Origin of the sequence: Aquabacterium fontiphilum (genome assembly GCF_009909205.1) — a bacterium.
GTDB lineage: Bacteria > Pseudomonadota > Gammaproteobacteria > Burkholderiales > Burkholderiaceae_C > Aquabacterium > Aquabacterium fontiphilum.
Map to the genome: position 1 here is coordinate 1 of NZ_JAAAPN010000014.1, position 53,938 is coordinate 53,938.

Genomic DNA, 53,938 nt, shown 5'->3' on the forward strand with positions numbered 1-53,938 from the left:
TCAAGGACAAGCGCAAAGCGGGCCAGATCAAGGCCAGGAACAACTGATGTGATGAGCGCCCAGGTGGGTCACTTTTACTCCGACGACAACATCGGAAAGTGGGTCAGTTTTAAACCGACGTTGACACTTAATTCAGGCGTTAGGCTCTCTGGAGACAGGCACCATAGCCACACCCCCTCCCTCAACAAACCAAAATCCTCATACTTATGTTCTCCACTGCCAAAAGAAATTCACTGCGCTGGATTTGTACAACTCTTCTAATCATCGCCAGCGCAGCCAATGGACAAACCACGAACACAAGTCGTGCCGAGTCACAGCAACTAATGAACGCAGCCCTTCCATTCGCCGAGCAAATGCTTGAAAAGCACGGGGAGTTCTTTCCTTATGGGCAGGCCCTGAACACAGACGGGAAAATCGTTTCTGTAGCGGGACACTCTGAGCAACAGCAGACACAGTCTTCAGAGATGATGCAAATCATTAAATCAGGATTCATCCAAGGTGCAAAATCAGGTCAATACAAAGCCACCGCCCTGGTGTAGACGTGAGAGTGACGGTACCATCAACCGGCAAAAAATCTGATGCAATCGCGATTTCGCTCAATCACAAAGACGACTACTCAGTAATCGTGTACTTCCCCTACAAAATCGAAGCCGGGAAAGTCACCTTTGGGGAACTTTTCGCAATGCGCGGCGAAAATGATATATTCACGAAATGATGCAAACCCAGATGCTCAACGAACGGGGCAAAATCCCGGTCGCAGTAAAGCAAAGGTAGATCGTCCTCGATACACCGAGTGGCGATCATGACGCCGTGGCTCGCGCGTTTGCGCGCTTGGCACACGGTCATGGAAAGGCGAGTATGTTCAGCCACATCATGGTCGGATCCAACGACCTCGAGCGCTCAAAGCGTTTTTACGACGCCGTGTTGGGCATCCTGGGAGCAGGCGAACCCGTGCGCAACCAGGCACCCAGCGGCCACATGCGGCTCTTCTACCGGCATGATGGCAGCACGTTCTGCGTGGTGGAGCCCATCAATGGAGAGCCCGCCACCTTTGCCAATGGCGGCACCATTGGGTTCAAGTGTCAGTCGCCTGAACAGGTGCAGGCCTTCCATGACGCGGCGGTCGCGAACGGTGGCGAGTCGATCGAGGACCCTCCAGGCTTGCGCCAAGGTGGGCTGGGCGCGATGCATCTTGCCTATGTTCGGGATCCGGACGGCAATAAGCTCTGCGCGCTGTATCGCGTGAAGTAACCCTGATCTGTCGGTATGGCCCGCCTGCGCGTAAGCTGCGCAGATGTCCACCGAGACACTGTCCGATCTCCTCGCCGCAGTGCGGGCATGCACCGCGTGTGAGGCATATCTGCCCGCCGGCCCGCGGCCCGTATTGCAGGTGAACCCGGCCGCGCGCTTGCTGATTGCGGCGCAGGCCCCGGGTCGCAAGGTTCACGCAACGGGGGTGCCGTTCGACGACGCCAGCGGAGAGCGTCTGCGTGAGTGGCTGGGTCTGACGCGCGAAACCTTTTACGATGCGCGTCAGGTCGCCATTCTGCCCATGGCCTTTTGCTATCCCGGGCGGGGCCGTTCTGGAGACCTGCCGCCTCGACCGGAGTGTGCGGTGCGCTGGCGCGCGCCCCTGCTGGCGCAGCTCGTGCAAGTGCGTCTCACGCTCGTGATCGGCCGGTATGCGCTGCGCTACCACCTGCCTGAGTTGGCGCAGCGGTCCTTGACTGACGTCGTCGAACAGGGCCTCGGCGCGTCATGGCCCGACGTGGTGCCGTTGCCTCACCCGAGCCCAAGAAACAACATCTGGCTCAAGCGCCACCCTTGGTTCGAATCGCAGCTTCTGCCCGCCTTGAGGCCGCTCGTCCAACAAGCGCTGAACGGGCGGCCGCCAAGCACGCACGCTTGCCCCCGTCAACGTACCTGAACGCGCTCGCGTTCTCCCATGTCTTTCGGCGGCTCTCCTGTGACGACCGCCTTCGCCATTTCATACAAGCGAACCAGCTTGCTGTTGGGCGCGTCCCAGTAATCGGCATGGGTGATGCGCACGCGAACCAGCGCCACATCGGGATCGTCTGGTCCGTCCGGGAACCAGGCCTCATTGGCTTTGTTCCACAGCAGCCGCTTGCGGGAAGGGTCGTCCACCAGGCTGGCCACACCGGACACCGATACGTACGACTGGTCTTGCGGTTCGGCAAATGACACATTGACCTGCGCTTCACGCTGCAGATCGGCCACCGGCTCCTTGCTGTGCGACATGAAGTACCACAAGGACTCGTCTGCGTCGATCTCGCGGTTCTGCAAGGTCATGGGGCGCGCATGCAGGTGGCCGTTGGGGTGACGGGTGGTGAACATGCCAAAGCGGATGTCACGGATCAGTTCCCAGAGCTTGGCGCGCGGCGATTCGGTCGATTCGGTCATGTTGATCCTCTCAGGTCAGGGTGGCCTGGAGAGCGGCAAGCCGCGTTCCTGCGTGAGGCTGCAGTCCTTGATCTTCCTCAATCGCTGAAACGGAATAATTACCGACACTGCCGTCAGGAGGACACCGATGACAGACCACACAAACGCCCACCTCTGGATCGCGGGCGGCGGCATCGCGGGCATGGCGGCGGCCGCCTTTGCCATTCGGGACGCGGGATTCCCCCCCGCGCACATCCACATCCTGGAGCAGCTCGACATACAGGGGGGATCGATGGACGGCGCGCCGTCGCCAGCCCAGCGGGACGGTTGGGTCACGCGAGGTGGTCGCATGCTGGAAGAAGAGGCTTACCAGTGCACCTGGGATCTCTTCTCGGGCATTCCTTCGTTGGACAGTCCGGGTCTGTCGGTACGAGAGGAGATCCTTGCCTTCAACGAGCGCGTTCGCACAGAAGCCAAAGCCCGCTTGATCGATGCAGACCACCGCATCCTCGACGCCGCCCACTATGGCTTCAACTCGCAGGACCGGCTCGAAATGACGCGCCTTCTGGCGCTGCCGGAGTCCGCGCTGGGGGCCCGGCGCATCCAGGATCTTTTTGGTGACCACTTCTTCAGCACCCACTTCTGGCAGATGTGGCGCACCACCTTCGCGTTTCAGAAGTGGCACTCCGCTGTGGAACTGCGGCGCTACTTCATCCGCTTCATTCAGGAGTTCAGCCGCATCCACACGCTCTCCGGGGTCCGGCGGACGGTGTACAACCAGTACGATTCGATGATCGTGCCACTGCAACAATGGCTGCTGGCTCAAGGCGTGGATGTGCGCTTTGGCGTGAAGGTGGTCGATGCGGATTTCGCCACGGCCAGCGACACGCAAGCGCGCCGTGTCACTACCCTGCACATGCAGTCGGCGCGCACACGGGATCAGATCCAGCTGGCTGAGGGCGACTTGGCCTTGTTCACTCTGGGCTCGATCACGGCAGACACATGCTACGGCGGCAACGATGATGTACCGCCTCTGATACGCGACCGGCGCGACGGTAGCTGGGCACTGTGGGAGGCCTTGTCGCGCAAGGCGCCGGACTTTGGCAATCCGATCGCTTTCTGCGGCAATGTGGACGAGCACAAGTGGGAGTCGTTCACCCTCACGATGCACAGCGACACGCTGCTCAAGCGGATCGAGGCCTACACCGGAAACGCGCCGGGAACCGGCGCGCTCATGACCTGGATCGACTCGGGCTGGCACTTGTCCATCGTGGTGCCACATCAGCCCCACTTTCGCGACCTGCCGCAGGGCACCTACACGCTATGGGGTTATGGTTTCGAGATCGATCAACACGGTGACTACATTCGCAAGAAGATGTGCGAGGCCACCGGTCAGGAGATCCTGGAAGAGTTGGTCAGGCAGCTGGGCTTCGATGACATCCTTGACGAGGTGCGCGCCAACACGGATGTGACGACGGTGATGATGCCCTATGCATCGGCCTTGTTTGCTTGCCGGAGCACAGGCGACCGGCCCAAGGTGGTGCCTGATCGCGCCGAGAACTTTGGTTTCCTGGGCCAGTTCACCGAATTGCCTGAGGACGTGGTGTTCACGGTGGAGTACTCGATCAGAGGGGCGATGCACGCCATCTACACGCTGCTGAACGTTGATCGGCCCCTGCCGGCGATATACCATGGCCTGCTTGACCCGAAGGTCGGCATGCAGGCCCTGCGTGCCGCCTTCCAATGACATCATTTGACACGACCGCATGACCGGCCCCACCCCCGCCTTCTGGCAAGAACGATTCGAGACCGCCCAGACCGGCTGGGATCGTGGCGCCGCCAGCCCGCAGCTCGTGGCCTGGCTGGACGACGGCACGCTGGCCCCTTGCCGCATTGCCGTACCGGGCTGCGGGGCAGGCTGGGAGGTGGCGGAGCTGGCTGCGCGCGGCTTTGACGTCACGGGGCTGGATTACACGCCCGCCGCTGTCGCACGCGCGCGCGAGCGTTTGGCCAACGGCGGGTTGAGCGCCCGGGTCGAGCAGGCCGATGTGCTGGTGTACCAACCATCTGCCCCGTTCGATGCCATCTATGAGCAGACCTGCCTGTGTGCCATCCACCCCGACCACTGGGTACAGTACGCTGCCCAACTGCATGCCTGGCTGCGCCCCGGCGGCAAGCTGCTGGCCCTGCTGATGCAACGGCTGCGACCTGGCGCGAGCGAGCAGGGGCTCATTGAAGGCCCGCCCTATCACTGCGACATCAACGCCGTGCGAGCACTGTTTCCCCAGTCGCACTGGGTGTGGCCCAAGCCGCCCTACCCCCAGGTCAAGCATCCGTCTCTCTCGCACGAGCTGGCCGTGGTGCTCACCCGGCGGTGAGCGGCGGTCACGTGCAATGCGATGCCGTTGCATTGCACATCATGAGCGATCGCTTCAGTTAGGCACCTTCAGGGCAGCGATTTCCGCCCTCAGTGCGGGCGCCGCCGCACTATCGTGATGGCATCGTGATTTTCTGCCGCGCGGCCCGCCCCCGCGGCCTTGTTGCCATGTCACGCCTGATCCGCCCCTTGCTGCTAGGCCTCTTGTGCACAGCCAACCACTCCGGCTTTGCTCAAGAGCCGCTGACCACCTCACATCCAGAGCGCCTGGCCGTGGTCAGCGCCGCGCGACAAGCCATGACCGCCGATCTGCCGCCCGCGGAAAGGGTCAGCCTCCGCAAGGTGTGGACCAGCGGTCAGGCGGCTTATGTCTGCGCGGTTCGCACGGACGCGCAGGGGCAACCACTGATGAAGCAGGGTGACCAGTTGCTGGAGCGGGTCGTGTTGCGGCGCGCAGGCCAGAGCTGGCAGGTGCAACGCACTGAACGGCTTGCCGCACCGCCCACCGTTCCGATGGATGCGGCGTGCGGGCAACGGGCCACGGCCGATGTGGTGGTGGCTGCGGCCATCCAGGCCATGGAAGCCAATCCGCCCGGCGCCGGCCGACCCTCTGCGGCGCCCTCCGAGGCGAGCGGCGGGCTGGCAGGCGTGGTGTCGGCCGCCGGCCGCACGCTGCTGCACGATGCGCCTGACCTGGGCGCCCGCATGGGCAAGCATCTGGTTGGCGGCGACAAGGTGCGCATCGAGGCGCAGCGCCCGGGATGGACCCGCGTGCGCTACACCCACCCGATCACCGGAGTGGTGACCGTCGGCTGGGTGGTCAGCCACCGCGTCAAGTCGACCGAGGTCAAGGCAGCGGACAGCTGAGCCCGCAGCAAGCCCTTACACGTCGACTTCGACCGCGTCGCCGTACAGCTCCATGAGCTCACGGCGCGAAGCAGCCTCGCCCTTGCCCATCAGCTTGGTGAAGGTGGTCTGGGTGGACTCGAAGCCCGGCTCACCATAGGCTACCGGCAAGAGGCGACGCGTCTCGGGATTCAGCGTGGTCTCCCACAACTGCTCGGCGCTCATCTCGCCCAGGCCCTTGAATCGGCTGATCGTCCACGCGCCTTCGCGGCACCCCTCCTTGCGAAGCTTGTCCAGAATGGCGGTCAGCTCGGCCTCGTCCAGCGCATAGAGCTTGGCAGCCGGTTTCTTGCCGCGCGCGGGCGCGTCAACCCGGAACAGCGGCGGGCGGGCAATGCACACGTGACCGGCTTCGACCAGCTTGGGAAAGTGGCGGAAGAACAGCGTCAGCAGCAGCACCTGGATGTGCGAGCCGTCCACATCGGCGTCCGACAGGATGCAGATCTTGCCGTAGCGCAGGCCGGACAGATCGGGCGTGTCGTCGATGCCATGCGGATCGACGCCGATGGCCACCGAGATGTCGTGGATCTCATTGTTCTTGAACAGCAGGTCACGCTCGACCTCCCAAGCGTTGAGCACCTTGCCGCGCAGGGGCAGGATGGCCTGGGTTTCCTTGTCTCGGCCCATCTTGGCGCTGCCGCCGGCCGAGTCGCCCTCGACAAGGAACACCTCGTTGAAGGCCAGGTCGCGGCTTTCGCAATCGGTGAGCTTGCCCGGCAGCACGGCCACGCCCGAGCTCTTCTTTTTCTCAATCTTCTGGCCGGCGCGCTGGCGAGCCTGCGCCTGCTTGATGACCAGCTCGGCCAGCTTCTTGCCGTAATCAACGTGCTGGCTCAGCCACAGTTCCATGGCAGGCTTCACATAGGTGCTGACCAGGCGCAGCGCGTCGCGGCTGTTGAGTCGCTCTTTGGTCTGGCCCTGGAACTGCGGATCGAGCACCTTGGCGCTCAGCACAAAGCTGGCGCGGCTGAACACGTCATCCGGCATGAGCTTGACGCCCTTGGGCAGCAGCGCATGCATTTCGATGAAGCCCTTGACGGCGTTGAACAGGCCATCCTTGAGACCGGACTCGTGGGTGCCGCCGGCCACGGTGGGGATGAGGTTGACGTAGCTTTCGCGAACGGGGCTGCCGTCTTCGGTAAAGGCCACGCACCAGGCCGCGCCCTCGCCCTCGGCAAAGTTTTCGGTCTCGCCCTCTTCGGCGTAATGCTCGCCCTCGAACAGCGGAATGATCGGGTCGACCGGCAGCGTCTGGGTCAGGTAATCACGCAGACCGCCCTTGTACAGCCAGGTTTGAACCTCTGCGTCCTTGCCCTGCTTCTCGATGGTCAGGGTGATGGTCACGCCTGGCATCAACACGGCCTTGCTGCGCAACATGTGCACCAGCTCGGCCCGAGGCAGCTCGGCACTCTCGAAGTACTTGGCATCGGGCCAGACGCGCACGGTGGTGCCCTGCTTGCGATCGCCGCTGGACGCGGGGCGCACGCTCACCGGCTCGATCACATCCCCGCCGCCGAAGGCGAGCGTGGCGACCTGCTTGTCGCGGCACACCATGACCTGCAGCCGCGTGGACAGCGCATTGGTCACGCTGACGCCCACGCCATGCAGGCCGCCCGAGAAGCTGTAGGCGCCACCCGAGCCTTTGTCGAACTTGCCGCCCGCGTGCAGGCGGGTGAACACAATCTCGACCACGGGCACGCCCTCTTCCGGGTGCAGACCGAAGGGAATGCCGCGGCCGTCGTCTTCGACGCTGATGGAGCCGTCTCGGTGGAGCGTGACGCCAATGCGCTTGCCATGGCCGGCCAGGGCCTCATCGGCCGCGTTGTCGATGACCTCCTGGATGATGTGCAGCGGGTTGTCCGTGCGTGTGTACATCCCGGGGCGTTGCTTGACGGGCTCCAGGCCCTTGAGCACGCGGATGGAGGCCTCGCCGTAACCGGCGGGCTGGGTGGATTTGGAGGCGGGCTTGGCAGACATGGCGCCGATTCTAAGGAATCGGCGCGGCACCACGCGGAATCACTGGAACTGCGCCAGCATGCGCTCGATGGCCATGGTCAGCGGCGCCTGCATCAGCGGCAAGGTCAGCCACAGGCCGGTCAGACCCGCCGCCAGGGTCAGCGGAAAGCCGACCGAGAACACGTTCATCTGGGGCGAGACCCGCGAGATCAGGCCCATCACCATGTTCACGAGGATCAGCATGGAAACCACTGGCAGCGACACCCACACGCCCAGCTTGAACAGCTCAGCCCCCCAGACATGAGGCTGCACGCTGCTGAGGAAGGCCAGCGGCTCGGGAGAGACCGGGAACACGGTGAAGCTGTGCAGCACCACACCGGTGAGCATCAGATGGCCGTTCATGACCACGAACAGCCAGGAGGCCGTGGTGCCGTAGAAGCGGCTGACCGAAGTGATCTGGCCACCGGCGATCGGGTCGAAGAACATCGCGAAGTTCAAACCCATCTGCAGGCCCACGATTTCGCCGGCGTACTCGATGGCGGCAAACACCACGCGCGCGGCGAAGCCAATGGTCAGGCCAATGAGCACCTGCTGGAGGATGACCATCACCGCCTCGGGCGAGTTCAAGGCAATGGGCGGAGGCTCGGGCAGGCCGGGTTGGGCCGCCATCACGATGAGCAGGGCCAAGCCGATGCGCACGCGCCGCGGCACCACTCGCATCGAGATCACCGGGGCCGTCGTGAACAGGCCCAGCACCCGGAAGAAAGTCCAGAACCATGGCGTGAGCCACGCCATGACCTGGGCTTCGGTGAAGGTCACCATGGGCCAGCCGCCGGTTTCAGGTCACGACCTGGGGGATCGACTGCAAGACCTTCTGGATGTAATCCACCAGGGTCGACAGCATCCAGGGGCCGGCGATGCCCAGCGTGGCGAAGGCGGCCAGCAGCTTGGGTACGAACGACAGCGTCTGCTCGTGGATCTGCGTGGCCGCCTGGAACACGCTGACGATGAGGCCGACCGCCAGGACCACCAGCAGGATGGGCAGACAGATGCTCAGCAGCGTGAGCAACCCATCGCGGGTGATGGTGAGAACCTGTTGGGGATCCATGGGCGTACCTACTGAACAAAGCTGGCGGCCAGCGAGCCCAGCAGCAGGTTCCAGCCATCGGCCAGCACGAACAGCATGAGCTTGAAGGGCAAGGCGACCATGACCGGCGACAGCATCATCATCCCCAGGCTCATGAGCACACTGGCCACAATCATGTCGATGACCAGGAAGGGGATAAAGATGAGAAAGCCGATCTGGAAGGCCGATTTCAGCTCACTGGTCACAAACGCCGGTACCAGCACGCGGAAAGGCACGGTTTCGGGCCGCACCTCGCCTTCGACCTTCGCCAACTGGGCGAACAGTTGCAGATCGGATTGGCGGGTCTGGCGCAGCATGAACTCACGCATGGGCACCTGTCCGCGCTCCAGTGCAGTGGTGAAATCGATCTCGTTGGCCGAGAAGGGCTGGTAGGCCTCTTTGTAGACGCGGTCGAGCGTGGGGCCCATGACGAACAGCGTCAGGAACAGCGACAGCCCGACAATGACCTGGTTGGGCGGCGCGGTGGGCGTGCCCAGGGCCTGCCGCATCAGGCTGAGCACGATGACGATGCGGGTGAAGCCCGTCATCATCAGCAGCACAGCCGGCAAAAAGCTCAGCGCGGTGAAGAACAGCAGGGTCTGGATGGGGACCGAGTAGCTCGTGCCACCGGCGCCCTGCCCCACCAGCAAGGGCAAGGTGGGTGATGGGGCCACTGGCGTCTGGGCCACCGCAGCGGTGGCGGCCAGACCGAGCGTCAACAGCAAGGCAAGCGAGCGAGGCATCATGAGCGCCCCTTGTCGCCACCTTGGCGCATGTGCTGGAGCAGCGCGGCAAAACCCGGCTGTGGCGCCGCTGCAGGCGCCTCGGCCTGGGGCGGCAGGGTGTGCAGCGTCTGGATGCTGTGCGCGGTGACGCCCAGCACGAGCCACGTGCGGTGTTCGCCTTCGCCCACCTCGACGGTGACGATGCGCTGGCCCGGCCCGATGGCGTGCTGCGCAATGGTGCGCATGCCACCAGCCTGGCCCATGCGCCCTTGCGCCATGCCCGAGCGCTTGAGCACCCACAGGCTGACGGGAATCAGCGCCAGCACCACGAGAAACCACATGACCATCAGGCCAAGGGACGGAGACTGGCTCATTCAACCACCCTTGCTCAGGCGACGCATGCGCTCGGACGGCGTGACGATGTCGGTCAGGCGGATGCCGAACTTGTCATTGACCACCACCACCTCGCCCTGCGCGATCAGAAAACCATTGACCAGCACGTCCATGGGCTCACCGGCAAGGGCATCCAGTTCCACCACCGAACCCTGGGCCAGTTGCAGGATGTTCTTGATCGGGATGCGCGTGCGGCCCAGCTCCACCGTGAGCTGCACGGGGATGTCCAGGATCATGCTGATGTCGTTGCCCGCCGTCGGCGCGGTGGCAGGGCCGAAATTGGCAAAGGCCGCCGGCGTCATCTGGGGCGCGGCGTCGGTGACCTCCTGCGCGGCCTGGGCAAAGGGGTCGGCCCCGCCCGCGCTCGGGGAGGAGGCCTGCTGAGCCAGCGCCGCTTCCCACTCGGCGGCCATGGCGTCCTGCTCGGAGGCGCCACCTTCAGGGGGAAACTCGGCTGCGGTATCAGACATTGTGTTCTCCAAGCCAGCTGGTGTTGCCGGTCGTCAGCAGTTTCTCGACGCGCAAGGCGTATTTGTTGTTGGTGGTGCCGTAGTAGCACTCGAACACCGGCACCCCGTCGACCTTGGCCTGGATGATCTTGTCCAGATCCAGCTCGATGAAATCACCTGGCTTGAGCGCCAGCAGCTGCTCGACGGTGGCCGGGGCATGGGCCAGCTCGGCCACCAGCTCGACCTCGGCAGACTGGATCTGCTGCGTCAACAACTTGACCCAGCGGCGATCGGGTTCGGCCGAGTCGCCCTGGATGGACGAAAACAGGATGTCCCGAATAGGCTCGAGCGTCGCATACGGAATGCAGATGTGGATGGTGCCGCTGGTGTCGCCAATCTCCAGCGTGAACGAGCAGCACACGACGATCTCACTGGGCGTGGCCACTGTGGCGAACTGGGGCTGCATCTCCGAACGCTGGTAGTCCAGCTCGACAGGGTAGATGCCGTGCCAGGACTTCTTGTACTCCTCGGTGATCACGTCAACGAGGCGGCGGATGATGCGCTGCTCGGTGGCGGAGAAGTCGCGGCCCTCGATGCGGGTGTGAAACTTGCCAGCGCCACCGAACAAGGCGTCGATCACCGCAAACACCAGCGTGGGCTCGCACACCACCAGCCCCGAGCCGCGCAGCGGACGGATGGCCATGATGTTGAAGTTGGTGGGCACGACGATCTCGCGCAGGAAGGCGCTGTACTTCTGCACCTTGATGCCGCCCACCGATACCTCGGGCGACTTGCGGATCAGGTTGAACAGGCCGATGCGGATGTTGCGGGCGAAACGCTCGTTGATGATCTCCATCGTGGGCATGCGCCCACGCACGATGCGTTCCTGCTGTGCCAGGTTGTAGTCGCGGATGCCCTCTTTGGGCACATCCTCTTGCTCCAGCTTCTGGCTTTCGCCCGTGATGCCTTGCAAGAGCGCATCGACTTCGTCTTGGGAAAGGATCTGCTGGTTCATCGACGGACCGTTCTCGCGCCCTGCGGCGCATCAACGAGGCTCACTGGATGATGAAGTTGGCGTAATGGACGTGGGTGATGGGGTTGTACGACTCGACCTTCTTGCGCTTGCGCTTCTTCTTTGGCGCATCTTCAGGCTCTTCTTCCTCGGGATCCTCGATCTCGTAGCCCATGGCCCGCGCGGCTTCGCGCGAGATCTCGTCGGCCAGCTTTGTCTTGCCTTCGGGCGTGAGCAATTCGGGTGCCGTCTTGTGCGACAGGATCAACAGCACGGCATTGCGGATGGCCGGCATGTATGCCTTGATCTCTTCTGCGGTCTTGGGGTTGTCGATCTGCAGCGTGATGCCCACCTGAGCAAAGCGCTCGACGTCGCGGTCAGCCAGATTGACGATGAACGGATCGAGGGGGACAAAGGTAGGGGGAGCGCCCTTGTCCTTGGGGGCAGGCGGCGCGGCCTTCTTGCGCGCAGGGGCTTCGTCGGCCAGTTCCGCGTCATCGCCTTCGGCGGCCTCGTCGTGCCCCCCCTTCATCAACATGAAGGCTCCGACGCCACCACCAATGAGCAGGACGCTGAGCACGGCAGCGATGATGATGATCAGTTTCTTCGAGCCCTTCTTGGGGGCTTCGCCTTGGGCCGCAGCGGGGGCAGCTGACATGGTCACTCTCCAGGTATTCGGCGAAACGGCAAGGCTTCCCTGCCGTGTTCATGTGGCCATTATTGAAAGTCAGCAGTTGGCGCAATGAAGCGATAAACGACGCGAAAGCCTTGTGATTTCGCGCCGCTGTGACTTTTTGCTCAGGCGTACAGATCCAGGCCATTCAGACCAGCCCGCACCGGACGGATGTCCGATGACTCGGCGGGCTGCTCGCCCGCAGCGGATTCAGCCGAGGCGGCGTCGGCACGGGAGGCGTCCGACTGCGCCGCAGCCTGACCACCCTGCTGACCGCCGTTGGCGAACTGCGACATCACCTGCCCGCCAGCCAGACTCAAGCCGACATCGTCCAGTGCCCGAGACAGCTGTTGGAGGCTGGCCTCAATGGCCTGCCGGGTTTCGAGCGTGGTGGCGGCAAAATCGACGCGGGCCAGTTGCCCATCCACGGCGATCTTGACGTTGATGGGGCCCATGTCAGCCGGATTGAGATGCAGTTCTGCCGTCATGGGACCGTCGGCGCGCGCACTGCCCACCCAGACAGTGACCTGATCGGTCAGCGCCTGACTGAACTGTGGGCTGCCAGGAGCCGGACTCAAGGATGCGCTCGAATGCCGTGCACCCACGGCTTCACCCAGCACGCCGGCAAAGGCACCGGGACGCGCTGATGCCAGCGAGGCCTCCGAGGTGCGGGACTCGGTGAGTTGCACGCCGGCTTGCTCGTCGACCGCCTCCATCGCCAGCTCCAGGGTGTCGTCAGCGGCTGCGGCCTGAAGGGCCTCGGCACCCGAAGGCGCTCGCGCGGCGGCGCCGCCGAACCACCCAGCCAGGCCACCGGCATCCTGACCGGTACCGGTTCCCGTGCCGCTGAGATCCACTGCGGCGCCTGCGCCGGCCCCCTCGCTCCCAGCGAGCGACGCGGCCGCATCGGCGGGCAGATCGCCCTGGGTGAGTTGCGCCAGCCAGTTCATCATGCCCACGGCGTCACCGGGCTCGATGCTGGCCGGCGGTGTCAGTTCACGAACCCACGCCACCCCCTCACCCTGCCCTGTGGCGAAGGCTGCGCGGCGCACAGCGGCATCGCTGCCCTCCTGACTCGATGTCTCGTCAGATGCGTCCGCCGTCGATTTGTCCGCCTGCTCGGCCTTGCGCGACTCATCGCCTCGCGACGCCGGACGCTCAGGCCCTTGTGACCGGGCCTGCGCCTCGGTCGGCTTGGGCGGGGCGGCCGGCTTGACCTGATTGGCCATTCGGGCCTTGGCCAGTGCCTGCTCAGTCAGCCGCTGGGTCAGTGCACGGCTGGCCGGATCGGCCGCTTGGGCGGCCGCCTTGGCCACTGGCCGACTCGGCTGAGGTGCGGCTTGAGATGGCCCCTGCCGGTACTGGGCCACCATGCTGGAGAAGTCCATCGAGCCACCGCCGCCCGACGACGTGCTGCCGTTGCCCATGCGCGACAACACATCCTGAAGCGCGCTGACAGCACTGACGGCATTGGTGCCGCCTTTTCCGGCGGAAGCAGACTGGAATGGCGTGGTCATGACGACGTCCCCTTTCGAGGCCCACGGGGCCCATCAGAACGAAGCCAGTTTCTCGCTTTCCCCGGAGCCGAATCCCGCAGATAAACGGGGGGTTCTGGCCGCGATTTCATCGGTCGCCTTCTGCTCTTGTCGGCGCTCGCGGCCCTTGATCTCCTCGTGGCGACGATCGATCAGCTGTGACACCGCTGCCACCCGACGCTCGCGTTCAACCAGTTCGCGGCGGCACCGCTCCGCGTGCACGCGAGCCATCTCGACACGACGCTCCTGTTCGGCCTGCGCCTCGGAGAGCCGCGACATGAAATCCTGATAGCAGCGCACGATCTCTACACCGCCGGACTGCTGAAACTGCCGCTGCCAGCGTTGCTGGTATTCCCTGCGCCAGTCAGCCAGCGACTGTAGCTGCTGCCGCGCGGCCTCCAGTTGGCGCTGCCCCCCTTCCATCACGGCCAGGGCCTCGTCGCGCGCCTTCTCGGCGGCCTCCAGGACCAGAAACAGGGGTTGCAGGGCACTCATGAAACTTCAACTCCGTGACGCAGCGTCACATTCAGACACATCATGAACCGACCACGCGGTGAAGGGCATCGGTGCTTTCGATGAGCATGGCCGGCTCGTGCATGCCCTGCTGCAGCAGGCGAACCATTTCGGGATAAACGCGCACGGCCTGATCCAGCTCATGGTCCTGCCCAGGCACATAGGCGCCCAGCTGGATCAGATCTTTGGCCTTGCTGTAGCGTGACCAGAGCTGGCGGAACCGGCGGGCATCGTCGGTATGAATGGCATCGACCACGTTGTGCATCACGCGGGAAGCTGACCGTTCGATGTCGATTGCGGGGAAGTGTCCAGACTCTGCCAGATCGCGTGACAGCACGATGTGGCCATCCAGGATGGCGCGCGCGGCGTCGGCAATCGGATCCTGCTGGTCGTCACCCTCGGACAACACGGTGTAGAACGCGGTGATCGAGCCCCGGCCATTGAGGCCATTGCCGCTGCGCTCCACCAATTGAGGCAGCTTGGCAAAACACGAGGGCGGGTAGCCCTTGGTCGCGGGCGGCTCACCAATGGCGAGCGCGATCTCCCGTTGCGCCATCGCATAGCGCGTGAGCGAGTCCATGAGCAACAGCACATGCAGGCCCTGATCACGGAAGTGCTCGGCGACGGCCGTCGCGTAACTCGCGCCCTGCATGCGGGTCAGCGGGGGCGCGTCCGCAGGGGCGGCCACCACGACCGAACGCGCCAGGCCGTCCTCGCCGAGGATGTCTTCGATGAATTCCTTGACCTCGCGGCCGCGTTCGCCGATCAGACCCACGACGATCACGTCGGCCTGGGTGTAGCGCGCCATCATGCCCAGCAGCACGGATTTGCCGACGCCAGAGCCCGCGAACAGACCGATGCGCTGGCCGCGGCCCACGGTGAGCATGGCATTGATGGCGCGCACACCGGTGTCCAGCGGCTGACGCACCGGGTCGCGCTCCATCGCGTTGATCGGACGCCGCGCCAGGGGCTCGCTGCGCACGTGGTGCAAGGGGCCCTTACGGTCCAGGGGTTCACCTTGGGCATTGACGACCCGCCCCAGCAAGCCGCTGCCAATCGGCAGGTGGCGTGTGCGGTCTTCGCTGCGGCGCCAGGGGTGGTTCGGGCGCCCCAGCACCGGCGCATTGACCGGCAGCGTACGCGGCACCACACGGGCACCGCTTGACAAGCCATGCACCTCGGCTGTCGGCATGAGGAAGGCGCGGTCGCCGGTGAAACCCACGACTTCGGCCAGCACCGGCGTGGATTCCAGCCGGGTTTCCGAGTGAATCTCGCAGACGGCACCCACGGGCAACCTGAGGCCCGTGGCCTCCAGCACCAACCCAGCCACGCGCACCAGCTTGCCCTGGTTCTCGAGCTGGATGGGCGTGCTGGCGCAGGCATCCAGGTCGTCCAGAAAGCGCATCCATTGGTCCATCGCCACGTCGTGACGGGCGCGAATCGGCATGTTCATGCGTTGTCTCCGGCGGATGCACGGCTCGCGTCATCGTCCATCCATTCCTCGCCCTCGACCAAGTCTTCCGGCAGGGGCACGTCCGGCCCATCCAGCGACTCACGCCCGGCCTGCCAGCTCGAACGCTGGCCAAGTGACGCTGCGGCACGCTCCCATCGCGCCTCGACGGTGGCATCCACCGTGGCGATGTCCGACTCGACCACACATCCACCGCGGGTCAGGCCAGCATCGGGCAAGAGGCGCACACCGCGGGCACCCAACGATTCCGACAACTGCGCCTGCACGAGGGCGTGATCTTCAGGGTGCAGGCGCAACACGATCTGGCGGGCCGAAGACAGCAGCGCGCCCAGCGCCTGCTCGGCTACCTCCACCACGTGCTCGGGATGCTGCTGCACCTCGGCTCGCACCACCTGGCGCGCCAGCTCCAGCGCCACGCGCGCCACGCGGCCCGCCAGCTGCTGCTCCAGCGCCTCCAGCCGGTGGTGCAGGTCCGCCACGAGGCCGCCCACCTGGTCGCTCATGAAGGCGGCCATCTGCGCGGCCTGCGTTTGCTTGTAGCTTTCCAGCGCGGCCAGGCCGTTGCGGTAACCGTCCTGATAGCCGCTTTGCCGGGCCTCCTGCACCATGGCGGCCATCTCGGCCTCAGTCGGGCCCGCGGGCTGGGCGGCCTGTTGAGAGGGCGGCGGCGGGGTCTGACCGGGTACGCCGCCTACGACCGGACGAGCTGCCTTGGCAGCGGCCTTCGGCGCCGCGGCGGCACCTGGCGCAGGCTGAGCGCCCATGGCCTGCTGTGCATGCTTGGCACCAGCACTGCCCTTGGGCACCGGCCGGATCTCGGCCGCTGCGCGCTCGGCCAGCGTCGGCTTGCGCACTCCTCCGACCTCCGGCGTCTTGGCGGCCGGCTCGAAGGTCTCGAGGTTCCAGGCTGACACGGTGCCCAGTTCCTCGCGCGGGATGAAGCGGGTGTACGGGTTGTTGCCGCCCGGCGGATTCGACTTGTTAGACGTAGTCATCGTCGCCTCCGCTGCTCAGCACGATCTGGCCTTCGTCCGCCAGTCGGCGCACGATCTTGAGCATCTCCTTCTGCTCGGCCTCCACCTCGGACAACTTGACAGGCCCGCGGCTTTCCAGGTCTTCGCGCAGCGTTTCGGCGGCGCGCGAGGACATGTTCTTGAACACCTTCTCGCGGATCTCGGGCGAGGCGCCCTTGAGGGCGATGATGAGCGACTCGGTCTGGACTTCCTTGAGCATGGTCTGGAAGCCCTTGTCGTCGAGCTTGATCAGGTCGTCGAAGGTGAACATGTTGTCCATGATCTTCTGCGCCAGATCGCCATCGGCCTCGCGGATGTAGTCGAGGATAGAGGTCTCCACGCTCGAGCCCATGAGGTTGATGATCTCGGCTGCCGGCTTGACGCCACCCAGCGACGACTTGCGGATCTGCGAACCGCCTGCCAGCACGCGCGACAGCACCTCGTTGAGGTCCTTGAGCGCGCTGGGCTGGATGCCGTCCAGCGTGGCAATGCGGATCATCACCTCGTTGCGGTGTCGATCGGAAAACGCCTTGAGCACGCCGGAAGCCTGGTCCGGATCAAGATGGACGAGGATGGCGGCCACGATCTGCGGGTGCTCATTGCGCAGGAGCTCCGCCACAGAGACCGGATCCATCCACTTCAGGCTCTCGATGCCGGTGATGTCGCTGCCCTGGATGATGCGGTCGATCAGCAGGTTGGCCTTGTCTTCGCCCAGCGCCTTGCGCAGCACGGCTTTGACGTACTCGTCCGTGTCGGCCACCAGTACACCCAGCTCCGAAGACTCTTTCGAGAAACGCTCGAGCACGCTCTCGATGCGCTCTTGCTTGACGGTCTTGAGCTTGGCCATGGTCTCGCCCAGCAACTGGACCTCCTTGGGCTCCAGGTGGCGGAACACTTCGGCTGCCTCTTCCTCGCCCATCGACATCAGCAGGATGGCGGCGTCTTCCAGACCTTTCTCGTCCATGTCGACTTACCTTGCTCAGTTGTTCATCCAGCCGCGCACCACGTTGGCCATGGCCACCGGGTTCTCTTTGGCCAGGCGCCGGGCCAGCTCGAGGCGACCGTCCGCCCCGGGGGCCTCCAGCGCCTGCAGCGGCTGACCGTCCGGCCCCACGACCTCGCTGGCGGTGCCTGACAGTGCCGGCAACTCCTGGGGATCGTCCACCACGGCGCGCAGCTTGTTGGCTTCCTCTGGCGACGGCTGTGGCCGCGCAGCCTGGATGGCCGGGCGAATCGCGCCGAACACCACGATCAACGCAGCCAGCGTCAGCGCAGCCGGCACGGCGATCGTGCGGATCAGATCCATCGTCTCGGGTTGCTGCCACAGAGGCACCGTCACGGGCTCTTCCTTGACCACCTGGAACGGCGCGGTCACCAGCTTGATCGAGTCGCCACGCTTGTCATCGGCGCCGATGGTCTCGCGCACCAGCGAGGTCAGCTTCTCGATTTCTTCATCCGACAGCGGCTCGGTGGTGGTCTTGCCCTTGGCATCGGTCTTCGTACGGTGATTCAGCACCACGGCAGCCGTCAGGCGCTTGATGTTGCCGCTGGCGTTGCGCGTGACGCGCACGGTGCGGTCGACTTCAAAGTTGGTGACCGACTCCCGGCGCGACGTGCCGCCCGCGCCCGCTGCGCCCTGCCCGGCAGCCTGCATTTGCTGGGCCTGGCCGTTGACCGGCGCCTGGGCCGGAACGGGCGGCTGATTGGTGGCCGCGCCCGGCACGCCGGTGGCCGCGGCCGCACCCTGACCAACCTGCTCGCTGGTCTGCTGGCTGCGCACCGTGGCAGGCGCATCGCCCTGGTTCGGGCGGAATTCCTCGGCCGTGGATTCGATCTGCGAGAAGTCGACCTCGGCCGTGACCTGGGCACGCAGGTTGTCGGCCCCGACGACCGGCTCCAGGATGTCTCGGATGCGCTGCGTGTAGGCGCTTTCGATCTGGCGCACGTACTGCAGTTGCTTGGCGTCCAGTGCCCCCTGATCGGCGGCATCCTGCGGGCCGGACAGCAGGCTGCCGCTCTGGTCCACCACACTGACCGCCTTGGTAGACATCTCCGGCACGCTCGACGATACCAGATGCACGATGCCGGCCACCTGGCTGCGGTCCAGGCTTCGGCCGGGGAACAAGGTCAACACCACCGATGCCGAAGGCTTTTGCTGCTCGCGGAAAAAGCCGTTCTGGTTGGGCAAGGCCAGATGCACGCGGGCCGACTGAACGCCGGCCAACGCCTGAATCGAGCGCGTGAGCTCGCCTTCCAGACCACGCTGGAAGTTCAGCCGCTCCTGGAACTGGGTGACGCCGAACTTCTGGGTCTCCATCAGTTCGTAACCCACCACCGAGCCCTTGGGCAGGCCCTGTGAGGCCAGGCGCAGGCGCACGTCATGCACCCGGTCAGCCGGCACCAGGATGGCGCCGCCGCCCTCGGCGTGCTTGTAGGGCACCTGCATCTGCTGCAGCTGCGCCAGGATGGCCCCGCCATCCTTGTCAGACAGGTTGGAGTACAGCACACGGTAGTCGCCCTGGCGCGACCACATCATCATCGTCACAAAGATGGCCAACAAGGCCAGCACCCCACCGGCCAGCAGCATCTTGCGCTGCATCGGCAGGGCCATCACACGCTGCGCGAAACCGGCAGGCGCCTCCGTCACCACCGCGGAGGGAGTGGCCGGCACAACGACAGATTGAGGGGAAGCGACAGTGACATCCATGGGCGGTCTGGCTGGAGGGCCGCGCATCGTGACACCACGATGCCGCAAACCCGCTGCAACGAGCCCATTATTCGGAGTCTGGCCGGGCAAAAGTGCCGGAAACAGCCCGAGAAATGCCGAGTTCTTTCCGGCATCGGGGGTCCAGCGTTTGCATACAGTGCGGCTCATGGGGAGAAGGCTCCCCGCCCTTCGAGCTTATCGGCCCATGGACGTCAAACTAAAGCCCTTCAACTTCGCCGAAGCCGCCGCACGCGCCGGCATGGCGGATGTGGCCCGACGTGTCGAGGCCCAGACGCGCGTGGCACCCGGTCAGGCAGGCCAGGCCGTTGAAAAAGGCTCGTTCCAGACCAGCTTCTCCAAAGCGCTGGGAGACATCAGCAAGGCGCAAGGCGCCGCGCAGGCCATGCAACGCGAGGTGCAGTTCGGCAACCCCACCGTCAGCCTCGAAGAGACGATGATCGCCATGCAGAAGGCATCGCTCGGCTTCCAGTCTGCCCTGCAGGTGCGCAACAAGCTGGTTCAGGCCTACACGGATATCATGAACATGCAGGTGTGAGCGGCACGGCAGGTCGCGGCGTTCAGCCTGGTGCGAACGCTTGCCTGAAAGTTGCTGCATGACACCCACATCGTCCCACCTGCCCACGCGGCAGATGCTGCTGTGTTGCGCCCTGGTGGTCACCCTGTCCATGGGCATCCGGCACGCGTTCGGCCTGTGGCTGACACCCATCACCATGGCCCATGGCTGGAGCCGGGAAGACTTCTCGCTGGCCATGGCGATTCAAAACCTGGTCTGGGGCGCAGCTGGCCCGATCGTCGGCTGGTGGGCAGACAAACGGGGCGCCTACCGCGTGCTCTGGCTGGGCGGCGCCCTCTACGGTCTCGGGCTGGCCGGGATGGCGCTGGCCCAGCACACCCTGCCCTTCCTGCTCAGCACGGGGGTGGTCATTGGCCTGGCCCAGGCCTGCACCACCTACGCAGTGCTCTACGGCATCATCGGGCGCAACATTGACCCGGGGCAGCGCGCCTGGGCCATGGGGATCACCGCCGCGGCCGGCTCTTTTGGCCAGTTCCTGATGGTGCCTCTGGCCAGCGGCCTGATCCAGACCGTGGACTGGTCGAATGCGCTGCTGATGCTGGGCGCGCTGGCGCTGTTGATCGGCCCGCTGGCGCTCGGTCTGCGTGAGCAGAGCCCGGCCAGCCGCACCGCCGGGGCGGCCCAGGGCAGCCACAACGAACCCCTGGCCGCCGGTGCGGCGTTGCGCGAAGCCTTCGGTCACCGCGACTTCATGCTGCTGACGGCCGGCTACTTCGTGTGCGGGTTCCAGCTGGCCTTCATCGGCGTACACCTGCCCAGCTACCTCAAGGACCATCAGCTCTCGCCCCAGGTGGCCACCACGGCCCTGGCGCTCATCGGCCTGTTCAATGTGCTGGGCACGTACGCCTCGGGCGTGCTCGGTCAGCGGCTGCGCAAGACCTGGATGCTGTCGGGCATCTACTTCGGCCGCGCCGTGGCCATGCTGGCCTTCATCGCCGCCCCGCCCACAGCGTGGAGCGTGGCCATCTTTGCCTCGGTGATGGGGGCCTTGTGGCTGTCAACCGTGCCGCCCACCAACGCTGTCGTCGCACAGATGCTGGGCGTGCGCCACCTGTCGATGCTGGGCGCCACCGTCTTCTTTTCGCATCAGATCGGCTCATTCACCGGCGTGTGGCTGGCAGGCCACCTGTATGACGCCACGGGCAGCTACCAGTGGGTGTGGTGGCTGGCGGTGGCGCTTGGCCTGCTGGCTGCCGCGCTGAACCTGCCCATCCAGGAGAACCGCCCGCCTGCACGGCGGGTGGTCACGGCATGAGCCCCCGACGTCGCACCGTCTGGCTGTGGCGCCTCATAGCGGCCATCGCGCTGGCCTTGGTCGGGACGCTGTATCTGCAGCCGCAGTTCATCATGGACGTGGGCCTGCAGCTGTGGCGTTGTCTGTGAGCGTCAACCGCCATGACGGCCACCCGCCCCCTGTTCGCGCTGCCCCTGAGGCAGAGGCCCCGCCGAAGAAACTAGAATGGCCGGATCGAAGGAAGCACCATGACAAGCATTTTCGGCAGCATCGTCGCATTGGTCACCCCCATGCACGAAGACGGCAGCGTCAACTACGACCAGCTGCGTCAACTGATTGACTGGCACATCGCAGAAGGCACCAACTGCATCGGCGTGGTCGGCACCACGGGCGAGTCGCCAACCGTGTCGGTCGAAGAACACTGCGAAATCATCCGCGTGGCCGTGCAGCAGGCTGCTGGGCGCGTGCCGGTGATGGCCGGGGCTGGCGCCAACTCCACCCGCGAGGCCATCGAACTCACCGAGTACGCCAAGAAGGTGGGCGCTGACTGCACGCTGCAGGTGGTGCCCTACTACAACAAGCCCACGCAAGAAGGCATCTACCAGCACTTCAAGGCGATTGCCGAAGCCGTCGACCTGCCCGTGGTGCTGTACAACGTGCCTGGCCGCACCGTGGCTGACATGAGCGTCGAGACCACGCTGCGCCTGGCCCAGGTGCCTGGCGTGATCGGCGTCAAGGAAGCCACCGGCAACCTCGAACGCGCGGCGTGGCTCATCAAACAGGCGCCGCAGGGATTCGGCATCTACTCAGGTGACGACCCCACCGCAGTGGCCCTGATGCTGCTGGGCGGCCACGGCAACGTCAGCGTGACGGCCAACGTGGCGCCGCGCGGCATGGCCGATCTGTGCAAGGCCGCCATGGCCAAGGATGCGGCGCGCGCGGTCGAGCTGCACATGCAGCTGCTGCCGCTGCACAAGCACCTCTTCTGTGAACCCAACCCGATTCCGGTCAAGTGGGCCCTGGCTCGCATGGGCCGGATCGGTGGTACGCTGCGCCTGCCCCTGACGCCGCTGTCGCCTGCGGCCCAGCCCGTCGTCGAGGGCGCGCTCAAGGACGCTGGCGTCCTCTGAGCCTTCTGCCACCCGCTTTCCCTGCTGTCTCAGGCCTGTACGGAAGACCCATGTCGAAAACCCCTCGTTCCCAGTCCCTCATTGCGCTGGGTACCGCTGCTTCGCTGGCCGTGCTGAGCGCCGGCTGCGCCTCCATCAACGAGAGCCTGTCCGGCGGCAAGATCGATTACCGCACCAGCGGCGCCCAGACCGTCAAGCTCGACGTGCCGCCGGATCTCAGCCAGCTGCCGGGCCAGACCCGCTTCGGGCAGGTGTCCACCGGCAGCGTGAGCGCCAACAGCCTCATGCAGGAGTCGGCACGCCGCAACCCGGCCACACAGGTCAGCACCATCGCGCCCAGTGAATCTGGCGAGGTCAAGCTCGTGCGGGAGGGGCAGCAACGCTGGCTGCAGGTTGCCCTGCCGCCCGAGCAAGTCTGGCCCAAGGTGCGCGATTTCTGGCTCGAAACCGGTTTTGAGCTGGTGCGCGAGCAGGCCGACGCCGGGGTGATGGAAACCAACTTCTCCGAGAACCGCGCCAAGGTGCCGCAGGACGGCGTGCGCAAGTACTTGGGTCGGGTGTTCGAGATGCTGTATGACACGGGCGAGCGCGACCAGTACCGCACCCGCATCGAGCGCACCGCCAACGGCACCGAGATCTACATTGCGCACCGCGGCCTGATCGAAGAGTACGAAGACCCGCAGCGCAAGGAGCGCACCACCTGGCGCCCCCGGCCCAGCGATCCACAGCTGGAAGCAGAGATGCTGTCGCGCCTGATGGTCAAGCTCGGCGCCAGTCAGCAGGCCGCTGATGCCGCTCGTAGCCAGGCAGCCACGGCCCCTGCGACCGCTGTCGCGGGCACGGGTGGCGACAACATCGCCACGATGTTGTCTGATGGTACGAGCCTGCGTCTGGCTGCAGACTTCGACACCGCATGGCGTCGCGTCGGCCTGGCGCTGGATCGCGGTGGTTTCACGGTCGAGACGCGCGACCGCAGCCGAGGCGTGTACGAGGTGCGTTTGGCTCGGCAGCAAGACGGCAAGGAGCCCGGCTTCTTCGCCCGACTCTTCGGGCGCGACCAACCTGCCGCCGATGCGCTCGCTCGCTATCAAGTCAAGGTGGAAGGCCAGGGCGGCCGCCAGAGCCAGGTCAGCGTGCTCTCGGAGTCCGGCGGCGCGACCACCACGCCCACGGCGCGCAAGGTGGCCCAGTTGCTCCTCGATGAACTCAACTGAGCGACGACCCCGGTCGTACCCCTGTCAGTGGAAAGCGCGCTCACGGAGCGCGCTTTTTTCTTTCCGGCTCGACGCTCTTGTGAATTGAAGCGGGCCAGCCAGATTCACCCGCCCATGAAAAAAGCCGCTCTGTCGAGCGGCTTTTTCAATGGAACTGACGCGTATCAGTTCGAAGCAGCGGGAGCGACTTCGGAAGCGGCTTCCACAGCGGGAGCGGCTTCAGAGGCAGCTTCGGAAGCCACGGGAGCGACTTCGGAAGCGACTTCAGCGGGAGCCGAAGCAGCTTCGGAGGGAGCTTCAGCAACGGGCTCTTCCTTCTTGCCGCAGGCGGCCAGGGCGATGGAAGCGATCAGCGAAGCCAGCAGGAGCGACTTTTTCATGCTTGTATCCTCGAAAAGGAGTGTCAAAAATACGTTTTGGATCGCGTCAAGCCGCGACCAGATGAGTGGACCAGCAAAGACGGTCATGCTGCACGGTTTCAGTGCACCATGTACAGCCGTAAATTATACGTGGACTCGGGCTAGTCCCTATAGGCCCAGGGTCGTAACCGGGAGTGCGGGATGCGATCGTTGCAAAATTACGTCAATCTCGTCGCGCCATCGCTGCAGCATCACCGGATCCCGACTCCAGACCCCCCGTCCTCGCAAGGGCTCAAGCATGCGTAGCCCCAGGTTCTGGCCAAGCAGCAGCACGGTCGGGACATCCGCCCTGTGGGCTTCATCTGCCTGGAAAACGGCCACACGGTGCCCCCAGTCCCGGCGCCACAGCATCCAGCGCGGGTGCTGACGTGGCATGGCGTCAGGATCGGACACCAGCACGGTCACCCGCCGGCCGCTGTGCGTCAGCGCCCAGTGCTGCAACGCAGACACCACGGCACGGTCGCCCAGTGGCCAATGACGGAAATCGGCGTCACTCCAGCACATGTCGACGGCCTGTGCAGCGCCCCATGCCATGGCTGCACAAACGCGGTCAGCAAAATCGCGCCAACCGTCGATGACACCTTCAGCGGCCCAGGTGGCGGGCGTGTCGCCGGACACCGGCTCTTTTTCGTCCATGACGTGCCCCTCTACTCTGCGTCCAGCGGGTGCAGCCAGCCGTCTTCTGCCCATTGGCCTAACAGCGCCTGCAACGCGGCACTGGCCTGCCCCACCACGCGGGCCGACAGCACGCGCCGGTCGGCCAACTCCCGCAACATGCGCGCATCCCGGCCCGCTGCCCGCCAGGACTCGCCGTTCGCAAACACGCGCTGATCGTCGTACATCATCCTGGTGCGCGCATCCAGCCGCACCCCGCAGCCCTGCGGCAAGGGCGAACCAGGCTGGAACCAGACGTGGGGCTTGGGCTCGGTGAGCACCTCGCCCAACGCAGACAGCAGACCGCCGGGGTCACGAAGCAGGCGTTCGATCGCCTGGCGCGCGAAGTCCTGCAGCGCCTCCGGCACCCGCGCTGGCTCGGCGGTAGCAGGCTGGCGAGGATCCTTGTACAGGCGTGGCGCATCCGGCACGGAAAGCTCATCGGCCCATCGCAGCAACAGTTCGCGCGACAGCGCGGTGGACTCCGGCACGCGGAAGCCCACCGAACAGGTCATGCAGTCATCGCCCTCAGCCACGCCATCGTGACCCCACATGGGAGGCAGATACAGCATGTCACCCGGCTCCAGAACCCACTCTTGCTCTGGCTCGAAGCGGCTGAGGATCTTCAGTGGCAAGTCCGGCTCCAGCGATGCGTCGCGCAGCGGGCCGACGCGCCAGCGCCGACGACCGGATACCTGGAGCAGAAAGACATCGTAGGCGTCGTAGTGGGGGCCTACGCCGCCGGTATCGGTCGCATAGGACACCATCACATCGTCGAGGCGCGCATCGGGCACGAAACGGAAGCGTTGCAGCAGATCGTGCGCCGCCGGCACATGCAGGTCGAGCCCCTGCACCAACAGGGTCCAGCCCGGCTGGCCCAGCGGCGGCAGGCTGCGTCGCGCCATGGGGCCGCGCTTGAGCTGCCACTCGGCCCGCGCGCGCTGGCTCCTGCCCGCCGCTGACCTCGTCGGGCCGGGCGCGCCTCTGCGGACAATCAGGCGCGATTCGACGTCGTCCTGCTCGGCCAGCGCGAACAGCTCGGCTCGCGTGACAGGAGGCTGGACGTCGGGCACGGCCTGGCGGATCAGCAGCGGCTTCTTCTGCCAGTACTGACGCATGAAGGCTTGAGGCGATAGCCCTCCCAGCAGGACTTGAGGCTGGCGCAAGGTGTCCGCTGACGATGATGGGCGGGGCGATGAACGGGACTGGCGTGGTCGGGAGGAAGTGCTCATGCCGCCATTGTGCGACGGCCGGCGCATGGGGCGTGAGATGATTGCGGCATGATCATTTCCTCTCCCTGCGTGGTGAGCCTGACCTGGCGCCTGGAAGACGCCCAGGGGCAGCTCATCGATGAACTGTCCGACCCGATGGAGTTCCTGGTCGGAGGCGAAGACCTTCTGCCCAAAGTCGAGGCGGCGCTGATCGGCCAGACAACGGGTTTCGAGACCCACCTGCATCTCGAGCCAGAACACGCGTTTGGCGATTACGACGCGGGGTTGGTGTTTTTTGAGGCGCGCGAGCTGTTTCCTGAAGGCGTGAGCCCGGGCATGCAGTTCGAAGGCCCACCGGAAGGCGCCACCACGCCCGATCTGCCCGCCGACGCCATCTACACGGTCACCGAGGTGTATGACCAGCACGTGGTGCTGGACGGCAATCATCCGCTGGCTGGCATCGCGCTGCGCCTGTCACTGAAGGTCTGCGACGTGCGTCAGGCGCTGGAGGAAGAGGTACAGCAGGGATCAGTGGCGGCCATGCCTTTCAGCCTGGCCTCTACCCCTGGCCCCGACGACACACTGCACTGAGCCGGTCAGCCCCGCCCGGTGGAGCCGAAGCCGCCTTCGCCGCGCGCCGTGGCGTCGAAGCGGTCGACCTGCCGGAAGGCAACCTGGACGACCGGCACCACAACCATCTGCGCGATGCGGTCCATGGGCTGGATGGTGACCGCGGCGCTGCCACGGTTCCACAGGCTGACCATCAGCGGTCCCTGGTAGTCCGAATCAATCAGCCCGACCAGGTTGCCCAGCACGATGCCCTGCTTGTGACCCAGACCAGATCGGGGCAACAGCATGGCGGCCAGCCCCGGGTCGCCCAGATGCACGGCCAAGCCGGTTGGCACCAGCTCGGCTTGCCCGGGTTGCAAGACGACAGGCGCGTCGACACAGGCGCGCAGGTCCAGTCCGGCGCTGCCCGGCGTGGCATAGGCCGGCAAGGCATCAGCCATGCGGGGGTCGAGAATGCGGATGTCGACAGAGGACGTCATGCCTTGGGTTCCTGATTCAGCCGGCGCGCCAGTTCCTGCATCAGTTCGCGCGCCAGCGAGAGTTTGTCTGCATGGCGGCCATCGGCAGGCAAGGCGCGATGCGTGTGGGCGTCCACCAGCAGCAGCGCGTTGTCGTCCTTGCCGAATGTGGCCGGACCGAGGTTGCCCACGATAAGGGGCACGCGCTTGCGGGTCAGCTTGGCGCGGGCATGTTCGAGCAGCGATTCGCTCTCGGCGGCGAAGCCCACGCAATATGGTGGCGAGCGCAGCGCCGCCACGGTCGCCAGAATGTCGGGATTCTCCGTGAGCTCGAAAGTCGGCGCCACCTTCTTGCCCTCTTTCTTGATTTTGTGCTCACTGAGGCTGGCCGGACGCCAGTCCGCCACGGCGGCGGTGGCGATGAACACGTCATGCTCCCCTGCCAGCGGCACGACGGTATCGCACATCTGGCGTGCCGTCTGCACATCCAGCCGACGAACGCCTTGAGGGGTCGGCAGGTGCACCGGGCCGGCCACGAGCGTGACCTGCGCGCCAGCCTCGCGTGCTGCGCGTGCGATGGCAAAACCCATCTTGCCGCTTGACAGGTTGGTGATGCCGCGCACCGGATCAATGGGTTCGAAGGTCGGCCCTGCTGTGACCAGCACACGGCGCCCCGACAAGCATTTCGGCTGGAAGTGCGCGATGAGCGCTTCGAGCAGCTCGGCGGGCTCCAGCATGCGGCCATCGCCCACCTCGCCGCAGGCCTGGTCACCCGCTGCGGGGCCGAGCACCGCCGTGCCATCCTCACAGAGCTGGCGCACATTGCGCTGGGTGGCCGGATGAGACCACATCTCCCGGTTCATGGCCGGCGCAACGAGAAGCGCGCACTGCCCGCGCGGCCGCGCCAGACAGGTCAGGCTGAGCAGATCATCGGCCCGCCCTTGCACGAGCCGAGCCAGAAAATCGGCCGTCGCAGGGGCCACCAAAATGGCGTCGGCCTCCCGGCTCAACTGGATGTGCGCCATGTTGTTGTCGGGTCGGTTGTCCCACTGGCTCGTGTAGACCGGGCGGCCCGACAACGCCTGGAAGGTCAAGGGGGTGACGAAGGCCTGCGCGCCCTCGGTCATCACGACCTGGACCGTCGCGCCGGCCTGGGTGAGCAGCCGGACGAGTTCTGCCGACTTGTAGCAGGCGATGCCGCCGGTCAGGCCCAGAACGATGTGCCGGCCTTGTAGATCTGCGCGTACTGACATGGCCTGCACTCTAGCAGGCTTGGAGCTCAACGCGAGACGACGCCAAGCTGGTTGCGGTAGGCGCTGGGTGACATGCCCGTCCAGCGCTTGAAAGCGAAGGTGAAGGCACGGCGATCGGAGAAGCCGAGCTCGATGCTGATCGACTCCATGGAGATCGCTCGCCGGCGCAGCATGATCTGCGCGCGGTGCTTCTTGGCCTCAGACTGGATGTCCACGTACTTGAAACCTTCGGCCTGCAACCGCCGCTGCAGCGTGCGTGGATGCAACCCGAGCGCAGCAGCTGTCGACTCAAGGCCCTCACGCAGCAGTTCAGGTCGACGCTCCAGAGCCCAGCGAACCTCGTCGACCAGCCGGCGGCGCTCGCCCAGCTCCTGGTTCAGGCGGCGCTCGATGCGCTGACGAGCCTCGCCTCGCGCTTGCGGATACGAGGGGTTGAGCGGCAGATCCAGCCAGCGGCGGTCCATCACCAGCGCGTCGATCTCTTCGTTGAACAACACCGGCACGCCGAAGTGTGCGGCATATCGCTCATGACCGGCCGGCGCCACCCCAGCCAGCCGTACCGACAGCAGCCAATGAGGCTCACGCGTCGCTCGGCGGATCACCTGATTGACCACCGACAACGCGACTTCACGAACCGGACGCAGCTCTTCCGTGCTCATGCCCGGGGCGTCGATCACGATGCGCAGGTGGGCTTCCGATCCGAACTCGTCGAGACGCACCGTGAGCCAGGGTGCCAGCAGCTCGCGAGCCCAGCCGGCCAGCTCCAACCCATCGCGGATGGTCGCACATGAGCCCATGAAGGCATCGAACTCGGCGAAATGCTCGAAGACGAACCGCTCGCCCAGGGCGAACGGGAAATGATGACCCCGCGCACGCTCCACGCAAAGGGAGAACGCCTTGAACAGGTTGACCGGTGACACACGCAGCGGCGAGGCCGCATCGGGCTGGTTGATGCCCGCCTCACGCAGCACGGGTTCCAGCGAGAAGCCGCAGGTGTTGGCAGCCTCTCGCCAACTGCCGATGGAGGGCATGGGGACGGAGACAGGGGAAGACATCGGATGCATAGGAACCACGACCGCTCGAATTGAACAACGCTCGGTTCTAAATCTATGTGGGCGCGTGCGGCGCGACAAGGAACCTTCGGGGTCACCAAGGAACATTTGACGCCATCCCCGTGAGCGCCGCCACGTCCACTCCCTCAACTGAGGACAGCAATTACCCGAGGTTGTCGTGGTCTGCCAATTTGGCCAATCGTGACGACGTGATGTCCTTTGTAAGTAAGTGGTTTATTTCGAACTTTCAGTATTTTCTGAAAGATCAGGATTTAATGCCGATCAACTTCAGCTGTCCCCGGAGTTGTGATGAGCGCCCTTACCCCCTTGGTCCAGAGCTTCGTGTCCCACTTTGGCGAGATGGGGAGCCGCTGGGGCATCAACCGCACGGTCGGGCAGATCTATGCCCTGATCTTTGTCTCGCCCGAGCCGCTGCACGCGGATGCGATCGCTGAGGCGCTGGGCTTCAGCCGGTCCAACGTCAGCATGGGACTAAAAGAGCTTCAGGCGTGGCGGCTGGTCAAGATGCGCCACCTGCCTGGCGACCGGCGCGAGTACTTCGACGCCCCGCAGGACGCATGGGAGGTGTTTCGCACGCTGGCCGAAGAGCGTCGCCGACGCGAGGTGGAGCCCACCCTGTCGATGCTGCGCAATGCGCTGCTGGAGACGCCGAGCAGCGAGGCCGACGCCATTGCGCAGGCGCGCATGAAGGGCATGCACGACCTCATCGAACTGCTGACCCGATGGTTCGACGATGTGCAGCGGCTCGACCCGCGCACCCTGTCTCAGTTGATGACACTGGGGTCGAAGGTCGGCCGTTTGCTGGAGTTTGCCTCGCCACGGCGGGAGAGCCCCGCCCAACCGGAGTGAGATGACCATGGACGCGCTGGACACCCTGCTGCTGTCGCGGATGCAGTTCGCAGCAAACATCACCTTTCACATCCTCTTTCCCACCATCACGATTGCGCTCGGCTGGGTGCTGCTGTTCATGCGCTGGCGCTGGCTGCGCACGCAGGACCACGCCTGGCTGGCTGCCTACCGGCTGTGGACCAAGGTGTTCGCATTGAGCTTTGCGCTGGGCGTGGTCAGCGGCGTGACGATGAGCTTCCAGTTCGGCACCAACTGGCCTGGCTTCATGGAACAGGTCGGCAACATCGCCGGGCCGCTGCTGGCCTACGAGGTGCTCACCGCCTTCTTTCTGGAGGCATCGTTCCTGGGCATCATGCTCTTCGGTCACGGCCGGGTGAGCGAGCGGGTCCACATGCTCGCCACCTTCCTGGTGGCCTTTGGCACGACGATGAGCGCCTTCTGGATCCTGAGCCTGAACTCCTGGATGCAGACGCCCATCGGCCACGAGATCGTCAACGGTGAGTTCTTCGCGGCGGACTGGTGGCAGATCGTCTTCAACCCCAGCTTTCCTTATCGGCTGACCCACATGCTGCTGGCCTCGGGCCTGACGGTCGCCTTTCTGATCGCAGGCACAGCGGCCTGGCAGGTGCTGCGCGGCCGAGACGGCCCGGCCACGGCCAAGATGCTGCGCCTGGGTGCCACGCTGGGCGCGGTGCTGATCCCGGCCCAGATCGTCATGGGCGACCTGCATGGGCTCAACACGCTGGAGCACCAGCCACAGAAAGTGGCGGCCATGGAGGGCCTGTGGGAAACCACACGTGGCGCCCCGCTGCTGCTGTTTGCCGTGCCCGATGAAGCCACCCGCAGCAATCACTTCGAGGTGGGCATCCCCAAGCTGGCCAGCCTGATCCTGACGCATGAACTCGACGGCGAGCTGCAGGGGCTGAATGCGTTTGAAGGCAGTCACCCCCCCGTGGCACCGGTGTTCTACGCCTTCCGGATCATGGTGGGCACCGGCATGCTGATGCTGGTGGTGAGCTGGCTTGCGCTGTGGCAACTGCGCAAGCATGGCTGGCAGGCCCAGGCCTTGCCGCGGTGGTCGCTGCAGAGCCTGCGCTGGATGACGTTCTCTGGCTGGCTGGCCACTGTGGCAGGCTGGTATGTGACCGAGATCGGGCGCCAACCCTACATCGTGCAGGGCCTGCTGAAGGTGGAAGCCGTGGCCACGCAAACGCCTGCGCCCATGGTGGGCGCCACGCTGGCCGCCTATGTGACCCTGTACCTGGCGCTGCTGGTGGCGTATGTGGGTGTGCTGCGCTATCTGGCCAGCAAGCCGATGGACGCCTGGCCCGAAGCAGACGGCGCCCCGCCGGCCTCGGCCATGATTCAAGGCGGCGCTGCGCCGCAAGGAGCACCGCGATGATCACCGAGCAAGAGTGGATGCCAGTCGTTTTCTGGCTGCTGATGGGTGTGGCCATGCTGGCCTACGTGGTGCTGGACGGCTATGACCTGGGCGTGGGCATGCTCATGCCCTGGGCGCGCGAAGATGCCGACAAGGACATGATGGTCGCGTCGATCGGGCCGTTCTGGGATGCCAACGAAACGTGGCTGGTCCTGGGGGTGGGCCTGTTGCTGGTGGCCTTTCCAAAAGGCCAGGGCGTGGTGCTCGGTGCGCTGTACCTGCCCGTGGCCGTCATGCTGGTCGGCCTGATCCTGCGCGGGGTGGCGTTCGACTTTCGCGTGAAGGCGCGCGCGCACCACAAGCCGCTGTGGAACCGTCTGTTCAGCATCGGCTCGCTGTTGGCCGCCACGGCGCAGGGCTGGATGCTGGGCCGCTTCGTGATGGGCCTCGAAAGCAGCCCGCAGTCGCTGGCCTTCGCCGCGCTGATCGCGGTGGCCCTGCCGATCACCTACGCGCTGCTGGGTGCGTGCTGGCTGATTCTGAAGACCGAAGGCGACTTGCAGCGCCGCGCGGTGAGCTGGGCGAAGGTGAGCTGGCCGGCGATGGTGATCGCGCTGCTGGCCATCTCGGTGGCCACGCCCTGGTTCAGCGAGACGGTGCGCGCGCGCTGGTTCAGCTTCCCGAACATCCTGGCGTTGCTGCCCATCCCCTTGATGTCAGGCCTCGCGCTGGTCGCCTTGCGCGGCCTGCTGAACTCGCATCGGATCGTGGGCCCGACGGCCCGTCTGGCCTGGCTCCCGCTGGTGCTGGCCATCAGCGTGATGCTGGTCGGCGGCATGGGCCTGGCCTACAGCCTTTACCCCTACATCGTGCTGGATCAGATCACGGTGTGGGATGCCGCCGCCGCACCCAGCTCGCTGTGGCTCATCCTGATCGGCACGTCGATCAGCCTGCCGGCCATCGCGGCCTACACCTTCTTCGTCTACCGGGTGTTTGGCGGCAAGGCCACGGCGCTCAGTTACGGCTGACACGCCACAGGCGAAGCGCGTACGGCTTGAATGGCTTGATCAGCCGCCTTCGCGCTCGCGCCAGGCCGAGGGCGTCGTACCTTCCCAGCGCTTGAAGGCAGCGGTGAAGGCGCGACGGTCGGAAAAGCCCAGCCGGGCGCTGATGTCGTCGATGGTGACATCGCCATCGCGCAACCACTGACATGCGAGCCGGTGCCGCATGCGCGCCTGGACGTGGAGGTAGCTGTCGCCTTCTTCCTTCAGCCGGCGCTGGAGCGTGCGCGGGTGCAGACCCAGGCGATCGGCCATGTCTTCCACACCCAAGGCCAGCAGGGCGGGATCGCGGCTGATGAGCGACTCGACTTCGGCCGCCACGCCCTGACGCTTGACCTCTTTGCCCAGACGCTGTTCAGCGAGGAACTGGGCCTGCTCATGGAGCGCGGGGAACGCGCCTTCCAACGGGAGATCCAGAATGCGGCGCTCGAAGATCAGTGCATCGGACGGCGCATTGAAGCGCGCCGGCACGCCGAAAAAGCTTTCGAACTGCGCGGCGTTGGGCGGCGGATCACGCTTGACCCAGACACCCACAAAGCCTTCGTCCGAGCCCTGCAGCGAGCGACCGAACTTGCGAATGCACGCCAGGATGGCGTCGGTCACCAGGTGCAGCGGCAGCCCGTAGCGCTCGAAGTTCGGCAGCGGCACATCGAGCCCGACGATCACCCGCGCCAGATCACCCTCTTCCTTGACCTCGAGCTTGAGCCAGGGCAGCACCACCTGACGGGCCAGATCGGCCACGCGCAAGGCCTCGCGCAGGGTGGGACTGGTGGTCAGCAGGGTTTCGAACTCTGGCAGCGATTCGAAGGCGAAGGTGTCGCCCAGCACGAAGGGGAAGTGCTTGTCCGGGGGGGTCAGCGCCACGCACTGCTCGAGCAGCGAGATGAGCTGCAGCGGCGAGACGCGTGCGTCTTCCAGCCGGATGAGGTCGATCTTGACCCCAGCCTCCTTGAACAGCGTCTGGACGTTGAAGCCGCACTTGGCGGACGCCTTGATCCAGCTCGAAAGCATGAACAGCGGAATGGGCTTGATGCCCACCGCCTCCAGCACGGCCGCAGAGGGAAGTGGAATGCGCATAAAGAGTTTCGGCACACCCGAAGCAGGTGTGCCGAAGTCTAACCAACTACGGGGCGGTCAAGCAGGAAAAAACCGGGCAACCTTCACCGTGCCCCGGCCATCTCGGCGCGCATGAGCTCGCTGGCCTCGACCGGATCCTGGTGTTTGGCGAAGCCGCGCAGCCATTCCTCGTAGCCCGGCTGCTCGGTTTCCTGCCAGGGGTGGTAGCCGGGCTTGTAGTACTGCACGTAGTGCTTGTGCAGCGGCGCCACGAAACCACCTGGCTTGAGCAGCCACCAGATTCCCTTGGTGAACAGCTTGAGGCGCTGCCACGCGCTGAAGCCGTCTGCCTTGAGCATCGCGTTGGTGAACGACAGGATCACGTAGGGGAACATGAAGGTGGCGTGCACCAACGCGCCGCAGCGCTTGAAGTAGCCAACCTTGGCGTAGTCGATCATCACGTCGTAGGCCACGCCTTTGTGCTCGACCTCTTCGATCGCGTGCCAGGCGTACATGGCGCGCACTTTGGGGTGCGCATCGCCCATGATGTCGCGCTCGTCGAACATCGCGTGGGCGCCCAGGGCGGTGAAGTGCTCCAGCGCACCCGTGATGGCCAGCGTGTACTCGCGGCTGTAGCGGTTGCGGTAGGTGTCGAACAGCAGCTTGTCGAGCCAGGCGATCAGCTTGTCGACCGGCATGCCCTGCTTGCGCAGCACATCGTTGTACTGGTTGTGCACCAGGCTGTGCTGGGCTTCCTGGCGGTTGAAATCCTTGATGTCCTGCAGCAGCTTGGCGTCCTTGACGCGGTCGCGGAAGTCACGCACCGTGACCATGAAGAACTTCTCGCCCGGCGGGAAGATCAGCGACATGGCGTCGAAGAAGCGGGTCTTGAACGCATCGCCACCGAACCAGTACTTCGGGATGCTCGGGTCGTCCAGACCGAAGTCCAGCTTCTCGCGCGGCACGATGGGGTGCTGTTTGTCCGATTGGTATGCCATGTCGTGATCCTTATCGGTATGTCTCCACAATGGTTCCCATCGTAGGCAGACGTGACAGAACGCGACAGGATGAGCGGTGACACGAGGGCATCCGGCACGACAAGCACCCCCTGGGGTTTACACCAGTCTGCGGCAACCGGGGCGTTCGCCCCAAAAGCAAACAGGCTCCCCGAAGGGAGCCTGTTTCTTGGCGAGACGGGCTGATCAGGCCAGCGCCAGGGCACGGCGCATGTCTTCGCTCGCCTTGACCGGATCGCGCTGGTGCTTGTCGAACGCGGCCAGCCACTCTTCGTAGCCGGGCTGCTCGGCCTCTTGCCAGGGATGGTAGCCAGGCTTGTAGTACGTCCAGTAGTGCTTGTGCATGGGGGCCAGCAGACCGCCCGGCTTGAACAGCCACCACAGCCCCCCGGCCATCATCTTCAGGCGCTCGCCGCGCGTAAAGCCGTCGTGAATCATCAACTGACGCTGCACGGCAAAGATCACGTAAGGGAACATCAGCGATGCGTGCACCAGGCCCAACACCCGCTTGAAATAGCCCACCTTGGCGTAATCGATCATCACGTCGTAGGCGACACCCTTGTGCTCGACCTCTTCAATGGCGTGCCAGGCGTACATGGCGCGCACACGGTGGTCGGCCTCTTTCATGACGTCACGCTTGTCGAACAGGCTGTGCGCGATGATGGAGGTGAAGTGCTCCAGCGCCGAGGTCAGCGACAAGGTGTGCTGCTTGCTGTATTTGCTGCGGTACTGCTTGTTGAGCAGGGTGTCGATGAAATCGGTGAGCTTGTCGACATCCACGCCCTGGCGACGCAGGCGGTCATTGTCCTGGCGGTGGACCATGCTGTGCTGCGCTTCCTGGATGTTGAAATCCTTGATCTCTTGCAGCATTTTCGGATCGGAGATCTGGTCGCGGTAGTCGCGCACGCAGTTCATGAAAAACTTCTCGCCGGGCGGGAAGATGATGGACAGCGCGTCCCAGAAACGCGATTTGAACGGGTCGCCGCCGTACCAGTACTTCGGAATATCCTGATCCAGACCGAACTGGAGGCGCTCACGGGGCACGATCGGGTGCTTCGCGGTGTGTGTCGTCATGGCTGCTCCTGTCAGGGAAGGGTCTTTCAACCGATAAAGACCAGTCTGAGGCCTTGAGCCGGCTCTAAACAGGATACTGCATGACACAAAGGGTTCCCTGCCGACACACGCACGTCACATACGTGACCAATGCCCGTCAAAACGGCAGGAAACCCGTCAGAAAGGGTGGCATCGAGGGGGTGCCGCTCCTCAGACCCGCTCAGCCACCCAGGCCTGGACGCCCGCCAGCGCCTGTGGCAGCGCGGTGGCGTCGGTGCCACCGGCCATGGCCATGTCGGGCTTGCCGCCCCCCTTGCCGCCCACTTGCTGGGCGACGAAGTTGACCAACTCGCCGGCCTTGACCTTGGCAGTGGTGTCGGCCGTCACGCCAGCGGCCAGTTGCACCTTGCCACCGTCCACCGCGGCCAACACGATGGCCGCCGTCTTGAGCTTGTTCTTGAGCTGGTCCATGGTGTTGCGCAGCGTGGCGGCATCGGCGCCGTCGAGCTTGGCGGCCAGCACCTTCACACCCTTGACGTCGACAGCCTGGGCCACCAGTTCGTCACCCTGGGCGGACGCCAGCTTGCCCTTGAGTGCGGCGATTTCCTTTTCCAGCGCGCGGATCTGGTCCTGTGCGGCAGCCACGCGGGCCGGCACGTCGTGCGGCGTCGCTTTCAGCATGGCCGCCAGCCCATTGACGGTGCGTTCCAGGTTCTGGGTGTAGGCCAGCGCGTTGTCGCCCGTGATGGCCTCGACGCGACGCACCCCTGCGGCCACACCGCCTTCGGCAACGATCTTGAACAGACCGATGTCACCCGTGCGCTTGACGTGGGTGCCACCGCACAGCTCTTTGGAAGACCCGATGCTCAGCACGCGCACGGTTTCGCCATACTTCTCGCCGAACAGCATCATCGCGCCGCTCTTCTGGGCGTCTTCCAGCGCCATGACCTGGGCCTGCGCATCGGCGTTGGCCAGGATCTCGGCGTTGACCAGGGCTTCGATCTCGCGGATTTCTTCGTCGGTCAACGGCTGGCCGTGCGAGAAGTCGAAGCGGGTGCGGTCCGGGGTGACCTGCGAGCCCTTTTGCTGCACATGCTCGCCCAGCACCTCGCGCAGGGCCTTGTGCATCAGGTGGGTGGCGCTGTGGTTGCGGACCGTCTTGGCGCGCAGTTCGGCGTCGACCTTGGCGTTGACGGTGTCACCCACCTTGATGACGCCCTCGACCACGCGGCCGTGGTGGCCAAACACATCGGCCTGGATCTTGAGCGTGTCCTCCACCACGAAGCGGCTGGTGGCATTGCGCAGGTCACCGCTGTCGCCACACTGGCCGCCAGACTCGGCGTAGAACGGGGTGTGGTCCAGCACGATCACGGCGTCATCGCCAGCATTCGCCTGCTGCACCGACGCACCGTCGACGTAGATGGCGGTGACGGTGGTGGCCTCGCGGGCCAGGTGGTCGTAGCCGTGGAAGGTGGTGGCGGCGCCGCTGTACTCCAGCCCGGCGGCCATCTTGAACTTGCCGGCCGCACGGGCCTGCTCGCGCTGGCGGGCCATGGCGGCATCGAAGCCGGCCTGGTCGACGGTGACGTCGCGCTCGCGGCAGACGTCGGCGGTCAGGTCGACCGGGAAGCCGTAGGTGTCGTGCAGCTTGAAGGCGGTTTCGCCGTCGATGACCTTGGCACCCGTGGCCAGGGCGCCTTCCAGGATTTCCATGCCATTGGCAATGGTCTGGAAGAAGCGCTCTTCTTCGGTCTTGAGCACCTCGGTGATGCGCTTTTCGTTCTGGCGAAGCTCGGGATAGGCCTCACCCATCTCGGCGACCAGCGCCGCCACGAGCTTGTGGAAGAAGGGGGTGCGAGCGCCCAGCTTGTAGCCGTGGCGGATGGCGCGGCGGGTGATGCGGCGCAGCACGTAGCCACGGCCCTCGTTGCTGGGGATGACGCCGTCGGCGACGGTGAACGAGCAGGCGCGGATGTGGTCGGCAATCACCTTAAGGCTTGGGCTGTTGGCGTCGAAACCTTCGCCACCGGAAGCCGTGACAGCAGAACGCGCAGCAGCCAGCAGGTTCTGGAACAGGTCGATATCGTAGTTGCTGTGCTTGCCCTGAAGCACGGTGGCGATGCGCTCCAGGCCCATGCCCGTGTCCACCGAGGGCTTGGGCAGCGGGTGCATCACGCCGTCTTCGGTGCGGTTGAACTGCATGAAGACGTTGTTCCAGATCTCGATGTAGCGGTCGCCGTCTTCGTCGGGGCTGCCTGGGGGGCCGCCGGCCACGTCGGGGCCGTGGTCGTAGAAGATCTCGGTGCAGGGTCCGCAAGGGCCGGTGTCGCCCATCATCCAGAAGTTGTCGGACATGTAGCGGCCGCCCTTGTTGTCGCCGATGCGCACGATGCGCTCGGCGGGCACGCCCACCTGCTTGTTCCAGATCTCGTAGGCCTCGTCGTCTTCCTGGTAGACGGTGACCCAGAGCTTGTCCTTCGGGAGCTTGAAGTGCTCGGTCAACAGCTCCCAGGCGTAGGTGATCGCATCCTTCTTGAAGTAATCGCCAAAGCTGAAGTTGCCCAGCATCTCAAAGAAGGTATGGTGGCGCGCGGTGTAGCCCACGTTGTCCAGGTCATTGTGCTTGCCGCCCGCGCGGATGCACTTCTGCGAGGTGGTGGCCCGGGTGTAGGGGCGCTTGTCGAAGCCCAGGAACACGTCCTTGAACTGGTTCATGCCCGCATTGGTGAACAGCAGCGTGGGGTCGTCACCCGGGACCACAGGGCTGGACGCCACGATGGTGTGGCCCTTGGACTGGAAGTACTCCAGGAAGGTCTTGCGGATGTCGGCTGCTTTCATGCGGCGGCTTTCAGGGTTCGACGGTGAGGTGACGTTGGGTGCCCGCGACGACGCCCGCGCGAGAGGCGCGGCTTGGGCGAAGCCCTCAATTATAGGTTTCGGGGGTGACCTATGATGGTGCGCGAATCGGTACACGGAAGCCATGCCATGACGAACCAGCCCTTTGCCCTGCCCGCCCCGCTCGCCAGCCTGCAGGATGCGGCCCTGCTGCGCACACAGGCGTTCGTTAACGGCCAGTGGCTGGAGACCGCCGCGCGCTTTGCCGTGATCGACCCGGCCACCGGGACGGAGCTGGCGCGCGTGTCCAATCTGGGCGCGGCCGAGGCGCAGGAGGCCATCGCCGCAGCCAACCGGGCCTGGCCCGCCTGGCGTGCGCTGACAGCCAAGGCGCGTGGCGCCATCATGATGAAGTGGTTTCACCTCATCCACCAGCACGCCGACGACTTGGCCCGCATCCTGACGGCCGAGCAAGGCAAACCGCTGGCCGAAGCCAAGGGCGAGGTGGCCTACGGCGCCAGCTTCATCGAATGGTTTGCCGAAGAAGCGCGCCGGGTGTATGGCGAGACGATTCCCACCACCGACCCCAGCAAGCGTTACCTGGTGATGCGCCAGCCCATCGGCGTGTGCGCGGCGATCACGCCCTGGAACTTCCCGATCGCGATGATCACGCGCAAGGTGGCGCCGGCCCTGGCGGCGGGCTGCCCGGTGGTGATCAAGCCGGCGGAGGCCACCCCGCTGTCGGCGCTGGCCTTGGCCGAGTTGGCCCAGCGCGCAGGCATGCCGGCTGGCGTGCTCAACGTGCTGACGGCCGACGGGCGCCAGTCGATCGATGTCGGCCAGGCGCTGTGCAGCAGCGACGTGGTGCGCCACCTGTCGTTCACCGGCTCGACTGAAGTCGGCCGCATCCTGATGGCGCAATGCGCGCCCACCATCAAGAAGCTGGCACTCGAGTTGGGCGGGAACGCGCCCTTCATCGTCTTCGATGACGCCGATCTGGATGCCGCCGTCGAAGGCGCGCTGATCAGCAAGTACCGCAATGCGGGGCAGACCTGCGTCTGCGCCAACCGCCTGTATGCGCAGGCCGGCATTTACGATGACTTCGTGACCCGGCTGGCCCAGAAAGTGGGCGAAATGCGTGTGGGCAACGGCTTTGAGCCAGGCGTGACGCAGGGCCCGCTGATCGATGGCGAAGCGCTCGGCAAAGTCGAGGCCATGGTGGGCGATGCGCTCGTCAAGGGCGCACGCGTGGTGGTGGGTGGGCAGCGGGCCGATGTGGCCGGCGGCCACTTTTATCAACCGACCGTGCTGGCCGACGTCAACGCCAGCATGCGCATGGCGCGCGAAGAAATCTTTGGCCCGGTGGCGCCGGTGTTCAAGTTCGACACCGAGGCCGATGCGATTGCGCTGGCCAATGACACCGAGTTCGGGCTGGCCAGCTACTTCTACAGCCGCGACGTGGGCCGCATCTTCCGCGTGGGCGAGGCGCTGGAGTACGGCATGGTGGGCATCAACACCGGGCTGATCTCGACCTGCGAAGTGCCGTTTGGCGGCGTCAAGCAATCGGGCCTGGGCCGCGAGGGTGCGCGTCAGGGCATCGACGATTACCTGGAAACCAAATACCTCGCGCTGGGCGGGCTGGACCGCTGACAGCACCACACAAATGACAAAGCAGGCGCGAGGCCTGCTTTGTGACATGTGGAGCGGGCGATGGGAATCGAACCCACGTCTTGAGCTTGGGAAGCTCAGGTCCTACCATTGAACGACGCCCGCGATGCGCTGCATTGTAGCGCGGGCGAGCGCCGATCCATCAGGCTGACAGCTTGCGACGCGACACCAGCGCGATGCCGATCAGGCCCAGCCCGAGCATGGCCGCTGGCGACGCCTCGGGAATGGCCGCGGCCACATAGGGCGCGCTGCTGATGGGCGTGCGCAAAGCGCCATTGATGTCGATCGTGATGGTGCCGAAGTCCAGGCCCACAAGGGGCGCCTGCAAAACCCTGCTCAGGTTCAGGCCCGACGCAAACGTGGCCAACGCCGAATCCGTGAACGTCAGATTCGTCAGCTTCTGGTGCATGTTGAGCGTAAGGCCGTTGAGGCCGATCTTCAGATCGGTCGCGTCGAATGAGTACAGCGACGCACGCTTCTGGGTGACTCCGTTGGCGGTGATGTCGGCCATGACGAGCGAGGTGTCATAGTCGATGAAGAAATTGGCCAGCGTGACGTTGCGTGTGCCACGAGAGATCAGCAGCGCCGAGCCGGACGCCTCGCCCCACTCGGGTGTCACCAGATTGGCAAACGGCCAGAACCCGACCGAGACATCCACCTTGGTCACAGGCAGATTGAACGCGGACAGCACGCTCCCGTCAGCCAACACGGTGCCTTTGGCGTTCGTCGCATTGCCCAGCGCACTCATGGTCACGCCGGCCGCGGCCATGGCGTCATAAGCCTCCATCGAGAGCGCGAACACCGAGTTGGCCTGCACCCAGGTCGTGTCCAGGGTCAGCGCCTGGGCCGAGGGGGCAGACAGAGAAGCCGCCAGCGCCACGGCGCCGGTCAACGATTGGGTCCAGGTGGTGGCTTTCACGGTACTGCTCCTTGCAAAACACGGCTGTGTTGACCAGATGATGCGCTGTTCTCGGCCAAAAACAGATGGTTTTTCACCCTCTTCTCTGACGTTTCTGTCAATCCCCGATGAATATGCACACCCCCTGAATAAGGGGTGGGGCGAACGTGCGCCAAACCCGCAAAACCGCGCCGTGCAGACTGCACATTGCAGGCATGGCCGCCCCAGCTCCAAGGGGCGCGCAGGGTTCTGTTGCACACTCACGCCTTCGCGTACATGCGCGCCATACGCCCGCCGCCCACCTGCCATGCAGACTGATCCCCACGCTCCTCAAGACCCATCTGATTCGCCGACCGACACGCCGGCTTGCAGCGCGGATGGCGAGCCCCTTCACCGCCGCAGCATCCGCAGCTTCGTGATGCGCGCCGGCCGCACCACGGAAGGACAGGCGCGTGCCCTGGCCGAACTGGGGCCCCGCTTCGTACTGCCTTTCGCGCCCGCCCCACTGGACGCTGCGCAGGCGTTTGGCCGACAGGCACCCGTGGTGCTGGAGATCGGCTTTGGCATGGGCGACGCCACCGCCAAGATCGCCCAGGCGCTGCCCGACACCGACTTCATCGGCTGCGAGGTGCACGAGCCGGGTGTCGGCGCGCTGCTCAAGCAGATCGGCGAGCGCGGCCTGGACAACCTGCGCCTGATCCGCCACGATGCCGTCGAGGTGCTGGAGCACATGATTCCGCCGGCCTCGCTGGCCGGCGTACACATTTTCTTTCCCGACCCCTGGCACAAGAAGCGTCATCACAAGCGCAGGCTCATCCAGCCGTCTTTCGTGTCGCTGGTCGCCTCGCGGCTCGCCCCAGGGGGCTATTTGCATTGCGCCACCGACTGGCAGCCCTATGCCGAACAGATGCTGGCCGTGCTCGGCGAGGACACGAGCCTGGAGAACACCGCCGACGGCTATGCCGAGCGCCCGGCCTACCGGCCGCTGACCAAGTTCGAGAACCGCGGTCTGAAACTGGGTCATGGCGTCTGGGACCTGGTGTTTCGCAAACGCGGCTGATCCTGCGGCGCGAGTCACACGCGGCCCTTCCCCTCCCCGTGGACGCCCGGCGCAGATGGCGCTAGGCTGATGGCACGGGCCATGCCCGGGTAACTGGACAGGAGTGCGTAATGGCCTTGCCCCCACTGCCCGACCCGTGGGACGACGAAGCGGCTGCGGTGGCCAGACACCTGACCGCGTTGCAGGCCTCGGGCCTGAGTTGGCCTGCGGTGGCGGACACGGCACGGCCGTGGCTGCAAACACTGCGTGACCACCCGGCGCCGTTTTGGGCCATGGAGGGCTTGCTGCAGGCCTACCCGCTGTCGTCGGCCCAGGGCCTGGCGCTGATGCGTTTGGCCGAAGCCTTGCTGCGCATCCCTGATCCTCAGACGGCGCAGTGCCTGCTGGACGACCAGCTCACACGCGGTGGCTTCGCCCACACCGCGCTGCCGCCCGACAGCCCACACCCCTGGTGGGAATCGCTTTCGCGCCGCGTGCTGAGCGTGGTGGCGCAGATGGCGCACGCCGGCAGCGCCGGTCACGACACCGGCTCGACGCTGACGGCTTTGCTGCGCGATCTGGGACAAAGCGTCACCGTGCGTGCGACCGCGCACGCGGTACAGCTGCTGGGCGAGCAGTTCGTGCTGGCACCACAAATCGAGGATGCCTGGCGCCGCGCGCGGCTGGACAGCGAAGCCGCCCGACAACACGGCTGGCAGACCTGCTGGAGTTTTGACATGTTGGGCGAAGGCGCGCGCACCTGGGCCGACGCCGATCGCCATTTCGCCAGCTATGAACACGCGCTGAACCACCTGATCGATGCACCCGCGGTGGATGGGGACGGCGCGCGGGCGGCAAGCGGGCTGTCGATCAAGCTGTCTGCCCTGCATCCGCGCTTCGAAGCGGTGCGCGCCGAAGAGGTTGTGAGCCAGCTGACCCCGCGCCTGCGCAGCCTGGCCGTCTTGGCGGCCCACCACCGCCTGCTGCTGACCATCGATGCCGAAGAAAGTGACCGACTTGAGCTGCAGTTGGCCGTGTTGCAGTCACTGCTGGCCGGGCTGGCCCAGGATACGCACGAAGCGGTGCGCAGCTGGGCGGGCCTCGGTGTGGCGGTCCAGGCCTATCAACTGCGCGCACCTGCAGTGATCGCGCGACTGGCCGAACTGGCACGCACCCACGACCGCTTGCTCACCGTGCGGCTGGTCAAGGGCGCCTACTGGGACGGTGAGATCAAGCGCGCGCAGGAACTCGGCCTGCCCGGCTACCCCGTCTACACCTCGAAGGCACACACGGACCTGTCGTATCTCGCGTGCGCGCAGCAGTTGCTTTCCGAGGTCGAGGTGCTGCGCCCCCAGTTTGCCACCCACAACGCGGTCACCATTGCTGCCGTCATGCACCTGGCCACGGCTGCCGGGGTCGGCCCGACCCAGTACGAGTGGCAGCGCCTGCATGGGATGGGCGACGCCACGTACGCCGCCATTCGGGCCGCACTGCCGCACGAAGCCATGGCGCCGGTGCGAGTTTACGCGCCGGTAGGCCCGCACCGCGACCTGCTGGCCTATTTGGTTCGACGGCTGCTGGAAAACGGCGCCAACAGCTCCTTCGTGCACCAGATGGCCGACGCCCACACCGATGTGGACGCCATGCTGGCGCCGCCATGGCGTGACGTACCGTTGCCCAGCATGCCGTCGCCGTGCGACGCCTGGGGCGATGACCATATGGTGGCCCCCGGTCGCGACCTCGCCCACGGCCCCCATCGCACCGCACTGCGCGATGCGGTGGCAGCCCGCGTGGCGCGCAGTGGCCCCGCCAACCCGCTCGCGCGTCTCGCTCTGACAGCCGACCAGATCCCCGCGATCATGATCAGCTTGCAGGCCGCCTGGCCAGACTGGGAGTCACGTGGCTGGGCCGCCCGCGCCGACGTGCTGATACAGGCCGCCAACCGCATGACTGCCGAACTGGACAGCTGGGCGGCCGAACTGGTGGCAGAGGCCCACAAAACGTTGCCCGACGCAGTGGCCGAGGTACGCGAAACCATCGACTTTGCACATTACTACGCACGCATGGCGCAGGCGTACGCCGTGCCGCGCGGCCTTCCCGGCCCAGAAGGTGAACACAACAGCTGGCAGCTGCGCGGACGGGGCGTGTTCGTCTGCATTGCGCCATGGAACTTCCCTCTGGCCATCTTTGGCGGCCAGGTCATGGCCGCGCTGTTGGCAGGCAACGCGGTGGCGGCCAAATCCGCGCCGCAGACACCGGGCGTGGCAGAGCGATTCGTGCGCCTGCTACATGCATGCGGTGTACCGACCGGGGCACTGGTTCACGCACCTGGAGACGCCAGCGTGGGCGCGGCACTGGTCGCCCACCCGACGTGTGCCGGCGTGGCCTTCACAGGGTCCACCACCGCGGCCAAGCGGATCCAGCTCGCGCTCGCCGCACCAGATCGGCCCATCGTGCCCCTGATTGCCGAAACCGGCGGGCTCAACGCCATGATCGTCGACAGCAGCGCCCTGCCTGAGCAGGTGGTCGACGCGGTGATGCACAGTGCCTTTGGCAGCGCCGGCCAGCGCTGCTCTGCCCTGCGCCTGCTGTGCTTGCATGAGGCCGTGGCCACACCACTGGAGGCCATGCTGGCGGGTGCCTTGCAATGCCTGCGGGTGGGCGCGCCGGAGCACCCTGCCACCGACGTGGGCCCGGTCATCGACGAGGTGGCCGCGGGGCGGCTCCGTGCGTGGGAGCACACCCTGGACACCTGGGCGCGCGAACGACGCCGGGAGGTGATCTGCCTGGCACGGGCGACGCTGCACCCCGGCTGTCATGTGCGGCTGTTGCCAGACGGCCCGCCACGTCAGTGGATCGTGCCGTCGATCTGGCGCTTGCCCACGGTGGCCGACCTGGATGCGGAACACTTCGGGCCCATCCTGCACGTGGTGCACTGGGGCCCAGGCACTTCGGCGCCCACGCTGTCAGCGCTGATCGACCAGATCAACGCCCGCGGCTTCGGACTCACAATGGGGCTGCACACACGCGTAGATGGCCGCATCGACGCGGTGGCCCGGGCCGCCCGCGTGGGCAACTTGTATGTGAACCGCGGCATGACCGGCGCGGTGGTGGGTGCGCAACCCTTTGGTGGCCAGGGCTGGAGCGGCACAGGCCCCAAGGCGGGCGGGCCCCTCTACCTCAGTCGCTTTGCGACCGAGCAGGTGATCAGCCACAATACCGCCGCAGCGGGCGGCAACGCCGCCCTGCTGGCTCAGCTTACTCGCTGAACTTGTAGTCGGTCTTGGCGCTCTTGCGCAGCTCTTCCTGGAAGCGGGCCAGCTTGGCCTGCTTCTGGCGCTGCATCAGCTGGTCCTTCACCTCTTCGAAAGCCGGGAAGGCCGTCTGGCGCGTGTCTTCCAGCTTGATGATGTGCCAGCCGAACTGGGACTGAACCGGCGCAGGACTGACCTCGCCCTTCTTCAGCTTGACCATGGCTTCTGAAAACTCCGGCACATAGTTGCCCGGATTGGCCCAGTCGAGGTCGCCACCGTTGGGGCCCGACCCGGGGTCCTTGGAGTGCTTCTTGGCCAACTCTTCAAACTTGGCACCCGCCTTGATCTGGCCCAGCAGCGACTTGGCTTCGGCTTCAGAGTCGACCAGGATGTGACGCGCACGGTACTCCTTGTCGCCGTTGGCCGCCTTGATCTGGTCGTACTCGGCGCGGGCCTCGGCCTCACTGGCGGGGTTCTTTTTCTCGAAGTCCTTGAACAGCGTCTGGATCAGGATGGCCTGACGGGCGAGCTCCATCTGGGCGCGGTAGTCGGGCGAGGCCTGCAGGCCGCGGCGCTGGGCTTCCTGCATGTAAATTTCGCGGATGACCACTTCGTCGCGGAGCTTCTGCTCCAGGTCAGGCGTGCGCTCGATGGCGCCACCAGGTTGCGAGCGCGCGATCTGGTCGACCAGCGCGTCCACACGCGACTTGGGCACGCCCTTGCCGTTGACGACGGCAATGTTCTGCGCCATCGCGAGCGGCGCAGCCACGGACAGCGTGGCCGCCACGATGGCAGCCTTGGCAAAGCGGGTGGAAATCATGGTCAACAGATCTGGTGAGTCGTGAATGGACGATCAGGCCGGCTCGGCCTGGATGGCCAGCGCGTGAATACCGCGCGGCATCAAATTGCGCAGGGCATCATACACAAGCCGGTGGCGTTGAACGGGGGGCAGCCCGCGAAAGCACGCCGCTCGCACGCGCACCTCGAAGTGGGTGCCGAAAGCCTGGCCGTTGTGCCCCGCGTGTCCGATGTGCGCAGCCGTATCGTCGCGCACCAAGAGCAGCTCCGGTTGCAGCGCTGCCCGCAACGCCGTTTCGATTTCGCTGGCGTGAACGGGCCCTTGTCCGCTCACCGTGCTCGTGGCGCTCATTGGCCGCCTCCCGGAGCGGCCTCGGCCGCCGGCTCCAACGCGTGGCGAGACAGATAAACACCCTGAGCCACGATGAACAACAGCGTCAGCACCAGCGTGCCCCACGTCTTGAAGTTCACCCACGCATCGGTGTTCCCGGCATACAGCACGAAGGCGACATACAGGTTGAGAAAGCCCATGCCGACGAAGAACAGCGCCCAGGCCCAGCCCACGCGCGTCCAGATCGCTTCCGGCACATCCAGCTGCCCCCCCATCATCTGCTTGAGCATGCGCTTCTTGAAGACCACCTCGGTCAGCAGAAAGCCCAGGCCCATGATCCAGTACACCACGGTGGGCTTCCACATGATGAAGGCTTCGTTGTTGAACCACAGTGTCAACGCGCCCAGCACGATCACGACGCCCAGACTGGCCCACAGGATGCGGTCGACCGGCTTGCGTGCGGCCTTGAGGATCACCACTTGCAGCAAGGTGGCCACCACCACGACCACCGTGGCCAGCAGCACCGGCGCCTGCTTGGCCACCACCGTGCCGCTGGCCACGGCAAAGCCCACGTAGTGCGTGAGCCATTCGGCGGTGACCTCCTTGTTTCCGTCAGCCCACTTGTAGCTCACGAAAAAGAGGATCACCGGCAACAGATCGAACAGGAATTTCATGTCAGGGTGCGTCAGAGTGCGGGCTGAAGTCTATCGCGGCTGAGTTGATGCAGTAGCGTTCACCGGTGGGCTCGGGACCATCATCAAACACGTGGCCCAGATGGGCTCCGCACTGACGACAACGCACCTCCACGCGGATCATGCCGTGGCTGGTGTCCAGCACGCGCTCGATGGCCTCGTCGGCTGCGGCCGCCCAATAGCTCGGCCAGCCGCACCCGGCATCGAACTTGGTGTGCGATTCGAACAACCGGGTTCCGCAACAGATGCAACGGTAGGTACCGTCTTCGAAGTGATCCCAGTATCGCCCCGTGAACGGCCGTTCGGTTGCCGCCCGGCGCGTGACCTGGAAAGCCAGCGGATCGAGCTGGTCTCGCCAGGCCTCGTCGCTCTTCTTGACGGGGTAGTCGTTGGTAGGGTCGCTCATGGTGGTCGGGTCCATCAAATACGTCCTGCCAGTGTAGACACGCCCCCCTGTCCCTGGGGGCCGGCGGGCCAAGGTCGCAGCGCGGTCACGGGCTTCCCCTAAGATGCCCACTCCGCAACCGTTGATTCATGACAGGACAAAAGCCGTGGACCTGGTGGTGTTTGTGAAAGCCGCCCTGATGGGCATCGTCGAGGGGTTGACCGAGTTCCTCCCCATTTCCAGCACCGGACACCTGATCCTGGCTGACACCCTGATCGGATTTGCCGAATCGGTCGGGAGCGAAAAGGCCAAGGTGTTCGAGATCGCCATCCAGACGGGCGCCATCTTTGCGGTGATCTTGGTCTACCTGCAGAAGATCGTCGCCACCATCAAGGGCATTGGCTCGCAGCCGGAAGCGCAGCGCTTTGCTGTGAACGTGGCGGTCGGCTTCGTCCCGGCTGCGGCCATGGGCCTGTTGATCGGTAAGGCGATCAAGGCGCACCTGTTCACCCCCACTGTCGTGGCGGTGGCCTTCATCGTCGGCGGCCTGATCATCATGTGGGCGGAGCGCATGGCCGCACGCCGATCCCACGCTCGGGTCGAAACGGTGGACGACATGCGGTTTGCCGATGCGGTGAAGGTGGGCCTGATCCAGTGCCTGTCCATGGTGCCGGGCACCAGCCGCTCGGGTGCCACCATCATTGGCGGGATGATGATCGGCATGTCGCGCAAGGCCGCCACCGATTTCAGCTTCTTTCTGGGCATTCCCACGCTGGTGGGTGCCGGCGTCTACAGCCTCTACAAGGAGTGGGGGTTGCTGAGCATGGCCGACTTGCCCCTGTTCCTGGTCGGGCTGGTCTTCGCCTTTCTCTCGGCGTGGGTTTGCGTGCGCTGGCTGATCCGCTATGTGTCCAGCCATACCTTCATCCCCTTCGCGTGGTACCGGATCGCCTTCGGCATCCTCATTCTGGCCACCGCCCAACTGGGCTGGGTGAACTGGGAGGCCTGAGCCCGTGTCGCTGCGCCATGACGCCCTGGCGGTGCTGACCTGCCCTGACCCGGTGCAGAAAGCCGCTTTGGCGCAGGCCCTCGCCGAAGCGCGACTGGCACTGCCCGATGCAGGTCTGTCTGCAGCCGAATGCCAAGAGGCGATCTCGCTCTCGCCTGCTCAGGAAGCCGCGCTACCGGGGCGACCCGCACGCCCTGCCCTGGTGAGCGCCAAGGACGTGCCCTCACGCAGCCCGTTCACCCATGAAGGCCGCGCGGCGCTGCTCCACGCCATCTGCCACATCGAGTTCAACGCCATCAATCTGGCCATGGACGCGGTGTGGCGCTTCGAGGGCATGCCTGCCACCTTCTACCGCGACTGGCTGCAGGTGGCCGGCGAAGAGGCCCTGCACTTCACGCTGCTGCGGGAGCACCTGCGCGGCATGGGCCACGACTACGGCGACTTCGACGCCCACGACGGCCTGTGGCGCATGTGCCACCAGACCCGTCACGACCTGCTGGCGCGCATGGCGCTGGTACCGCGCACGCTGGAAGCGCGCGGCCTCGACGCCACACCACTCATCCAGGACAAGCTGCGCCGCACGGGCGACCTGGCCGCCGTGGCCATCCTCGACATCATCCTGCGCGACGAGGTCGGCCACGTGGCCATCGGCAACCGGTGGTTTCACCACCTGTGCGCGCAGCGCGGGCTGGATCCCACCGTGGTCTACCCCGAGCTGGTCGTTCAATACGAAGCCCCACGGCTGCGGCCGCCCTTCAACGAAGCCGCCCGCCGTGCAGCGGGCTTCACCGAAGCGGAAATGGCCTTTCTGCTGGGTGAAGACTGAGGCGCCTGCGCGGCCGCCGTCTCAGCCCCGTGGGTGGTGGCGCGCATGCAGCTGCCGCAAGCGCTCGCGCGCCACATGGGTGTAGACCTGCGTCGTCGAGATGTCGGCGTGCCCCAGCAGCAACTGCACCACGCGCAGGTCGGCTCCGTGATTGAGCAAGTGGGTGGCAAAGGCATGGCGCAGGGTGTGCGGCGAGATACTCTGGCGAATACCGGCCTGCACAGCCAGCGCCTTGATGCGCTTCCAGAACATCTGCCGCGTCATGGCCTCGCCGCGCACTGTGACGAACAGATCGTCGCTCGTGCGGCCTGCCAGGATCTCGGGCCGCCCCGTTGCCAGATAACGCCCCAGCCAAACCGCCGCCTCTTCCCCGAAAGGCACAAGACGCTCCTTGCTGCCCTTGCCCGTCACACGCACCACGCCTTCGGCCATCAGGACCTGCCAATGCTGCAAGGTCACCAGTTCGCTCACACGCAGGCCGCTGGCATACAGCAGCTCCAGCATGGCCCGGTCGCGCAGGCCGAGGGCCTCATGCGTGTCGGGCGCGGCCAGCAGCGCCTCCACCTGGGCCTCGGTCAAGGTGCCCGGCATGCGCGCGGGCTGACGCGGCGCGTCCAGGCGCACCGAGGGATCGTCGGCCATCAGGTGTTCACGCACAGCCCACCTGAAGAACCGACGGTACGTGCTGAGTCTGCGGCTGGCCGTGCTGGGCCGCGTGGTGGCATGGACGGCGACGGCATGGCCGCGCAGGTCCAGCTCGGTCAGATCCGTCAAGCGCAGCGATCCGCCCCGCTGCGCCTGAGCCCATTGCAAGAGCCCCTGTAGATCGCGACGGTAAGCCGCCAGGGTGTTGTCGCTCAGACCATCCTCCAGCCAGACGGCATCGATGAACTGGTCAAGCGTTGGGTCACGCAGATCAACCATGCAATGCTCACACTCCACCGCGCATCAGGCCATCTTTCATGCGTTGATCAATGGGATGCTCGCCAATGAAGACCTTCAGCACGGCGCGGTACAGGTCCTCGCCCGGCTGCGGCGTCCCCACCGCCTTGCCGTTGTGCCGCAGCCCGACGCCCTGGTCCGGCACGTAGTCGAGTTCGATGACGTCGCCCGGCTTGAGGGTGCCCATGCCGTTGATGTCGGCCGTCAAACGGCTCAGACGCGCCGACAGCCGCTGCTGCACCGCCGCAGGCTCATGGCGCTTGACCCGCCGGTTCAACGACTTGCTCAACTCCGCAGCGGGGGCCTCCAGCAACACCTTGATCTGCAGGCGCTTGGGCCCGGGCATGGCCAGCGCCGCAGCCGGATCACGCGTGGTGGCAGGCAGGTACAGCCCTGTCACGAACGCCTTGACCCAGGCGACCCCGCGCAGCCCCAGCCCGTTGAGGCGCAAGGTCCGGTCGCCCAGTTGCACGGTGGGATCGAAGCGTTGCCCCTCCAGCACGGCGGCGTGGGCCGCCACGGGTGTCAGCATGAGGCTGGCCGGTGCCATCACACCCGCCAGGGCGCCGCAACACGCCAGCAACCAGCGCATGGCTCGCTGTCTGCACCACTGCATGGGATTGATCCTTTCTGCCGGAAGCCGGCCTGCCTGTCTGCTCATCCAACGCAGACCAGATGGTGGCTGACGACAACATTTACAAGCACTTTACCGTGCAGGATGGAGATGCAGCTGAACCCAAGACCGGCTAGCATCATGCGGTTCGGTTCGCAACAAGAGGTAGACCATGAGACTCGCGACGGCCATGCTGGCCCTGATGACCTTGCTGAGCGGCTGCGCCGTGTACACCCCGAAAGGCGCCGTGGTGGTCGACCCTGCCCCGCGCCCCGCAGGCTCCGGCGACTTCTGCCCGCCGGGCCAGGCAAAAAAGGGCAATTGCTGAACCGTCGCCGGTAGCGTCCCATGATCACGCTGTTTGACCACGCCATGGCCCCGAGCCCCCGCCGGGCGCGCATCCTGCTCGCAGAAAAGGGCATCCCGTTCGAGCGCGTCCAGATCGATCTCGTGGCTGGCGAGCATCTGGGCGACGCCTTTCGTACCATCAACCCGCAGTGCACCGTCCCGGCGCTACGGCTGGAGGACGGCACGGTGTTGCAAGACAATGCCGCCATCACGGCCTGGGCTGAAGCTGTCCAGCCCGAGCCACCGCTGCTGGGTCGCTCACCGCTTGAGAAAGCCGCTGTCGCCAGCTGGAACGCTCGCCTCGAGTTCGAGGGCCTGCTTGCCGTGGCCGAAGCGTTTCGCAATGCCAGCCCGGCCATGAAGGACCGAGCCCTCACGGGCCAGGCGAATGTCGCGCAGATCCCGGAGCTGGCCGCGCGCGGACTTGAGCGCGCGCACCGGTTCTTCCGGGAACTGGACAGCCACCTGGCCGGTCGGGCGTTCGTGGCGACCGATCACTTCTCGTTGGCCGACATCACAGCCATCGTCGTGGTGGACTTTGCCCGCGTCATCCGCTTCAAGCCAGGCGACGAGCATCCGCATCTGCGCGACTGGCGCGCCGCGCAGGCTGCGCGCCCCAGCGTGAATGCCTGACGCCAGCTGTGCCCCGCCTCTCAAAGTCAGCGGGCACCGCTGTTGAACTGTCGCCGCGCTTCTTCCATCGCCTGCTCCAGGCGCGCGGGGGTGCGCTGGCTCGGGTCGGTCTGCGCCTGCCATTCCGCGTAAGCCGATGCCTGCAGCCGCTTCCATTCGGTTTCGCGCGATAGCTTGGCAATTGCCACATCATTTTCGAAATCCGGCACCAGCGTGGCCATCTTCATCTGCCATTGAACCAGCGCCTGATTGCGACGCGATTCATCGGTTTCCAGATCCGCAATCAACGCGGCCCCCATGAACGCGGCCTCCATCAGTGTGAACTCGCCCTGCTTGAGCCGGTCGGGCAACTGGTTCATCAGGTTCTCGGCCATCCGGCGACGCAATCGCGCGTCCTTCTCTGCGTCGATCGTCTGCCACTTCTCGAATCCCTGGTGATAGCGAACGAAGCTGACCAGACGCAAGGCGTCCTCCTTTGTCTGCCCCTGCTTGGTCATGGCAGCCAACAAGGCCGCCCAGTCTTCCTCAGACACATCAGACGGTCGGCCGTCGCCCAGTGAGGGCGCGGACGCGACGGCCATGGCGCTGTCTTCGCCCACGCCCGCCTGAGGCCAAAGACTCGACGAGGCTTGCGGCGGTGCGACATCACCGGACGCGTCGTCATCGCGCGAAGTGGACACCCACCATGCAGCTGCAGCCAAGGCAACGACCGCGGCACCCGCGACCGCGATGACAGGAAAACGACTGTTGGAGCGCTCGTACTTGATCATGTCTGAACAAAAGAAAAGCGGCGCCCTCCGAGGAGGGGCGCCGCCATCTGAAAGGCCGCGTGCTGCCGTGCAGCGCGCGTGATCAGTTCGGAGCCGGCGTGTACAAGGTCGAAGACACCGGACGGCTGCGGAACTGGGCGGCAATGTGCTGTGTCAGCGAGCCAAAGCTGACTCCCGTGATAGCGCCGGTCTCGAAGCGACGCAGTTGCAGCGCGCTCGTGAATGCATCCAGCGCCTCGGGCGTCAGAATCAGCTCGTCGAGCGTCTCGTTCAACGTGATGCTCAGAGGGAAACGATACTTGAACGTCAACGGCTTGGCGACGTTGTACGTGTAAATGTTCATCTGGCGGATGGTCGCGCCGCCGAAGGGTGTCGTGTCCGCTTGAACACGCTTGGCTGCGTAGTTGATCGTGAAATTCGCCAGCGTAAAGCCCAGACGCTGCCCATTGCGCACACGCGAGAACTCCAGGGCGGAGCCGCGGGCGTCGCCCTTCTCGATGCTCAGGCCCGAGCCAATGGTGATGGTGGTGATGGGGAAGCTGAACGCGTAAGTCGTGCCGGCTGGCTGGGTGGTGTTGCCGAGGCCGACGACGGTGATGCCTTGCAAGGTAAAGGCATCTTGCGCTTCGATCGAGAACTGCTGAGTGGAAGACGCCACCAGCGCATTGGTGGGCAGGGTCAGCGCCGAAGCGGCCTGAACCATGGCCAGGCCAGCGGTGGCAAAGAATGCGGCGCGAACGTGGGAGAACTGCATGATGGCTCCTGGAAAGCAGATGCGAACAACAAGTGATGACGCATGTTGCCAAAGAGCGCGAACGCGCCGCCCCCGCAGATCGGGGAGCGACGCGCATGCTGTACCGGAAAAAATTAACAAACCCAGGGAAAACCAGCAAACCCACCACCATCGGGTTACGAGGGTAAACCCTTGATTTGCGTTTTCAAGGGCAATCTACGGCCTACAGCCACCTGTTGGTGTAGATTGCCCGACGCCCAACTCAGGGGGCCGGCGTGTAAGGCGTGGTCGACACCGGGCGGGCACGGAACTGCAAGAAGATCTCCTGAGTCAGGGTGCCAAAGGTGTCGACCGTATCCAGCGCGCCGATCTCGAACGCCTTAAGCTCCAGGCGCGAGATAAAGGCCTCGCGGGTCTGTTGCGTCAGAGTCAGCCTATCAAGCACTTCACGCCCGGTCACCGTCAGCGGAAATTTGTACTTCAGACCCAGAGGCGTAGCCACGTTGAAGTTGTACAACGGCGCTTGGCGCACGGTGGTACCGCCCAGCGGTGTGATGTCGGCCAGCACCTGCTTGGTGTTGTAGTTGATCGTGAAGTTGGCCAGCGTGATGCCCACTTTCTTACCGACGCTCGGCGTACCGCGCGGCGCGATGCGGGAGATCTCGAGTGCGGAGCCCTTGG

Annotated in this window: 57 protein-coding genes and 1 tRNA gene (1 of these 58 cut by a window edge); 22 read left to right on the forward strand and 36 right to left on the reverse strand. The window is 65.3% G+C overall.

What is annotated here, in order from left to right:
* Positions 1–206: 206 nt before the first annotated feature.
* The 3 genes from GTZ97_RS14970 to GTZ97_RS14985 all read left to right on the forward strand — a co-directional run bounded on the left by GTZ97_RS14970 (position 207) and on the right by GTZ97_RS14985 (position 1,927).
* Complete coding sequence (locus GTZ97_RS14970) at positions 207–539, forward strand: hypothetical protein (protein WP_161651505.1); 333 nt, start codon at positions 207–209, stop codon at positions 537–539.
* 319 nt (positions 540–858) lie between these two features.
* The gene (locus GTZ97_RS14980; RefSeq protein ID WP_161651507.1) at positions 859–1,251 is read left to right on the forward strand and encodes a VOC family protein; all 393 of its coding nucleotides are present in this window, start codon (positions 859–861) and stop codon (positions 1,249–1,251) included.
* A 43-nt stretch (positions 1,252–1,294) separates the two neighbouring features.
* On the forward strand, positions 1,295–1,927 hold the full coding sequence (locus GTZ97_RS14985) for a uracil-DNA glycosylase family protein (RefSeq protein WP_161651508.1): 633 nt from the start codon (positions 1,295–1,297) through the stop codon (positions 1,925–1,927).
* Here GTZ97_RS14985 and GTZ97_RS14990 read toward each other — a convergent pair.
* The gene (locus tag GTZ97_RS14990; RefSeq protein ID WP_161651509.1) at positions 1,915–2,421 is read right to left on the reverse strand and encodes a pyridoxamine 5'-phosphate oxidase family protein; all 507 of its coding nucleotides are present in this window, start codon (positions 2,419–2,421) and stop codon (positions 1,915–1,917) included. The genes GTZ97_RS14985 and GTZ97_RS14990 overlap by 13 nt on opposite strands.
* A 97-nt stretch (positions 2,422–2,518) precedes the next feature.
* Here GTZ97_RS14990 and GTZ97_RS14995 point away from each other — a divergent pair, with 97 nt between their 5' ends.
* The 3 genes from GTZ97_RS14995 to GTZ97_RS15005 all read left to right on the forward strand — a co-directional run bounded on the left by GTZ97_RS14995 (position 2,519) and on the right by GTZ97_RS15005 (position 5,644).
* Positions 2,519–4,147, forward strand: a complete 1,629-nt coding sequence (locus tag GTZ97_RS14995) for an oleate hydratase (protein ID WP_330863626.1) — start codon at positions 2,519–2,521, stop codon at positions 4,145–4,147.
* A 19-nt stretch (positions 4,148–4,166) separates the two neighbouring features.
* Complete coding sequence (locus GTZ97_RS15000; protein ID WP_161651511.1) at positions 4,167–4,778, forward strand: methyltransferase domain-containing protein; 612 nt, start codon at positions 4,167–4,169, stop codon at positions 4,776–4,778.
* A gap of 167 nt (positions 4,779–4,945) precedes the next feature.
* Complete coding sequence (locus tag GTZ97_RS15005; RefSeq protein WP_161651512.1) at positions 4,946–5,644, forward strand: hypothetical protein; 699 nt, start codon at positions 4,946–4,948, stop codon at positions 5,642–5,644.
* A 15-nt stretch (positions 5,645–5,659) separates the two neighbouring features.
* On the opposite strand, the gene GTZ97_RS15010 is transcribed toward GTZ97_RS15005, so the two are convergent.
* The 14 genes from GTZ97_RS15010 to fliF form a co-directional block, all read right to left on the reverse strand.
* Complete coding sequence (locus GTZ97_RS15010) at positions 5,660–7,660, reverse strand: DNA topoisomerase IV subunit B (RefSeq protein ID WP_161651514.1); 2,001 nt, start codon at positions 7,658–7,660, stop codon at positions 5,660–5,662.
* 39 nt (positions 7,661–7,699) lie between these two features.
* Positions 7,700–8,461, reverse strand: a complete 762-nt coding sequence (fliR, locus tag GTZ97_RS15015) for a flagellar biosynthetic protein FliR (RefSeq protein WP_161651516.1) — start codon at positions 8,459–8,461, stop codon at positions 7,700–7,702.
* Between the two features lie 16 nt (positions 8,462–8,477).
* Entirely contained in the window at positions 8,478–8,747 is a 270-nt protein-coding gene (gene fliQ, locus GTZ97_RS15020; protein ID WP_161651518.1) for a flagellar biosynthesis protein FliQ, read from the reverse strand.
* 8 nt (positions 8,748–8,755) lie between these two features.
* Positions 8,756–9,511 (reverse strand): flagellar type III secretion system pore protein FliP, encoded by a 756-nt coding sequence (gene fliP / locus GTZ97_RS15025; RefSeq protein WP_161651520.1) that lies wholly within the window; start codon positions 9,509–9,511, stop codon positions 8,756–8,758.
* Positions 9,508–9,864 carry a flagellar biosynthetic protein FliO gene (fliO, locus tag GTZ97_RS15030; protein WP_161651521.1) on the reverse strand — a complete coding sequence of 119 codons (357 nt, stop codon included), beginning with the start codon at positions 9,862–9,864 and terminating at the stop codon, positions 9,508–9,510. Before fliO ends, fliP begins: the two co-directional genes overlap by 4 nt.
* Positions 9,865–10,353: a flagellar motor switch protein FliN gene (gene fliN / locus GTZ97_RS15035; protein WP_161651523.1), complete on the reverse strand. Its 489-nt coding sequence runs from the start codon at positions 10,351–10,353 to the stop codon at positions 9,865–9,867. It abuts the gene before it with no gap.
* Positions 10,346–11,347: a flagellar motor switch protein FliM gene (fliM, locus tag GTZ97_RS15040; protein WP_161651525.1), complete on the reverse strand. Its 1,002-nt coding sequence runs from the start codon at positions 11,345–11,347 to the stop codon at positions 10,346–10,348. The genes fliN and fliM overlap by 8 nt, the downstream gene beginning before the upstream one ends.
* Before the next feature lie 40 nt (positions 11,348–11,387).
* Positions 11,388–12,002 (reverse strand): flagellar basal body-associated FliL family protein, encoded by a 615-nt coding sequence (locus GTZ97_RS15045; RefSeq protein ID WP_161651527.1) that lies wholly within the window; start codon positions 12,000–12,002, stop codon positions 11,388–11,390.
* A gap of 140 nt (positions 12,003–12,142) precedes the next feature.
* Positions 12,143–13,534, reverse strand: a complete 1,392-nt coding sequence (locus GTZ97_RS15050) for a flagellar hook-length control protein FliK (protein WP_161651529.1) — start codon at positions 13,532–13,534, stop codon at positions 12,143–12,145.
* Between the two features lie 33 nt (positions 13,535–13,567).
* On the reverse strand, positions 13,568–14,047 hold the full coding sequence (gene fliJ, locus GTZ97_RS15055; RefSeq protein ID WP_161651531.1) for a flagellar export protein FliJ: 480 nt from the start codon (positions 14,045–14,047) through the stop codon (positions 13,568–13,570).
* Between the two features lie 40 nt (positions 14,048–14,087).
* Positions 14,088–15,518 carry a flagellar protein export ATPase FliI gene (gene fliI / locus GTZ97_RS15060; RefSeq protein WP_161651534.1) on the reverse strand — a complete coding sequence of 477 codons (1,431 nt, stop codon included), beginning with the start codon at positions 15,516–15,518 and terminating at the stop codon, positions 14,088–14,090.
* Positions 15,515–16,531 (reverse strand): FliH/SctL family protein, encoded by a 1,017-nt coding sequence (locus GTZ97_RS15065; protein ID WP_161651536.1) that lies wholly within the window; start codon positions 16,529–16,531, stop codon positions 15,515–15,517. Before GTZ97_RS15065 ends, fliI begins: the two co-directional genes overlap by 4 nt.
* The gene (gene fliG, locus GTZ97_RS15070; protein WP_161651538.1) at positions 16,518–17,513 is read right to left on the reverse strand and encodes a flagellar motor switch protein FliG; all 996 of its coding nucleotides are present in this window, start codon (positions 17,511–17,513) and stop codon (positions 16,518–16,520) included. The genes GTZ97_RS15065 and fliG overlap by 14 nt, the downstream gene beginning before the upstream one ends.
* Positions 17,514–17,528: 15 nt before the next feature.
* Positions 17,529–19,256, reverse strand: coding sequence for a flagellar basal-body MS-ring/collar protein FliF (fliF, locus tag GTZ97_RS15075; RefSeq protein WP_161651540.1), 1,728 nt, complete (start codon positions 19,254–19,256; stop codon positions 17,529–17,531).
* 205 nt (positions 19,257–19,461) lie between these two features.
* Here fliF and fliE point away from each other — a divergent pair, with 205 nt between their 5' ends.
* The 5 genes from fliE to bamC all read left to right on the forward strand — a co-directional run bounded on the left by fliE (position 19,462) and on the right by bamC (position 23,429).
* On the forward strand, positions 19,462–19,812 hold the full coding sequence (fliE, locus tag GTZ97_RS15080; RefSeq protein ID WP_161651542.1) for a flagellar hook-basal body complex protein FliE: 351 nt from the start codon (positions 19,462–19,464) through the stop codon (positions 19,810–19,812).
* A gap of 58 nt (positions 19,813–19,870) precedes the next feature.
* Entirely contained in the window at positions 19,871–21,106 is a 1,236-nt protein-coding gene (locus GTZ97_RS15085; RefSeq protein WP_161651544.1) for an MFS transporter, read from the forward strand.
* On the forward strand, positions 21,103–21,234 hold the full coding sequence (locus tag GTZ97_RS16900) for a hypothetical protein (RefSeq protein ID WP_269089939.1): 132 nt from the start codon (positions 21,103–21,105) through the stop codon (positions 21,232–21,234). Before GTZ97_RS15085 ends, GTZ97_RS16900 begins: the two co-directional genes overlap by 4 nt.
* Positions 21,235–21,333: 99 nt before the next feature.
* Complete coding sequence (dapA, locus tag GTZ97_RS15090; RefSeq protein ID WP_161651546.1) at positions 21,334–22,215, forward strand: 4-hydroxy-tetrahydrodipicolinate synthase; 882 nt, start codon at positions 21,334–21,336, stop codon at positions 22,213–22,215.
* Positions 22,216–22,265: 50 nt separating this feature from the next.
* Positions 22,266–23,429, forward strand: coding sequence for an NlpB/DapX family lipoprotein (gene bamC, locus GTZ97_RS15095; RefSeq protein ID WP_161651548.1), 1,164 nt, complete (start codon positions 22,266–22,268; stop codon positions 23,427–23,429).
* Between the two features lie 164 nt (positions 23,430–23,593).
* Here bamC and GTZ97_RS15100 read toward each other — a convergent pair whose 3' ends face one another.
* The 3 genes from GTZ97_RS15100 to GTZ97_RS15110 are packed head-to-tail and all read right to left on the reverse strand — an operon-like array spanning position 23,594 to position 25,734.
* The gene (locus GTZ97_RS15100) at positions 23,594–23,896 is read right to left on the reverse strand and encodes a hypothetical protein (protein WP_407926745.1); all 303 of its coding nucleotides are present in this window, start codon (positions 23,894–23,896) and stop codon (positions 23,594–23,596) included.
* A gap of 60 nt (positions 23,897–23,956) precedes the next feature.
* Positions 23,957–24,484 carry a hypothetical protein gene (locus GTZ97_RS15105; protein ID WP_161651550.1) on the reverse strand — a complete coding sequence of 176 codons (528 nt, stop codon included), beginning with the start codon at positions 24,482–24,484 and terminating at the stop codon, positions 23,957–23,959.
* Positions 24,485–24,495: 11 nt separating this feature from the next.
* Positions 24,496–25,734 (reverse strand): JmjC domain-containing protein, encoded by a 1,239-nt coding sequence (locus GTZ97_RS15110; RefSeq protein ID WP_161651552.1) that lies wholly within the window; start codon positions 25,732–25,734, stop codon positions 24,496–24,498.
* 48 nt (positions 25,735–25,782) lie between these two features.
* Here GTZ97_RS15110 and GTZ97_RS15115 point away from each other — a divergent pair, with 48 nt between their 5' ends.
* A complete protein-coding gene (locus tag GTZ97_RS15115; protein ID WP_161651554.1) occupies positions 25,783–26,304 on the forward strand; it encodes an FKBP-type peptidyl-prolyl cis-trans isomerase in 522 nt (173 codons plus the stop codon).
* 5 nt (positions 26,305–26,309) lie between these two features.
* Here GTZ97_RS15115 and dut read toward each other — a convergent pair whose 3' ends face one another.
* From dut to GTZ97_RS15130, 3 genes are read right to left on the reverse strand one after another with little or no spacing between them, the layout of a single operon-like run.
* Positions 26,310–26,762, reverse strand: coding sequence for a dUTP diphosphatase (gene dut, locus GTZ97_RS15120; RefSeq protein WP_161651556.1), 453 nt, complete (start codon positions 26,760–26,762; stop codon positions 26,310–26,312).
* The gene (gene coaBC, locus GTZ97_RS15125; protein ID WP_161651558.1) at positions 26,759–27,994 is read right to left on the reverse strand and encodes a bifunctional phosphopantothenoylcysteine decarboxylase/phosphopantothenate--cysteine ligase CoaBC; all 1,236 of its coding nucleotides are present in this window, start codon (positions 27,992–27,994) and stop codon (positions 26,759–26,761) included. The genes dut and coaBC overlap by 4 nt, the downstream gene beginning before the upstream one ends.
* Before the next feature lie 26 nt (positions 27,995–28,020).
* Positions 28,021–29,049 (reverse strand): AraC family transcriptional regulator, encoded by a 1,029-nt coding sequence (locus GTZ97_RS15130; RefSeq protein WP_161651561.1) that lies wholly within the window; start codon positions 29,047–29,049, stop codon positions 28,021–28,023.
* A gap of 306 nt (positions 29,050–29,355) precedes the next feature.
* Here GTZ97_RS15130 and GTZ97_RS15135 point away from each other — a divergent pair, with 306 nt between their 5' ends.
* From GTZ97_RS15135 to GTZ97_RS15145, 3 genes are read left to right on the forward strand one after another with little or no spacing between them, the layout of a single operon-like run.
* Entirely contained in the window at positions 29,356–29,916 is a 561-nt protein-coding gene (locus GTZ97_RS15135; protein WP_161651563.1) for a GbsR/MarR family transcriptional regulator, read from the forward strand.
* A gap of 7 nt (positions 29,917–29,923) precedes the next feature.
* Entirely contained in the window at positions 29,924–31,318 is a 1,395-nt protein-coding gene (locus GTZ97_RS15140; RefSeq protein WP_161651565.1) for a cytochrome ubiquinol oxidase subunit I, read from the forward strand.
* The gene (locus tag GTZ97_RS15145; protein WP_161651567.1) at positions 31,315–32,325 is read left to right on the forward strand and encodes a cytochrome d ubiquinol oxidase subunit II; all 1,011 of its coding nucleotides are present in this window, start codon (positions 31,315–31,317) and stop codon (positions 32,323–32,325) included. The genes GTZ97_RS15140 and GTZ97_RS15145 overlap by 4 nt, the downstream gene beginning before the upstream one ends.
* Before the next feature lie 39 nt (positions 32,326–32,364).
* Here the strand turns inward: GTZ97_RS15145 and GTZ97_RS15150 are convergent, their stop codons facing one another.
* The 4 genes from GTZ97_RS15150 to alaS all read right to left on the reverse strand — a co-directional run bounded on the left by GTZ97_RS15150 (position 32,365) and on the right by alaS (position 38,321).
* Positions 32,365–33,435, reverse strand: a complete 1,071-nt coding sequence (locus tag GTZ97_RS15150) for an AraC family transcriptional regulator (RefSeq protein ID WP_161651569.1) — start codon at positions 33,433–33,435, stop codon at positions 32,365–32,367.
* A gap of 83 nt (positions 33,436–33,518) precedes the next feature.
* Positions 33,519–34,412 carry a metal-dependent hydrolase gene (locus GTZ97_RS15155; RefSeq protein ID WP_161651571.1) on the reverse strand — a complete coding sequence of 298 codons (894 nt, stop codon included), beginning with the start codon at positions 34,410–34,412 and terminating at the stop codon, positions 33,519–33,521.
* A gap of 204 nt (positions 34,413–34,616) precedes the next feature.
* The gene (locus GTZ97_RS15160) at positions 34,617–35,504 is read right to left on the reverse strand and encodes a metal-dependent hydrolase (protein WP_161651573.1); all 888 of its coding nucleotides are present in this window, start codon (positions 35,502–35,504) and stop codon (positions 34,617–34,619) included.
* Positions 35,505–35,693: 189 nt separating this feature from the next.
* Complete coding sequence (gene alaS, locus GTZ97_RS15165; protein WP_161651575.1) at positions 35,694–38,321, reverse strand: alanine--tRNA ligase; 2,628 nt, start codon at positions 38,319–38,321, stop codon at positions 35,694–35,696.
* A gap of 147 nt (positions 38,322–38,468) precedes the next feature.
* Between alaS and GTZ97_RS15170 the strand changes: the two genes are divergently transcribed.
* Complete coding sequence (locus tag GTZ97_RS15170; protein ID WP_161651577.1) at positions 38,469–39,968, forward strand: NAD-dependent succinate-semialdehyde dehydrogenase; 1,500 nt, start codon at positions 38,469–38,471, stop codon at positions 39,966–39,968.
* Positions 39,969–40,017: 49 nt separating this feature from the next.
* Here GTZ97_RS15170 and GTZ97_RS15175 read toward each other — a convergent pair.
* Together GTZ97_RS15175 and GTZ97_RS15180 are read right to left on the reverse strand one after the other, a co-directional pair.
* Positions 40,018–40,091 (reverse strand) — tRNA-Gly (locus GTZ97_RS15175).
* A gap of 37 nt (positions 40,092–40,128) precedes the next feature.
* The gene (locus GTZ97_RS15180; RefSeq protein WP_161651579.1) at positions 40,129–40,905 is read right to left on the reverse strand and encodes a hypothetical protein; all 777 of its coding nucleotides are present in this window, start codon (positions 40,903–40,905) and stop codon (positions 40,129–40,131) included.
* Between the two features lie 286 nt (positions 40,906–41,191).
* On the opposite strand from GTZ97_RS15180, the gene trmB reads away from it, so the two are divergent.
* Positions 41,192–41,944 (forward strand): tRNA (guanosine(46)-N7)-methyltransferase TrmB, encoded by a 753-nt coding sequence (gene trmB, locus GTZ97_RS15185; RefSeq protein ID WP_161651581.1) that lies wholly within the window; start codon positions 41,192–41,194, stop codon positions 41,942–41,944.
* 110 nt (positions 41,945–42,054) lie between these two features.
* A complete protein-coding gene (gene putA / locus GTZ97_RS15190) occupies positions 42,055–45,192 on the forward strand; it encodes a bifunctional proline dehydrogenase/L-glutamate gamma-semialdehyde dehydrogenase PutA (protein ID WP_161651583.1) in 3,138 nt (1,045 codons plus the stop codon).
* Here the strand turns inward: putA and GTZ97_RS15195 are convergent.
* Genes GTZ97_RS15195 through msrB form a run of 4 tightly spaced genes read right to left on the reverse strand, consistent with a single transcriptional unit; the run spans position 45,182 to position 47,404 of the window.
* Positions 45,182–45,997, reverse strand: coding sequence for a peptidylprolyl isomerase (locus GTZ97_RS15195; RefSeq protein ID WP_161651585.1), 816 nt, complete (start codon positions 45,995–45,997; stop codon positions 45,182–45,184). The two genes, putA and GTZ97_RS15195, sit on opposite strands and share 11 nt — an antisense overlap.
* 33 nt (positions 45,998–46,030) lie before the next feature.
* Entirely contained in the window at positions 46,031–46,327 is a 297-nt protein-coding gene (locus GTZ97_RS15200; RefSeq protein ID WP_161651587.1) for a BolA family protein, read from the reverse strand.
* Complete coding sequence (locus GTZ97_RS15205; RefSeq protein ID WP_161651589.1) at positions 46,324–46,980, reverse strand: septation protein A; 657 nt, start codon at positions 46,978–46,980, stop codon at positions 46,324–46,326. The genes GTZ97_RS15200 and GTZ97_RS15205 overlap by 4 nt, the downstream gene beginning before the upstream one ends.
* Before the next feature lies 1 nt (position 46,981).
* Complete coding sequence (msrB, locus tag GTZ97_RS15210) at positions 46,982–47,404, reverse strand: peptide-methionine (R)-S-oxide reductase MsrB (protein WP_161651591.1); 423 nt, start codon at positions 47,402–47,404, stop codon at positions 46,982–46,984.
* A gap of 145 nt (positions 47,405–47,549) precedes the next feature.
* On the opposite strand from msrB, the gene GTZ97_RS15215 reads away from it, so the two are divergent.
* Positions 47,550–48,392 (forward strand): undecaprenyl-diphosphate phosphatase, encoded by an 843-nt coding sequence (locus GTZ97_RS15215; RefSeq protein ID WP_161651593.1) that lies wholly within the window; start codon positions 47,550–47,552, stop codon positions 48,390–48,392.
* A gap of 4 nt (positions 48,393–48,396) precedes the next feature.
* A complete protein-coding gene (locus GTZ97_RS15220; protein WP_161651595.1) occupies positions 48,397–49,218 on the forward strand; it encodes a ferritin-like domain-containing protein in 822 nt (273 codons plus the stop codon).
* A 21-nt stretch (positions 49,219–49,239) separates the two neighbouring features.
* On the opposite strand, the gene xerD is transcribed toward GTZ97_RS15220, so the two are convergent.
* On the reverse strand, positions 49,240–50,142 hold the full coding sequence (gene xerD, locus GTZ97_RS15225) for a site-specific tyrosine recombinase XerD (RefSeq protein ID WP_161651597.1): 903 nt from the start codon (positions 50,140–50,142) through the stop codon (positions 49,240–49,242).
* Positions 50,143–50,149: 7 nt separating this feature from the next.
* The gene (locus GTZ97_RS15230) at positions 50,150–50,752 is read right to left on the reverse strand and encodes a chalcone isomerase family protein (protein WP_161651599.1); all 603 of its coding nucleotides are present in this window, start codon (positions 50,750–50,752) and stop codon (positions 50,150–50,152) included.
* 193 nt (positions 50,753–50,945) lie between these two features.
* Between GTZ97_RS15230 and GTZ97_RS16495 the strand changes: the two genes are divergently transcribed.
* Both GTZ97_RS16495 and GTZ97_RS15235 read left to right on the forward strand, forming a co-directional pair.
* On the forward strand, positions 50,946–51,101 hold the full coding sequence (locus GTZ97_RS16495; RefSeq protein WP_201748309.1) for a hypothetical protein: 156 nt from the start codon (positions 50,946–50,948) through the stop codon (positions 51,099–51,101).
* 20 nt (positions 51,102–51,121) lie between these two features.
* Positions 51,122–51,754, forward strand: coding sequence for a glutathione S-transferase family protein (locus GTZ97_RS15235; protein WP_161651601.1), 633 nt, complete (start codon positions 51,122–51,124; stop codon positions 51,752–51,754).
* Positions 51,755–51,780: 26 nt separating this feature from the next.
* On the opposite strand, the gene GTZ97_RS15240 is transcribed toward GTZ97_RS15235, so the two are convergent.
* From GTZ97_RS15240 to GTZ97_RS15250, 3 genes are all read right to left on the reverse strand, one after another.
* Positions 51,781–52,524 (reverse strand): hypothetical protein, encoded by a 744-nt coding sequence (locus tag GTZ97_RS15240; protein WP_161651603.1) that lies wholly within the window; start codon positions 52,522–52,524, stop codon positions 51,781–51,783.
* An 82-nt stretch (positions 52,525–52,606) separates the two neighbouring features.
* Entirely contained in the window at positions 52,607–53,278 is a 672-nt protein-coding gene (locus GTZ97_RS15245; protein WP_161651605.1) for a hypothetical protein, read from the reverse strand.
* A 241-nt stretch (positions 53,279–53,519) separates the two neighbouring features.
* Positions 53,520–53,938, reverse strand: the 3' portion of a protein-coding gene (locus tag GTZ97_RS15250) for a hypothetical protein (protein WP_161651608.1). 274 nt of this gene lie beyond the right edge of the window; 419 of the gene's 693 nt are visible here — the last part of the coding sequence; the start codon falls outside the window, past its right edge — the gene reads right to left on this strand; the stop codon is at positions 53,520–53,522.

What these genes read in the sequence shown, in the direction of transcription:
- GTZ97_RS14970 (WP_161651505.1), top strand. Translation starts at nt 207, where the DNA reads ATGTTCTCCACTGCCAAAAGAAATTCACTGCGCTGGATTTGTACAACT.
- GTZ97_RS14980 (WP_161651507.1), top strand. Translation starts at nt 859, where the DNA reads ATGTTCAGCCACATCATGGTCGGATCCAACGACCTCGAGCGCTCAAAG.
- GTZ97_RS14985 (WP_161651508.1), top strand. Translation starts at nt 1,295, where the DNA reads ATGTCCACCGAGACACTGTCCGATCTCCTCGCCGCAGTGCGGGCATGC.
- GTZ97_RS14990 (WP_161651509.1), bottom strand. Translation starts at nt 2,421, where the DNA reads ATGACCGAATCGACCGAATCGCCGCGCGCCAAGCTCTGGGAACTGATC.
- GTZ97_RS15000 (WP_161651511.1), top strand. Translation starts at nt 4,167, where the DNA reads ATGACCGGCCCCACCCCCGCCTTCTGGCAAGAACGATTCGAGACCGCC.
- GTZ97_RS15005 (WP_161651512.1), top strand. Translation starts at nt 4,946, where the DNA reads ATGTCACGCCTGATCCGCCCCTTGCTGCTAGGCCTCTTGTGCACAGCC.
- GTZ97_RS15010 (WP_161651514.1), bottom strand. Translation starts at nt 7,660, where the DNA reads ATGTCTGCCAAGCCCGCCTCCAAATCCACCCAGCCCGCCGGTTACGGC.
- fliR (WP_161651516.1), bottom strand. Translation starts at nt 8,461, where the DNA reads ATGGTGACCTTCACCGAAGCCCAGGTCATGGCGTGGCTCACGCCATGG.
- fliQ (WP_161651518.1), bottom strand. Translation starts at nt 8,747, where the DNA reads ATGGATCCCCAACAGGTTCTCACCATCACCCGCGATGGGTTGCTCACG.
- fliP (WP_161651520.1), bottom strand. Translation starts at nt 9,511, where the DNA reads ATGATGCCTCGCTCGCTTGCCTTGCTGTTGACGCTCGGTCTGGCCGCC.
- fliO (WP_161651521.1), bottom strand. Translation starts at nt 9,864, where the DNA reads ATGAGCCAGTCTCCGTCCCTTGGCCTGATGGTCATGTGGTTTCTCGTG.
- fliN (WP_161651523.1), bottom strand. Translation starts at nt 10,353, where the DNA reads ATGTCTGATACCGCAGCCGAGTTTCCCCCTGAAGGTGGCGCCTCCGAG.
- fliM (WP_161651525.1), bottom strand. Translation starts at nt 11,347, where the DNA reads ATGAACCAGCAGATCCTTTCCCAAGACGAAGTCGATGCGCTCTTGCAA.
- GTZ97_RS15045 (WP_161651527.1), bottom strand. Translation starts at nt 12,002, where the DNA reads ATGTCAGCTGCCCCCGCTGCGGCCCAAGGCGAAGCCCCCAAGAAGGGC.
- GTZ97_RS15050 (WP_161651529.1), bottom strand. Translation starts at nt 13,534, where the DNA reads ATGACCACGCCATTCCAGTCTGCTTCCGCCGGAAAAGGCGGCACCAAT.
- fliJ (WP_161651531.1), bottom strand. Translation starts at nt 14,047, where the DNA reads ATGAGTGCCCTGCAACCCCTGTTTCTGGTCCTGGAGGCCGCCGAGAAG.
- fliI (WP_161651534.1), bottom strand. Translation starts at nt 15,518, where the DNA reads ATGAACATGCCGATTCGCGCCCGTCACGACGTGGCGATGGACCAATGG.
- GTZ97_RS15065 (WP_161651536.1), bottom strand. Translation starts at nt 16,531, where the DNA reads ATGACTACGTCTAACAAGTCGAATCCGCCGGGCGGCAACAACCCGTAC.
- fliG (WP_161651538.1), bottom strand. Translation starts at nt 17,513, where the DNA reads ATGGACGAGAAAGGTCTGGAAGACGCCGCCATCCTGCTGATGTCGATG.
- fliF (WP_161651540.1), bottom strand. Translation starts at nt 19,256, where the DNA reads ATGGATGTCACTGTCGCTTCCCCTCAATCTGTCGTTGTGCCGGCCACT.
- fliE (WP_161651542.1), top strand. Translation starts at nt 19,462, where the DNA reads ATGGACGTCAAACTAAAGCCCTTCAACTTCGCCGAAGCCGCCGCACGC.
- GTZ97_RS15085 (WP_161651544.1), top strand. Translation starts at nt 19,871, where the DNA reads ATGACACCCACATCGTCCCACCTGCCCACGCGGCAGATGCTGCTGTGT.
- GTZ97_RS16900 (WP_269089939.1), top strand. Translation starts at nt 21,103, where the DNA reads ATGAGCCCCCGACGTCGCACCGTCTGGCTGTGGCGCCTCATAGCGGCC.
- dapA (WP_161651546.1), top strand. Translation starts at nt 21,334, where the DNA reads ATGACAAGCATTTTCGGCAGCATCGTCGCATTGGTCACCCCCATGCAC.
- bamC (WP_161651548.1), top strand. Translation starts at nt 22,266, where the DNA reads ATGTCGAAAACCCCTCGTTCCCAGTCCCTCATTGCGCTGGGTACCGCT.
- GTZ97_RS15100 (WP_407926745.1), bottom strand. Translation starts at nt 23,896, where the DNA reads ATGACCGTCTTTGCTGGTCCACTCATCTGGTCGCGGCTTGACGCGATC.
- GTZ97_RS15105 (WP_161651550.1), bottom strand. Translation starts at nt 24,484, where the DNA reads ATGGACGAAAAAGAGCCGGTGTCCGGCGACACGCCCGCCACCTGGGCC.
- GTZ97_RS15110 (WP_161651552.1), bottom strand. Translation starts at nt 25,734, where the DNA reads ATGAGCACTTCCTCCCGACCACGCCAGTCCCGTTCATCGCCCCGCCCA.
- GTZ97_RS15115 (WP_161651554.1), top strand. Translation starts at nt 25,783, where the DNA reads ATGATCATTTCCTCTCCCTGCGTGGTGAGCCTGACCTGGCGCCTGGAA.
- dut (WP_161651556.1), bottom strand. Translation starts at nt 26,762, where the DNA reads ATGACGTCCTCTGTCGACATCCGCATTCTCGACCCCCGCATGGCTGAT.
- coaBC (WP_161651558.1), bottom strand. Translation starts at nt 27,994, where the DNA reads ATGTCAGTACGCGCAGATCTACAAGGCCGGCACATCGTTCTGGGCCTG.
- GTZ97_RS15130 (WP_161651561.1), bottom strand. Translation starts at nt 29,049, where the DNA reads ATGTCTTCCCCTGTCTCCGTCCCCATGCCCTCCATCGGCAGTTGGCGA.
- GTZ97_RS15135 (WP_161651563.1), top strand. Translation starts at nt 29,356, where the DNA reads ATGAGCGCCCTTACCCCCTTGGTCCAGAGCTTCGTGTCCCACTTTGGC.
- GTZ97_RS15140 (WP_161651565.1), top strand. Translation starts at nt 29,924, where the DNA reads ATGGACGCGCTGGACACCCTGCTGCTGTCGCGGATGCAGTTCGCAGCA.
- GTZ97_RS15145 (WP_161651567.1), top strand. Translation starts at nt 31,315, where the DNA reads ATGATCACCGAGCAAGAGTGGATGCCAGTCGTTTTCTGGCTGCTGATG.
- GTZ97_RS15150 (WP_161651569.1), bottom strand. Translation starts at nt 33,435, where the DNA reads ATGCGCATTCCACTTCCCTCTGCGGCCGTGCTGGAGGCGGTGGGCATC.
- GTZ97_RS15155 (WP_161651571.1), bottom strand. Translation starts at nt 34,412, where the DNA reads ATGGCATACCAATCGGACAAACAGCACCCCATCGTGCCGCGCGAGAAG.
- GTZ97_RS15160 (WP_161651573.1), bottom strand. Translation starts at nt 35,504, where the DNA reads ATGACGACACACACCGCGAAGCACCCGATCGTGCCCCGTGAGCGCCTC.
- alaS (WP_161651575.1), bottom strand. Translation starts at nt 38,321, where the DNA reads ATGAAAGCAGCCGACATCCGCAAGACCTTCCTGGAGTACTTCCAGTCC.
- GTZ97_RS15170 (WP_161651577.1), top strand. Translation starts at nt 38,469, where the DNA reads ATGACGAACCAGCCCTTTGCCCTGCCCGCCCCGCTCGCCAGCCTGCAG.
- trmB (WP_161651581.1), top strand. Translation starts at nt 41,192, where the DNA reads ATGCAGACTGATCCCCACGCTCCTCAAGACCCATCTGATTCGCCGACC.
- putA (WP_161651583.1), top strand. Translation starts at nt 42,055, where the DNA reads ATGGCCTTGCCCCCACTGCCCGACCCGTGGGACGACGAAGCGGCTGCG.
- GTZ97_RS15195 (WP_161651585.1), bottom strand. Translation starts at nt 45,997, where the DNA reads ATGATTTCCACCCGCTTTGCCAAGGCTGCCATCGTGGCGGCCACGCTG.
- GTZ97_RS15200 (WP_161651587.1), bottom strand. Translation starts at nt 46,327, where the DNA reads ATGAGCGCCACGAGCACGGTGAGCGGACAAGGGCCCGTTCACGCCAGC.
- GTZ97_RS15205 (WP_161651589.1), bottom strand. Translation starts at nt 46,980, where the DNA reads ATGAAATTCCTGTTCGATCTGTTGCCGGTGATCCTCTTTTTCGTGAGC.
- msrB (WP_161651591.1), bottom strand. Translation starts at nt 47,404, where the DNA reads ATGAGCGACCCTACCAACGACTACCCCGTCAAGAAGAGCGACGAGGCC.
- xerD (WP_161651597.1), bottom strand. Translation starts at nt 50,142, where the DNA reads ATGGTTGATCTGCGTGACCCAACGCTTGACCAGTTCATCGATGCCGTC.
- GTZ97_RS15230 (WP_161651599.1), bottom strand. Translation starts at nt 50,752, where the DNA reads ATGCGCTGGTTGCTGGCGTGTTGCGGCGCCCTGGCGGGTGTGATGGCA.
- GTZ97_RS16495 (WP_201748309.1), top strand. Translation starts at nt 50,946, where the DNA reads ATGAGACTCGCGACGGCCATGCTGGCCCTGATGACCTTGCTGAGCGGC.
- GTZ97_RS15235 (WP_161651601.1), top strand. Translation starts at nt 51,122, where the DNA reads ATGATCACGCTGTTTGACCACGCCATGGCCCCGAGCCCCCGCCGGGCG.
- GTZ97_RS15240 (WP_161651603.1), bottom strand. Translation starts at nt 52,524, where the DNA reads ATGATCAAGTACGAGCGCTCCAACAGTCGTTTTCCTGTCATCGCGGTC.
- GTZ97_RS15245 (WP_161651605.1), bottom strand. Translation starts at nt 53,278, where the DNA reads ATGCAGTTCTCCCACGTTCGCGCCGCATTCTTTGCCACCGCTGGCCTG.